The organism is Nonomuraea sp. CX421, assembly GCF_059358955.1.
Genome location: NZ_JCADBK010000023.1, coordinates 1 through 56388, shown reverse-complemented (window position 1 = coordinate 56388; position 56388 = coordinate 1). Strand labels below are relative to the sequence as shown.

Genomic DNA, 56388 nt, shown 5'->3' with positions numbered 1-56388 from the left:
AAGGGCACCGGGCATCCGTTGCGGTCCCCGGTCATCGACCTCGCCGAGATCGGGACGGGTGGCGGCAGCATCGCGTGGCTCGACGCGACCGGCGCCCTGCGCGTCGGGCCGCGTAGCGCGTCGTCCACTCCAGGGCCGGCCTGCTATGGACGCGGCGGCGACCTGCCCACCGTCACCGACGCCGACCTCGTCCTCGGCTACCTCGACTCCGCCCCGGCGAAGGAGGCGGGCGGTCTCGGCGTACTCCACCGCGACCTCGCGGAGGCGGCGCTGAGCACGCTCGTCACAGCCGGCGCCGCCCAGTCGGTGGTCCACGCCGCCTCCGGCGTGTTCGAACTCGCGGTCGCGCAGATGGCCGGGGCCGTCCGGCTCGTCTCACTCGCCAAGGGCGTCGACCCTCGCGAGCTGATCCTGATCCCCAGCGGCGGAGCGGGTCCGGTGCACGCCTGGGCGATCGCGCGGGAACTCGGCACGAGCACGCTGCTGTACCCCGCCTTCCCCGGCGTCGCATCGGCCCTCGGGCTGCTCCAGTCGGAGGTGCGCGTCGACCTGGCCGTCGGGGTCCGGGCACGGCCGACGAGAGCGGCGGACCGCGACCTGCTCACGGCGCACCTGACCCGCCTGGCGTCCGACGCGGCCGGGCAGGCACGCGAACAGGCGTCGGGCCGGGAGCCGGGCTCGCTCACGGCGCAGCTGGACATGCGCTACGCCGGGCAGACCTATACGATCCCCGTCGATCTCGACGGCACCCGGCTCCCGACCACCGACGACCTTCTCACGCGCTTCGGCGCCGCCCATCGGGCCGCCTATCACCACGACACTCCGTCGCGAGAGGTCGAGGTCACGACCGTCCGCGTCACGGCCACGGCACCGTCGGGCACCGTCAGGACCATCCCGCGGTGGGCGGCCGTGCCGACCGCGACGGAACGTCCGGTGGTCTTCGACGGTGTGCCGTACCGGGTGCCGGTGGTTCAGCGCGCCGACGTCGACGCGGCCGGACTGACCGGTCCGGCGCTGGTGATCCAGGTGGACACCACCATCGTCGTCCCGCCGGGGGCGCACATCCGGGCCGTCGGCGACGGCTCACTGCTGGAGATGAGGCTGCCGCGCACCGACGGCCCGGACGAGAAGGAGACCAGATGACCGGCTCGGCGAGGTCCGCGGTCACCCTGCAGGTTTTCGGCAACGCGCTCCACGGCCTGGCCAACGAGCTCCAGGTGTCCATGATCAGGGCCGCCTACTCCCCCATCATCAAGGAGATGTTCGACTGCTCGGCCGGGCTGATCTCCCCTGACGGCGAATACCTCGCGCTCGCCGACGGAATCCCGTTGCAGCTTGGTGTGCTGTCGACCGTGGCCCGTGAGCTGGCTCCCCTCGCCCGCGACCTCGGGCCGGGCGACATCCTCGTCACGAACGACCCTGCCACGGGCTCGCCCCATCTGAACGACTACCTGACCGTGGCCCCCGTGATCGTGGACGGTTACCTGGCCGGCTACGTCTCCACCCTCATGCACCACGCCGATGTAGGCGGAAAGACACCGGGCAGCATGCCCGCCGACGCGACCGAGCTGTTCGCCGAGGGCATGCGCTGCCCACCGGTACGACTCGTGCGGGCGGGCCAGGTCAACGAGGAACTGATGAGTGTCCTGCTGGCCAACAGCCGGCTTCCCGGCAGCATGCGCGGCGACCTCGACGCGCAGATCGCGGGCACGCTCGTCGGCGTCCAGCGAATGACCCAGCTGGTCCGCCGCTACGGCACCACGGTCTTCGACCGGCTGCGGCGGGAGTACCTCGACTACTCCGAGGCCCTGGTACGCGCCGAACTGAAGGAGTTCCGGCCCGGGACCTACTCCGCCGCGCGCACCCTTGAGCTGCACCATGACCCGGCCAGCGCCGCCGAGCTCGTCCGCGTGCACGCCGAGATCCGCGTCGCCGACGACGGCACGCTCGCGATCGACCTGTCCGGCTCCGACCCGCAGATCGCCCTGCCGTTCAACGTCGTGCTCTCGAACAGCCGATCGGCCGCGCTGGTCGCCCTGCGCTGCTTCCTGTCCGACGAGCTGCCCATGAACGCGGGGATAGAGCGCTGCGTGCGCGTCACCTGCCTGCCGGGACGCGTCACCAACCCCGATCTGCCGGCGCCGGTCGGCGCCCGCGCGGCGCTCGCCGCGCTGGTGAACGAGGCCATGATCGACGCGATGGGGCAGGCCCACACCAGCATCCGGGCGGCCGGCAGCAGCGGCGGCACGACGATGCCGTACGTGTGGGCCCACGCGGGCGGCATCCTGATCGACAACTCGACGACCGGCGGGATGGGGGCGACCGCCCGGCAGGCGGGTGAGAGCGTGGTGGACAACTGCGTGACCAACGCGATGAGCTATCCCAACGAGGTCCTCGAACAGGACCATCCTCTCCTGATCGAGGAGGTCCGCCTCCGCCGCGGCTCCGGGGGCGCCGGCCGCCACGGCGGCGGTGACGGGCTCGTCCGCCGGGTGCGCTTCCTCGCCGACGGCATGCTGTCGCTGCGGGGTTACCGGACTCTCGGCGGTCCCCCCGGGGCCGGCGGCGGCGGCGAGGGCGCGGTGTCCCGGTGGACCCTGATCCGGGACGGCCGCGAGCAGGTGCTCGCCCCGCAGCAGACGGGGATCGCGACCCTGCCCGGCGACGTCCTGCTGATCGAGACTCCCGGTGGTGGCGGTTTCGGCCCGGAAGAAGGGACCTCTGATGGAGCCTGAGCTCGGCGCCTCCCGCCACGATCGGCTGCGCCGGGTGCAGTCGCTGCTCTTCGTGCCCGGCGATCGTCCGGACCGGTTCGGCAAGGCGCTGGCCGCCGGAGCCGACGCCGTCGTCATCGATCTCGAGGACGCGGTACGGCCCGCCGACCGTCCGGCGGCTCGCGGCCACATCGCCGACCTGCTCCGGTCCCATCCCGTGCCGGTCCCCGTCCTGGTCCGGGTGAACGACATCAGCACCGGTGAGCTGTCCGCCGACGTCGAGAGCGTCATCGGCGCCGGGCTCGACGGCCTCGTCGTCCCCAAGCTCGACCCCGGCTGCGCCGCGGCGACCGATGAGCTGATCGGTGAGGCGGAGCAGGCCCGAGGGCTGGCGCCGGGCTCGATCCCCGTGCTCGGCATCGTCGAGACGGCGGCAGGACTGCTGCGGCTCGCCGCCCTGCCACGACTGCCCGCGCGGATCGTGCGGCTGGCTTTCGGGGCGGGCGATTTCTCCGCCGACACCGGCGCCGTATGGCTCCCCGGCAATCCGGCGCTGCTCGCGGCGAAATCGATGATCGTGTGGATCTCCACGGCACTGGACCTCGCCCCACCCGTCGACACCGCGTTCCCCTGGGTGAACGACCCCGACGGGCTGCGTGCCGAAGCCGACGACGCCGCGGCCGTCGGCTACCTCGGGAAATTCTGCATCCACCCGGCACAGCTCGAGTCCGTGCACGCCGCGCTGCGCCCGTCGGACGACCAGGTAAGGCGGGCCGAGGCGGTCATCGAGGCACTCTCGGGATCCGGCGCGGCCGGCGCCCAACTGATGAACGGCCAGCTCATCGACGAAGCCGTCGTCAAATGGGCCCGGCGGATGCTCGCGATCGGCGGCCACCGGCCACAGCGACCGGACTGAACCGGCGGCCCTGGCGCGCCGAGGCTGCGATCGCCCAGAGACAACCACCAACCCCCCGGCTCGTCGAGCCACAGGCGTCGAGCCACAGGAGAGAATGTGTCGGCCATTCCTGAATTCAGCGTCTCGTCCATGGACGAGAACCCGGCCCCGGACGAAGCGGTCCTCGACCAGGTAGCCCAGAAGGTGTTGTGGCTCGCGACCTCCATGGTCCACCACGCGAACCGGGTCAGGGCGAATCCGAGCGGCATCAAGGTCGGCGGCCACCAGGCGTCGTCGGCGTCCATGGTGAGCCTGATGACCGCGCTGTGGTTCGACGGTCTCACGGCGCAGGACCGGGTCTCGGTGAAGCCGCACGCGTCCCCCGTCCTGCACGCGATCAACTACCTGCTGGGGCGACTCGACAGCAGCTATCTGTCACGACTGCGCGAGTACGGCGGCCTCCAGCCGTACCCGTCCAGGACGAAGGACCCCGACCACCCTGACTACTCCACCGGCAGCGTCGGCATCGGAGCCACCGCACCCGTCTGGGGCGCGATCGCGAGGCGCTTCCTCGCGGCCCGGCTCGGCACCGAGGCCGGGGGCCGCCAGATCTCGCTGCTCGGCGACGCCGAGTTGGACGAGGGCGCGATCTGGGAGTGTGTGGCCGATCCCATGGTGTCCCATCTCGGGGAGGTCCTGTGGGTGGTGGACCTCAACCGCCAGTCACTCGACCGGGTGGTGCCGGACATCGCCATCGGCAGGTGGTCCGGCATGTTCGCCGCGGCCGGCTGGGACGTGGTGCAGGTGAAGTACGGCCGTCAGCTGCACCGCATGTTCGCCCGTGCCGGCGGAGAGGCCCTGCGCCGTCGCATCGACGAGATGAGCAACGAGGAGTACCAGTGGCTCCTGCGCTCGCCGGTCCCGGAACTGCGCGAACGGCTCATCGGCGGCGGCCTCCGCGGCCCCGCCCTGCGACGGGTGCTGCGCGACAGCGACGACGCCGAGATCGCGGCGCTGATCCGTGACCTCGGCGGGCACGACATGGCCGAACTGTCGCGGGCCTTCGCCACGGCGGACCCCACCCGCCCCACCGTGGTGTTCGCCTACACGATCAAGGGCTGGAACCTGCCGATCGAGGGCCACCCGGGAAACCACTCGGCCCTGCTGTCGGACGGCCAGTACGCGCAGCTCGCCGAGCGGACCGGCGCCGATCCGGAGAACCCGTGGCGCCCCTTCGAAGCGGGCTCCCCCGCTGACCGGCTCTGCGCCGAGGTCGCCGCCCGCCTGCGGCGCGAGGAGTCCCCTCGCAACGAGCCGCCCGCGGTGCCCGCTGAGCTCGGCCGGCGCTACCGAGGACGTCAGTCGACGCAGGCGACCCTGGGACGCGTGCTCGGCGACCTCGCGCGGGACGCGCCGGACGTCGCGGCCCGGGTGGTGACCGTCTCCCCCGACGTCGCGAGCTCCACCAATGCCGGCGGCTGGATCAACCGCGTCGGCGTGTGGTCGCCCCGTGAACGCCATGACTGGTTCGCGGAGGACGGCGACCGCCTCATCCGGTGGCGTGAGTCGCCGCGGAGTCAGCACATCGAGCTGGGGATCGCCGAGGTCAATCTGATGGGCCTGCTCGGCGAGCTCGGCGCCACCTGGATGACCGTGGGCGAGCCGCTGCTCCCGATCGGCACGATCTATGACCCGTTCGTGGGGCGCGCGTTGGAGCCGTGGTCGTTCGGCACGTACGCCGGCGGGCGGTCCATCCTGGTCGGCACCCCATCGGGGGTCACGCTCGCCTCGGAGGGCGGCGCGCACCAGAGTGTCGTCACCCCCACGCTCGGCCTGCAACAGCCCGGCGTCACCACGTACGAGCCGGCCTTCGCCGTAGAGGCCGAATGGTGCCTCCTGCACGCGCTGTCCCGTCTCGGGCGGGCTGACGGCGAGTCGGCCTACCTGCGTCTCACCACGCGGCCGATCGAGCAGGAACTGGCCGCCGTCCCGGCCGACGCGGTGGGCCGGGAGCGGCGGCGGCGAGCCGTGCTGAGCGGTGGATACCGTCTCCGGTCCGTGCCGGGGGCGCCCGAGGTCACCCTCGCGGCCGTCGGTGCGCTGGTGCCGGAGGCGATCGAGGCGGCCGAGCGGTTGGATCAGGCCGGTGTCGCCTGTGACGTGGTCGTCGTCACCTCCTACGACCTTTTGTGGCGGGCCATGCCGGCGGGCCGATCCGGCGACGGGACGTCGATCCTGGACGAGATCTTTCCGGCCTCCCGCCGTTCGCCGTTGGTGACCGTGCTGGACGGGCATCCGCACACGCTCGCCTTCCTCGGCACGTTCACCGGGAGCGCGGTGTCCTGCCTCGGTGTTTCGGGCTTCGGGCAGGGCGGCTCACTGGAGGACGTGTACCGCAGCCACCGCATCGACACGTCGTCCATTGCGGAGGCCACGTTGCGACTTCTCCGTCAATCTGGCTGAGGGATGCCAAGTGGGCCGCGACCAGACGGCGGTGGAACGTCGACCGGCCGGGAGTCCGTGCTGCGACCCACCGGCGGGGCAGGACGACGAATCTCTCAGACCGCGGACGGGGACCGGGCGCCGGCTACCGCAGGAAGGCGGCGGCCACCCCCGCGTCGACCGGGATGTGCAGGCCGGTGGTCAGTGACAGGTCGCCGGCCGTGAGCGCGAAGACGGCGGCGGCCACGTGCTCCGGCAGCACCTCCCGCTTGAGCAGGGTCCGCTGGGCGTAGAACTCGCCGAGCCGCTCCTCCTCCACCCCGTAGACCGCCGCCCGGTTGGCGCCCCAGCCGGAGGCGAAGATGCCGGAGCCGCGGACCACGCCGTCGGGGTTGACGCCGTTGACCCGGATGCCGTGGCCGCCCAGTTCGGCGGCGAGCAGCCGTACCTGGTGGGCCTGGTCGGCCTTGGCCGCGCCGTAGGCGACGTTGTTCGGCCCGGCGAACACGGCGTTCTTGGAGGAGATGTACACGAGGTCACCCCCCATGCCCTGATTTATCAGGACGCGCGCCGTCTCCCGGGAGACGAGGAACGAGCCGCGGGCCATCACGTCGTGCTGCAGGTCCCAGTCGGCGGCCGTGGTCTCCAGCAGCGACCGCGACAGCGACAGCCCGGCGTTGTTCACGACCAGGTCGAGGCCGCCGAACGCGCGGACCGCCTGCCGTACGGCGTCGAGGATCTGCTCCTCGGAGGTGACGTCCACCTCGACGGCGACGGCCACGTCCGACGGGCGGAGCGCCCCGGCGCCCAGCTCGGCGGCGACCTTCGCGGCGGACGCGTGGTCGCGGTCGGCGACCACCACGCAGGCGCCCTCGGCGGCGAGCCGGCGGGCGGTGGCGGCGCCGATGCCGGAGCCGCCGCCGGTGACCAGGGCGATCCGCCCGGCCAGCGGTCTGGGCGCGGGCAGGCGGCGGAGCTTGGCCTCCTCCAGCTCCCAGTACTCGATGCGGAACTTCTCCGCCTCGTCGATCGGCCGGTAGCGGGACAGCGCCTCGGCGCCGCGCATCACGTTGATCGCGTTGACGTAGAACTCCCCGGCGACCCGGGCGGTCCGCTTGTCCTTGCCGAAGCTGAACATGCCGACGCCGGGCACCAGCACGATCGCCGGGTCGGCGCCGCGCATCGGGGGTGAGCCGGGGCCGGCGTGCCGCCGATAGTAGGCGGTGTAGTCGTCGCGGTAGCGGGCGTGCAGCTCGCGGAGCCGTTCAAGGACGTCGGCCGGCGGCGCGTCCGGCGGAAGGTCGAGCACCAGCGGGGCGACCTTGGTGCGCAGGAAGTGGTCGGGACAGGAGGTGCCGAGGGCGGCCAGCCGGGGGTGCTCGGCACGGGCCAGGAAGTCGAGCACCTCGGCCGTGTCGGTGTAGTGGCCGACCTGGCGGGCGTCGGTGCTCGCCAGCCCGCGGATCGCCGGGAACAGCTCGGCCGCTCTGCGGTGGCGCTCCGGCTCCGGCAGCGGCTCGTGGGTCACCGGGCCGAACGGGTCGGGGCGGCCGTGTTCGGCGATGTGGCGCTCGGCGGTGCGGATGATGTCGAGGGAGTTGGCCTGGCACTCCTCGCTGGTCGCGCCCCACGCGGTGATGCCGTGGCCGCCGAGGACGCAGCCGATGGCCCGCGGGTTGGCGGCCTTGACGGCCGCGATGTCGAGTCCGAGCTGGAAGCCGGGCCGCCGCCACGGCACCCACACCACCCGGTCGCCGAAGATCCGCGCCGTCAGCTCGGGCCCGTCGGCGGCGGTCGCGAGGGCGATGCCCGAGTCCGGGTGCAGGTGGTCGACGTGCGGGGCGTCGACCAGGCCGTGCATGGCGGTGTCGATCGACGGCGCGGCGCCGCCCCTGCCGTGCAGGCAGTGGTCGAACGCCGCGACCATCTCGTCCTCGCGCTCCTGTCCCGGGTAGACGGCGGTGAGCGCGCGGAGCCGGTCGAGCCGCAGCACGGCCAGGCTCGCCCCAGTGAGCGTGCCGAGGTCGCCGCCGGAGCCCTTGACCCACATCACCTCCGCCTCGCCGCCCGTCACGGGGTCGGTCACGCTGCCCTTGGCCGAGGTGTTGCCGCCGGCGTAGTTGGTGTTGCGCGGGTCCGCGCCCAGCGCGTGCGACCTTTCCAGCAGCTCCCGTACGGCCCGCATCAGGCTCCCCACCCTGCCTGGACGCCCCCGGCGCGTTCGGCGGCGATCTTCTCGAAGTAGCCGGACCGGGCGTAGGCGGCCATCGGGTCCGGCGCCAGCCCCATCTCCTCGCGCAGCTCGGCGAGCAGCGGCCGGACGTCGGTGTCGTAGGCGTCCATGAGGACGGCGTTGGCGCCGAGCACGTCACCCGCGCGCTGCGCGGCGGCCAGCGCGTCGCGGTCGACGAGCAGCGCCTTGGCGGTGGCCTCCTGGACGTTCATCACCGAGCGGATCTGGCCGGGGATCTTGGGCTCGATGTTGTGGCACTGGTCGAGCATGAACGCCACCCTGCGAGGGGCTTCGCCCCCCGCATGCCCCCCAAAAGGCTTGGCGCTTCGCTCCTTCCCTCCGTCGTCCAGGGCTCCGCCCTGGACGACCTCGAACATGATGCGGAACAGCTGGAACGGGTCGGCCGCGCCCACCATCAGGTCGTCGTCGGCGTAGAAGCGCGAGTTGAAGTCGAACCCGCCGAGCTTCCCCTCGCGCAGCAGGAACGCCACGATGAACTCGATGTTGACGCCCGGCGCGTGGTGACCGGTGTCGACCACGACCTGCGCCTTGGGGCCGAGCTTGACGCAGTGGGCGTAGGCGGTGCCCCAGTCGGGCACGTCGGTGGTGTAGAAGGCGGGTTCGAACAGTTTGTACTCCAGCAGGAACCGCTGCCCCTCCCCCAGCCGCTCGTAGACCGCGGCGAGCGCCTCGGCGAGCCGGTCCTGGCGGGCCCTGATGTCGTCCTGGCCCGGGTAGTTGGTGCCGTCGGAGAACCACAGTTTGAGGGTGTCCGACCCGGTCAGGTCCATGATGTCCACGCAGTCGAGCAGGTGGCCGAGCGCCTTGCGGCGGACCGCCGGGTCGGGGTGGGTGACGCTGCCGAGCTTGTAGTCGTCGTCCTGGAACACGTTGGAGTTGATCGCCCCGATGCCCACGCCCAGCCCGGCGGCGTGCCGGGCCAGGTGCGCGTAGTCGTCGACGCGGTCCCACGGGATGTGCAGCGCGACGGTCGGCGCGACGCCGGTGTGCAGGTGCACCTGCGCGGCGTCGGCCAGCTTCTCGTACGGGTCGCGCGGCACTCCCGGCTGGGCGAACACCTTGAACCTGGTGCCGGAGTTGCCGTACGCCCAGGAAGGGGTCTCGATGCGCTGCCCGCGCAGCCGTTCCTTGATCATTTCTAAAAGATCATTCCTAGAAGTCGAACTGGTCGATGTTGGCAGCCTCGAAGGTGAACGGCGGGCCGAGGATGACCTCGCCGTTCTTGCCGATCGTGCGCTCGCCGAGCTTGCCCGCCTTGAACGTCTCGCCCTCGGCGCCGCTGATCTGCCCCGACGCCAGCGCCGCCGCCGCGTAGGAGGCCAGGTAGCCGAGGTCCTTGGGGTTCCAGAGGGCGAACTTCTGGACCGTCCCGTCCTTGACGAACTGCCGCATCTGGTTGGGCGTGCCCAGGCCGGTCAGGACGACCTTGCCCTTGTACTTGGAGCCGGAGATGTAGCGGGCCGCGGCCGAGACGCCGACCGTGGTGGGCGAGATGATCCCCTTCAGGTCGGGGTAGGCCTGGAGCAGGCCCTGGGTCTCGGTGAACGACTTCTGGTCGTCGTCGTCGCCGTACGCCACCTTGACCAGCTTCATGTCCTTGTATTCGGGCTTGCCCAGCTCGTCCTTCATGAAGTCGATCCAGGTGTTCTGGTTCGTGGCGTTGGCCGTGGCCGACAGGATCGCGATCTCGCCCTTGTTGCCGATCATCTCGGCGAGCAGCCTGACCTGGCTGCGACCGACCTCCTCGGAGCTGGCCTGGTTGATGAACAGGTCACGGCACTCCGGCGCGGCGTCGGAGTCGTACGACACGATCTTGATGCCCTTGGCGCGGGCCTGCTGGAGCGGGCCGCAGACGGCGTTGGGGTCGTTGGCCGAGATGAGGATGGCGTCGTGGCCCTGCTGGGTGAGCGTGTTGATGTAGGAGATCTGCGAGGAGGCCGACGCGTCGGACGGGCCGACCTCCTTGGCCTCGCCCTGGAACTCCTTGGCCGCCTCGGCCCCCGCGGTCGCGACGATCGTCATGTACGGGTTGTTGATCTGCTTGGGCAGGAACGCCAGCTTGAGTCCCTGCTTGAGCGGCGCGCCGGGGTTCGCGGTGGCGGGGGCGGAGGACGCCGGGGCCGGAGCGGGCGCCGAGGTCACGCTCGACTTGGTGGTGCCGCCGCATCCCGCGATGCCCAGGGTGAGCAGCGCGGCGACGGCGGTGAGGCGCGTCGGGGTCATGGGATTCCTTTCAGGGCCGGCCTGATGAGGGAGACGAGACGGGGGGTGAGGACCGACACGATGAGCAGCAGGCCGGTAACAATCGACTGGATCTCGGTCGAGACGTCGCCGAGCATGAGCAGGTTGCGCAGCAGCCCGATGAGCAGCACTCCGGCGATGACGCCGCCGAGCGTGCCCTTGCCGCCGTCGAAGTCGACGCCGCCGAGGAGCACGGCGGCGATGACGGCGAGCTCGATGCCCATGCCGTTGTCGGCACGGGCGGAGCCGTATCTGAGGGTGAAGATCACTCCGGCGAACGCGGCGACGGTCCCGGAGACGACGAACAGCAGCAGCTTGATCCGCTTGACCCGGATCCCGGCGAAGAACGCGGCCTGCTCCTGCGCGCCGATCGCGTACAGGGAGCGGCCGAAGCCGGTGGCGTGCAGGACGACGCCGACGACCACAGCGAGCAGGACGAACAGCGCGATCGGGTACGGGATCGGCGTCCCGGGCACGTCGCCCACGGCCAGCGCGGTGTAGTCCGGCGGGAACTGGGCGACGGCCCTGTCGCCGAGCACCACGTACGCCAGGCCGCGGTAGAGGGCGAGCGTGCCGATCGTGACGGCCAGTGAGGGCAGCCCGAGCCTGGTCACCAGCAGGCCGTTGACCAGGCCGCACCCGGCGCCGGCCAGCACGACGATCGGGATGATCGTCTCGATGGCCATACCGCCGTCCCACAGCGCGCCGACCAGCGCGCTGGACAGGCCGAGCACCGAGGCGACCGAGAGGTCCACCTCGGCGGCGACCACCAGCATGGTCATGGCCAGCGCGATGAGCGCGATCTCGCCCAGGTCGCCGAGCGCGAACGACAGGTTGTCGACGCTCGCGAAACCGGGCGAGGTGAACGAGCCGCCGGCGAACACGACGATCAGCAGGGACGCGACGAGCACGTCCCAGCGCAGCACTCTAGCCATGGCGGCTCCTGTTCCTGAGCAGGCGGGCGAGCCTGAGGGCGAGCACCCTGTCGACGCTGATCGCGATCAGGAGCAGCGCCCCGGTGATGGCCTGCTGCCAGAACGGGTTGACCCGGAGCACGACCAGCGCGCTGCCGATCGTGGTGAGCAGCAGCGCGCCGAGCGCGGCCCCGTACACGCTGCCGACGCCGCCGGTGATCGCGACGCCGCCGACGACGACGGCGCTGATCACGAGCAGTTCCCAGCCGTTCGCCGAGTCGCCGACGACGGTGCCGAACCTGGCCAGCCAGAGCACGCCCGCCAGCCCGGCCAGGCAGCCGCTGACCAGGTAGGCGGCCAGGACGCGGCGCCGCACGGGCACGCCCGCGAGCCGGGCCGCCTCCGGGCTGGAGCCGATCGCGTAGAACTCCCGGCCGCTCGGGTAGGAGCGCAGGTAGTAGCCGATCGCCAGCATGAACACGAGCGTGATGAGCGGCAGGTACGGCACGCCGGACAGGGCGCCGTTGCCCAGGGCGAGCAGCTCCGGCGGCAGGTCGACCGCGTTGATCTGCCGGCCGTGGGCGAGGTAGTGGCCGACGCCCTGGATCACGTAGAGCGTGCCGAGGGTGACGACCAGGGCGGGCACCCGGCAGAAGCTGACCAGCAGGCCGTTCAGCAGGCCGCAGACCGCGCCGACCGCCACCCCGAACACGACACCCGGCACCAGGCCCCAGCCGCTCGCCAGCACGTCGCCGGTGACGAACGCGACCAGCCCCACCACCGAGCCGACGGACAGGTCGAGGTTGCGGGTGATGACCACGATCGACTGCCCGACGGCCAGCAGCGCGAGGATGGCCGTGTTGAGCAGGATGTCCTCGATGCCCTGGCCGGAGAGGAAGTTGGGGTTGGCAGCGGTGGTGCCGCCGACGAGCGCGACCAGGGCGATCACCAGGCTCAGCTCGCGGGCGCGGAAGACCAGGTCGACCAGGCCGCGGGCGCTGCGCGGAGCGGCGGCCCGCTCGGGCGGCGCGGTCGCGGTCGTCACGCGGCCCTCCCCTTCGCGGCCCTCCTGGTGGCGGTCGTCATGCGGCCCTCCCGGTGGCGGCGTTCATCACGCTCTCCTCGGTCGCCTCGGCGCGCGGGATCTCGGCGGCCAGCCGTCCCTCGTGCATGACCAGCACCCGGTCGGCCATGCCGAGCACCTCCGGCAGGTCGGAGGAGATCATCAGCACCGCGATGCCCTGCCCGGCCAGCTCCGACAGCAGGCGGTGCACCTCGGCCTTGGTGCCCACGTCGATGCCGCGGGTCGGCTCGTCCACGATGAGCACGGACGGCTCGGTGGCCAGCCACTTGGCCAGCACCACCTTCTGCTGGTTGCCGCCGGACAGCACGCCCACCCCGTCGCCGAGCCGGGCGAACTTGAGCCGTAACCGCACCGCCCAGTCGGCGGCCCGGTCGCGCTCGGCCTTGCGGGAGATGGTCAGCCCCCTTCGCAGGGAGCGCAGCCCGGTCAGCCCGATGTTGCGCTCGATCGACAGCTCCATGACCAGGCCCTGCTGGCGGCGGTCCTCGGGCACCAGGGCCAGACCGGCGTCCATGGCGGCCGTGGGACTGCCGGCGGGCAGATGGCGGCCGTCCACAGTGACGGAACCGGCGTCCCACCGGTCGACGCCGAAGACGGCCCGCGCCACCTCGCTCCGGCCGGCGCCGACGAGTCCGGCCAGGGCGACGATCTCGCCGCGCCGTACCTCGAAGGAGACGTCGGTGAAGACGCCCTCGCGGGTCAGCCGTTCGACCCTGAGGGCGACGTCGCCGACTGCGGCGTCCTGTTTGGGGTAGAGCGCGCCGAGTTCGCGGCCCACCATGCGGCGGACCAGGTCGTCGTGCGTGAGCCCGGCGACGGGCTCGCCGGCGATCCAGGCGCCGTCCCGCAGGGTGGTGACCCGCTGGCAGAGCGAGAAGATCTCGTCGAGCCGGTGCGAGATGAACAGGATCGCGCACCCGTGCTCGCGCAACGCCTCCACCACCGAGAACAGCCGGGCGACCTCGTTGCCGGACAGGGCGGCGGTCGGCTCGTCCATGATCAGGACCCGGGCATCGCGGGAGAGTGCCTTGGCGATCTCGACCAGTTGCTGGTCGGCGATGGACAGGCCGCGCGAGGGCTGCTCGGGGTCGAGCGTCACCCCGAGCCGCCCGAACAGGGCACGGGCCTGGGCGTGCATGGACCTGCGGTCGATCCGGCCGAGCGCGCGGCGGGGCTGGCGGCCCATGAAGATGTTCTCGGCCACGGACAGGTCGGGGAAGAGCGTCGGCTCCTGGTAGATGACGGCCACACCGGCCTGCTGGGCGTCGGCGGGACCGGCGAAGACGACGGGCTCGCCGTCGAGCAGCACCTGGCCGCTGTCCGGCCGGTGGACGCCGGCGAGCGTCTTGACGAGCGTGGACTTGCCCGCGCCGTTCTCTCCCGCGAGGGCGTGCGCCTCACCGGCGAACAGCTCCAGCGAGACGTCGCGAAGCGCCTTGACGGCCCCGAACGACTTGCTGACGTTCGAGAGCGCGAGGGTGGGGGGAACGCTCACGCATCCTCCGGATGACAAACGTTTTAACCGGCTGACCCCGGAATGTAGGCCCTGCACCAGCGAGCGTCAATGGCCTCACCGGACCCATGACAGAACTGTGATTGATACGTTTTAATCAAAGGATGCGTTTCACCTCGGTGGATCTGGGCGCCTCCAGCGGGCGCGTGATGACGGCCGACCTCGTCGGCGGGAAGGTCGAGCTGGCCGAGGCGCACCGCTTCGTCAACCGGCCCGTGCGGGTGTCGGGGACCCTGCACTGGGACATCCTGTCGCTCTACGGCGGTGTCCTCGACGGCCTGCGGCGGGCCGGCCCCGCCGAGTCGATCGGGATCGACGCGTGGGGCGTCGACTACGGCCTGCTCGACGGCGACGGGCGGCTGATCGGCAACCCGGTGCACTACCGCGACGACCGCACCGCCGCCGTCACGGAGCGGGTGGACCCGTACGAGGTGACGGGGTTGCAGTTCCTGCCCTTCAACACGGTCAACCAACTGCTCCGCGACCGGCTGGACCGGGCCGCGACGATGCTGCTGATCCCCGACCTGCTCGCCTACTGGCTGACGGGCGAGCTCGCCGCCGAGCGCACCAACGCCTCCACCACCGGTCTGTACGACGTGACGCGCCGCGACTGGGCCTGGGACCTCATCTCCCAGCTCAAGCTCCCCCGCCGGATATTTCCCGAGATCTCCGACACGTCGGTCGCCCCGCTCCGCGCGGACGTCGCCGCCGAGCTCGGCCACGCCACCCCGGTCACCCGGGTCGCCTCCCACGACACCGCCTCCGCCGTGGTCTCCGTGCCCGCCACGACCCCCGCCTTCGCCTACATCTCCTGCGGCACCTGGTCGCTCGTCGGCGTGGAGCTGCCCGCCCCCGTGCTCACCGAGGAGAGCCGCCTGGCCAACTTCACCAACGAGGCCGGCGTCGACGGCACCACCCGCTACCTGCGCAACGTCATGGGCCTGTGGATCCTGCAGGAGTGCCTGCGCGCCTGGGGCGAGCCCGGCCTGGACCTCGGCGAGTTGCTGGCCGAGGCCGAGCGGGCCGGGACCGACGCGGTCATCGACCCCGACGACCCGTCGTTCCTGGCGCCCGGTGACATGCCGGGCCGCATCGCCGCCTACTGCGCCCGCACCGGCCGGCGCCCGCCGGACGGCCGCGCCCAGGTCGTACGATGCATCCTGCAGAGCCTGGCCCTCGCCTACCAGCGGGCCATCACCGACGCCGTCCGCCTCAGCGGCCGGCCCGTCGAGGTGGTGCACCTGGTGGGCGGCGGCTCGCGCAACGGGCTGCTGTGCCGGCTCACCGCCGACGCGACCGGCCTGCCGGTGGTCGCCGGCCCGGTCGAGGCGGCCGCGCTGGGCAACGCGCTGGTCCAGGCACGGGCCCGTGGCCTGGTCGGCGATCTGGCCGAGATGCGGGATCTGGTACGACGAAGCGCGGGCGTGCGCGTCTACGAGCCACGGGGGCACCGATGAGGACAGTGAGCATCAAGGAAGTCGCGGCCAGGGCGGGAGTGTCGCCCGGCACGGTGTCCAACGTGCTCAACCGTCCCGAGAAGGTGGCCGGCGAGACCCGCGAGCGGGTCGAGGCGGCGATCAGAGACCTCGGCTTCGTCAGGCACGGCTCGGCCTCCACGTTGCGGGCCGGGCACAGCCGCACGATCGGCCTGTCCGTGATCGACATCGGCAACCCGTTCTTCACCGACGTCGCCGCCGGGGTCGAGGACCTGGCCAGTGAGCGCGGCTACGCGGTCATCCTCGGCAACTCCTCGGGCAGCCGGCTGAAGGAGGAGCGCAACCTGCTGGTCTTCGCCGAGCAGCGGGTGCGCGGGGTGCTGATCACCCCGTCCGACGAGGACCCGGGCCGGCTGGACCGGCTGCGCGAGCGCGGCATCTGCGTGGTGCTCGTCGACCACCCCGCCGACCGGTCCGGGCAGTGCGCGGTCGCGGTCAACGACGTGACCGGCGGCGCCCTGGCCGTCGGCCACCTGCTGAGCGGCGGGGCGGCTCGGCTCGGCTACGTCACCGGCCCCGCCTCCATCCGGCAGTGCCAGGACCGGCGGCGGGGCGCGCACCAGGCCATGACGGCGGCCGGTCACGACCCGCGCGAGCTCCGCGAGATCTCGATGCCCACGATGACGGCGAAGGCCGGGCAGGAGGCGGCCGAGAAGCTGCTCTCCGAGGGGGCGCTGCCCGACGCGCTCTTCTGCGCCAACGACCTGCTGGCTCTGGGCGTGCTGCGCGGCCTGCTGCACGCGGGGGTGCGGGTGCCCGGCGACGTGTCGCTGATCGGCTATGACGACATCGACTTCGCCTCGGCCTCGGCCGTGTCGCTCAGCTCGATCCGGCAGCCGACCTACCAGCTCGGCCGGGTGGCCACCGAGCTGCTGCTGGACGAGTGCGACAACCCGGAGACGCACGCGCACCAGCAGATCATGTTCCAGCCGGATCTCGTCGTCCGCGAATCCACGCGGTAGGTTGTCCCCCTAACCGGACGAAGGGGGAACAAGCAGCAGGGAAGGCAACTTCACCAGGTGTTATGTAATCGAAATGCAGCAATGATGCCGTACTTGATGCAATTCGCCGACGCTGGGATGCATGGCGACACGAGGTAGAGCTCGGAACGGTCAAGGCACGATCAGGTCCCGCAAGCTGGTCAACGGCACCACCGTCTACGACGCATGGACGCCGCCCCTAACGGACCCGCGCACCGGCGAGAAACGACGGCATGTGAAGCGCGGACACGGCAGTGAGAAAGCCGCTGCTAAGTGGATCGGCGAAACCGTCGCGAAGAACGAGGCGGGACATGCGATCATCGCCGCACGCGGCGGCCTCACGGTGAACGAGGTGGCCGCTCTGTGGGAGCAGGCCAGCCCGATCAAGGCCAGCACCACAGAGACGTACATGAGCACATACCGGTGGCTGGCCGCCGACGCGATCGGCGGACAAGCCGTATCTTCCATCCGCTCGACGCAGATCGACGCCCTGTTCTCGGTGCTACGCGCCAAGCACACGCCAGGCGTGCTGATCATGCTCTTGCGCGCTCTGGCGCACTTCTGGGACTACGCCGTCCGGGACGGCAAAGCGGTTGTCAACGTCGTCACTGAAAGCCCGTGGCGAGAGAAGCTGTACCGGGAAGAAGCCGCCCTCAAGGCCGAACGCCTCACGGAGCGGGAAGACAGCGAAGACGGGCTTATCCGGGTGTTCACGCCTGAGCAGATCCGAACCCTGATCGAGAACGAGCAGGATGCCAACTATCGGCACCTGTGGACGTTCATCGTCCTAACAGGGGCGCGCCGTGGGGAGGCGCTCGGCCTGCGCTGGACCGACGTGGACGGTGACCGTCAGATGATCTGGCTAAGGGAGAACACCGTGCAGGTTGGGGACAAGGTCATGACCGTTGACTCACCGAAAGGCAACCGGCGCCGACGCATCTACGTGTCGCAAGAGACGTTGGATCTGCTCGATCAACAACGCCAACACGTCGCTAAGCGCGCTGAGCGCCATGGAGATGCCTGGCAAGACCGCGACCTAGTGTTTCCCCGACTCAGGGCCGACAAGAGGGCTACAGAGCCTCCAGGGGCGCATCTGGTGCCCAAGACGGTCAGCAAGACGTTCTTGCGTCGCACGCGCCAGCTAGAACTACCTGAGATCAAGCTGCACGGGCTACGCCACACGTGCGCCAGCGCCATGTACGCCGAAGGGGTGGACATCAAGACAATCCAAGATCACCTAGGGCATCGTGTGGACGTGACCACGCTCGTCTACGTGCATACAGACACAGCGACCAAGCGTGACGCGGTGACGCGCGTCGTCGATTACCTAGGGCGCAAGAGTAACTAGCCAGCCAGGCATCCGCATGGAAGTACTCAAGTGGCCAGACCTTCGCGACCCTGACGAGTTCCCAGAGCTTCCGCGCGTCACCATCGGGGACGTTACCTATGCACTCGGCCCATCCGGTCGGGGCAAGCGGGGGACGCTCCCGATCATGCAAATGACCATCCCAAACCTTGACGAACTGGTGAGGCTGGGCACACGCCCCTAGGAAGTACGGCAGGCAGGCCCTCGGTTAGGCGGGGGCTTTTCTGCGTCGTCCACTATGAGCTACGTCGAGAAAAGCCCTATTTGTAAACACTCACCAAGCCATTCGCCACGACAAAAACAAGTTGAGTTCAAACTAGGCCAACAAGCGGTGCGGTTTCCAGAATATCTTCTTTTACCCACACAGCGTCGCCCTATCGTGTGAACAGATCCCCTATCCACACAACCCCGCGCTCGGGTTCCGCAAGCTGTCGCACGGTTCGGACATGCTTCGTATACCTGTTCGCCGGAGCGGGCGTGCTCCCGTGACGGCTCCCCCTGACGGAGGTATGCAAGATGAATAGTCGCTGGCATGCGGCGTTCGCGCTGTGCATCGCGGCCATCGTGGCTCTACTCGTAGCGCTCTTAGTGCTCATCGACACCAAGGCCGACCTGATGGCGGCGGGCGCTTGGGCGGGGCCAACGTTCGTCGCTGTGAGCGGTTTGGGGCTGACTGTCGTGGGACTGAATCGCAGGAAGCCCTAGACACGCAGAGTGACAGCCGCGGGGACATGCACGACGCTCTGACCTGTGGGCCAAGAGTGCCGGCCAGCGCGGAGCGTGACCAGAACGGGGCTAGCTCGTCTTGCCGTCGTCGAGCTGCGCGACGAACGTGCCCGAACCGGACCACGTCTCTACCAGGCCGTCAGCCTTCAAAGCTTTGAGCGCCTTCTGTGCCGTCGAGTTGGTGACGCCGTACGTCGTCATGATCGCGTGAATCCCTGGCACACGATCGCCCGGGGCCAACTCCCCTCGCTCGATCTGCCCTTTGATGTCCTCGTATATCTGCGGCCATAGCGGCTTACGACGGTCAAGATCGGCCATCCCGCCACCGTAGGCAGCTACAGCAACCATAGATACCGACGGCTAGCCGCATCTTCCCTAGCTAAGGGCAGCTAGCTGCCCTAGCATTACCCCATGCACCGGATGACCCCCCAAGAGCTGCCCTCGTGGGCAGACCTGTTAGCCCGGTGGGGGCTGTTCATCGACGAGTCGGGTTTCGGCCAGTGGCAAGCCCGGCTTATCGGGGCAATCCCCCCGGTCATCTACCAAACCGACCGATTGTCGGACCTGCGCGAGGCGATCGAGGAATACGAGAGGCACCGTTCGCAATGGCTGAGCACGCCTGGCATCCAAAGATCCATTGGGAGCGCGCACGCGCGTTCGCAGACACCGAATACGGATGGGTAGGGATAATCAAGGCATTCTCTCTGCGCAAGGCTGACGGCGGATGGCATCTGAGCTGCCGACTGCCGGACACAAAAGGGCTAATGTCGCAGTCCGAATACACTTCGGAAGCCATAGCGAAAGACCGCGCGGACAACCTACTCGCCTCCTTCTGGCGAGACTTCAGGAAGTCTCGCCCCGAAGGCGGCTAGAACGCCCCCAGAACGCAGAAAAGCCCCCGGAGCATCGCAAGGATGCCGGGGGCTTTCTCATTCGCTCTAACAGCGTCTACGGGCTTCCTGAGACTCCCTAGCGGTCTTTACCCAACTCCGGGTGCCCCGTAGCACGGGCGAGCCTGCGAGCGTACAACCACACCGCGCCCTTAATGGGCATCCCGTCAACGGCCACCAGGGACGCGATATCGCCCTCGATATCCCGGCAACTCCTCGCCGGATTCTCTGACGGCTTCCAACGCTCCAACTCGTATTCGAACTGCGTAGCGTCGGCCTTCACCATCTCCTCGGCATCCTTCAGGCATCTTCCCCAAAGGCCGGCAGATGCGCCAACCGGCTTCCGCGACCCCACACGAGCCCTACGGCGATCACTGCTCATCATCAATCTCCCAGCCAAGCATCTTCATGCCCTGCGGAGTAAGCCCCAGAGCGCCCGCAAGATGCCTGTACTCCTGCGCCTCCCAAGCCGATGCGTCGCCCTTCAGGATGGCGACGTAATGAACAATCATCGTCGCCACCGCAGGCACATTCGAATCGTCCCACTGGCTAGCTTGAGGGCTCGACCAGAGATCCGCCCAAACCTTCTGCTCGAAATCCGACCACTCCCGCACAGCGGGCAGATCAGGGGCAGGCAAATCACAGCCATCGGCAGGAAGCTTTACCTTGCTTCCCTCGGTACGCCACCGTGAACGGGGCGCGCTAGGGTCAGGCTTAGGGCCTCTAGACATTCGTCACTCCTCGTATATCAACCTCAGCCGGTGTTCCCCGGCGAGTTTCTGCGCCCCAGAAAGAAACGGACTACCAGCCCTCCACTGTTCTCGATGAGTTGGAACTGTGGGGGTACCCCCGGGGTACGACTTGTCGTAATCACGCTAGGTGACACACGCGCTGTCTGATACGAGAAAGGCCAGCCCCGCCACTAGGGGCAAGACTGGCCATTCGGGTAGCGCGCTTAGGCGGCTACGGTCACCTTGGCAGTAACGAGCGCGGCAGGACGCACGACCTTCGCGCCATAGACATGCAGTCCGCGAATAATCGAAGCGAAGTCCTCAGGGTCACGAATGGATTCGGTCTCCTGAATCTGGTTAGCGTACGTGGTCGCCATCGGGTGACCTGCGATCAGGTCAACGTCAGGCGTGCCGGGCGTGGTCTGCGGAATGTTCGTGGTCATCTGGACAGTGAAGCCAGCGAAACGCCCGATCTCCCCGTTTACGATCGGCTCATTAGAGCCGTACTGAGAGGCGTCAATGAACTTGCTGGACTTCAGCAGCATTGCCTTAAGTCGCGGGGTGACGACGAGGAAGCGACCTTCGGCCGGGATATCCTTGCCGTCAAGGGTCTGAACCACGTTATCAACAATGGCGTCATAGAGCGCGTCGCCCTGGTTACCCGTCGCAGGAATGCTGATAGCAACATTCTTAGCACCTGCATTAGCGATCATCTGGCTAGCGACGAAGCGGTCAGCGGTTTCGAGCATCTTGCGACCGGCCGTAGCCGTAGCAGTGGACGCCAGGTCCCCGGCGGCCTGCACCTTCAAAACGTCCTGCACGCGGAAGCTGTAGTAGTCGCCCTGACTGATAGGCAGCTCAGCGTCAGTCGTCGCAAGATTCCCCGTGGTGATCGGGCCGCCCGTGTACGGGGCGACCGTGGGGTCAGTCAGGGTGTTGATGTGGCACTTAGAGCCCCGCCGGACATCGCCCTCATAATCCCTGTTGGTCGCGAGGCGCGACGACACAACCGCATTCTTGCGGAGCGACGTGAGTAGAAGCGCCGACCAGTATTCAGGGATGAAGCTATCGGCGGGGGTAGTAACGACGGACAAGGGTTTCTCCTCTGTTAGACGAGCTTATCTAGGCGGCCACTGTTAACTAGGGCCTCGATCTGTGCAACGCTCATGCCCTTGAATGAGACGGGCGTATAGGGGTCCTTAGCGCGTTCCTCGCTGTTTCGTACCCCGGCGTTCTTGAGTACTTCCTGAGAGAAAGCGGATTCAGACTTGGCAGGTGCGACGCTGGAAACGAACGCTGAAACAGCGTCGGCGTTGACGCTGCCATCCTCTGCGAGGAAAGCTGCCGTATTCACAAAGTCGAGTGACGCTGATACGTCCACACCCTTACGCGCGGCTTCCAGTTCGATCCTGGCGCGAGCAATCGAGGCGTTCGCCTCTCGCATGGCCTCCGCCCTAGCTTCAGCCTTAGCGGCCTCTACAGGGTCGGGATCATTGTTCTCTGCGGGGGCATCACTTGGGGTCATAGATAACCCCCGTGATTACGCCGTTCTCGTCGGCGTCGATGACTTCTAGATTGGCGACCAGGTGGTCAATGCTGCCCTCGTAGTACAGCGCGGCAAGCTCGCCGGGGGTCAGGTGTGCAATGTCGTCATGCGTCACGGTTGCTCCTAATGCAGAAACAAGAAAACCCCCGCCGTAGCGGGGGCCTCTCGCGGGGAACCTACTTGGAATCAGTGCCTCACTAGTAGTTTCTGCTACACGACTAGGCGGCTTGCACGTAATCAGAAGCAACAGCGTTCTTCACGGTAGCGACGAACGCAAGAACCTCGACCGGATACACGGACCCGTGAATGCGGATCATTGGTTTTACGTCGCCCCGTTCGGGTTCAGGCGTCACCCACCATTCCGGGTTCGCCTGAAACCAATCATGGTTCTGGTCAACGGCTCTAGGAATGTGCGGCGCGGTGAACCCGTCGTCAGGTCCTAAGTGCCCGCCTAGGCCGGTGTCCGTGTGCTTGACCGCAACGTCGGGAAGGTCGCTTTCCAAGCCGTTGATTGTCGCTGCGCTGTCGCCCGTGAACGCGTTCACCGGGCACCAACTAGCACACCGTTTCTCTCCCCCGCACTTAGGACACCACGGGTCCTGATTCCGCTTCTGCGGCTTCCTGACAGGCAGTCGGGGGCTCCTCGCCAGCACAGCGCTTACGCGCGTCTCTGCGTCGCTCTCAGCGATTCCGCGAGCGACCATGGCGGCTACGCCGAAGCACAGGGCCGAACAGTACCCGCCTTCACCCCAGCGGCAATCACGATTCCGCTGGCAACGCTGACACCGTCTGTACGGGCGGCCACGATTCCGGTCTCTCTCTAACTTTGCCTCGCGTGCGCAGGCACCGGGGCAATAGTCCGGCGTACGGCCGGGCTTGACTCTGGCGGTGAACGGCTCGCCGCAATGCTTGCACGTGCGGCGCTCTGTCTTGAATGGCTGCCCTCCGGGCACGTCAGTTGGTTCCTTTCGTTGACGCATCCGGTGATACCGGAATGCGTTCTCGTTCAACGGCGTCTATGAAGCGCCCAAAGCGCCCCTAACGGGCGCACGTTGACTCCGGCATCCGAACTATCGCCGGAGTCTCCAAAGCGCCTTTAAAGCGCTCCTAGAGCTGCCGGAATCACCGGCAGTCGTCTAGGTCAACGGTGGTTCGAGTAGAGGCGCGGCAGCGCCATCTATCGACGACTGTCGTCGTCTCTTCATCGGCCGTCGATAGGGCAGCCTCGCTGCCTAGAGTTCGACGGCAAGCCGTCTCTCTTATCGTCGGGAGCTTCTGAGCGGTTCTCGAAGCCTGTCACTTCGTGACCATGACTGCCCCGGTGTTCCGGGGCTCGTTAGCTAGTACTTCATCTAAACTGCCCCCTTTGGGGGCTTGTTAGCTATCTAGCTACTTAGCTAGCCCCCTTTCAGGAGGGGGCTTACTTAGCTTCCTACTAGCTGCCCCTTCCGGGGGCATGTTAGTTTCCTTTAGCTAGTGGCAGCTTCGCTGCCCTTGCTTGTTACCTTCCTTTCAAGGCTCCGATGGACTAGCAGGCATGGCCATGCCTGCGTGCTTCTTAATTAGAAAGAACCTTCAGATCGTTGCAGGTCAGAGACTCGTGGGGTGACACCTGAGCGACACTTTCGCCCGGGGAAAGGACACCACGTGTCATCGTCCTAAAGTGTGGTTGAGGTTCTTTGCTGCCCGTAGGCGGAAGCCGACCGCTTTGCACCTTCCGCCAGCTCGTCGGCGGTAGCGCGAGGGTCAAACCAGCCCTCCGCAGACCAAGAAAGGTTGTTCCCGTGCACAGGGCACGGCACAGGGCTCACACGAACATTCGAATCCACCAACGGCCACGCGAGAGCAACGCAGTCAACCCGCGACTCGGGCGAGATCAGCCCGGCGTCCGCCAGGCCGGTAACCCACCGCCGCACAGTCCGCTGACTAGGTGCCTGAAACTCCCCCGTGGCCTTATCAGGCCGTGCCAGAAGCTTCCTGAGTTCGCCCGGCGCAAACTGGGCGTGCCCGCCCTGAGTAGCCCGCCCAAGGGCGAGCAGCCAAAGCCGGAACTGCGGCTCCATCTCATGCCCGCTGATCGCCGCGTCAGCGCACGCCTGCCTCTTAAGCTGCCACCAAATCGGCGCAGTAGCGCCCTTCGCCTTAGCCATTCCTTCCATCCTTCCCAGATGCGACGCAGCCCCCGGCGAAGGGGGCTGCGTGACAGTATGTGATCGGTTTCAAAAGTCGAGCGAAGCTCTGACCAGGGGTGACCAAGTGCCGGCCAGCGCGGAGTGTGACGAGCAGCCCGCCGACGCGGGCTAGAACGCCTGCCAGAAAGCGGCGTAAGTCCGAATGTCGTCCTCGTCGTTCTCCCACTCGCGACCATCCGACACCGCACGCGCGGGTACAAGCTGGATAGCCTCGACCACGCGGGTTCCGTGCGTGCCTACAGGCCATGAGGCTTCATAGAGGCGACCGTCGCAGTACTCGACGTAGTTCACGTTCACGCCGTCGTCGCCCTCGTGCACGGGGACGTATGCGCCTATCTCTCCAGGGTGCGCAGGACCGTAAAGGCTCATGCGCGGTCCTGAGCTTCCCGCTGACGCTTCATCACGCGGGCCGTCGCAAGAACGGCCTGCCATCGGTCAGGGTCCGGCTTGTGGTCCTTACGGGCTTGCTCGCGGATTGCCGCGATCACGGCGTCAGGCAGCTTGAAAGCCATTGGAGTATCCCTTTCCTCAGGAAGCCAGCAGGGTCATGTCAGGGCCGCCCCTGAACGCTTCCAGCCACGCGTCTACCTCGCTTTGCCGGAAACGGTACGAGCGGCCAACCCGCGTATGCGGGATCTGCCACGCGTTGTCGTAGAGCCATGACTTCGGCACGTCTAGATAGACGGCCAGGGCGTCGATAGTCATCAGCGGCTTAATCACAGTGTCATCCGTCTTTCGTGTCGATGATGTCTTTTGGCTTGCCGCCCTCTCACAGGGCAGCGTGTACACGTTCTCTGTTCAGTTAGGAAGTTGCACGCAGGGCATGAACCTTCCCGTTGGGGCGTGTTCTTTGCTGCGAGATGAACTCTTGCATGCGATACCGATGAGAACCCGGGTTGTTACTCCGGAGAAGCCCCACTAGTCCAGAAGTAGCCCCGGCAGACCGGACCAACGCCAGTCCTGTACAGCACCCAAGGGCGTGTACACGCAGTCGGGTAAGCACCCTTACCACCTAGGCTCTCCAGGCATCCCCTACGGTTTCCTTGTCCCGGACTAGGCGGGGATGTGCCCATGGGTGCCTTTCCGTGTCACACGGGGCGATACAGGGCCACGGGGGACGGTCTACGCCGTAGCGGGCAGGGCTCCACTCAGGAAGCGTCGGGCCATGGCTGCGCCCGCTACAGCCGCTCTCTCGACGGCCGAAGGGCCACTAGGCGCATGTGCGCCTCGGCAGTAGGCACAGAGCCCTTCACGACGGCCAGGACGCCCGCACTCCGGGCACTCGACCAGCGACGAGCGGGCAGGGACCGTAGCCGCCGACACCGGCACCTCAGGGAGCTTCCTACGCAGCCTGTCAGCCACGAGAGCCGCAGGAGCGTGTATCTGCCCCGGCAGGCCAGCACAGACCGCCTCGACGATCTGAGCGTCGCTGGCACCCCTCGAACGCCAGTCAGCGACCAGCGGGCGCAGCTTGCGCATCTCGGCAGGGCCGAACGTCAGCCTGCCGTCACGCTGCCGCAGGCGGCCGAACAGGGGTAGCACCTCGGCCAGCAGGTCACCCCCGACGCTAGGGGGGTCCTGGTCGTCGTCGCTGCGCTCGTCGTCGTCGCCCTGGCGCTCCTCGGCGATCACATCGCCGCTGATGTGGGGGGTTGTCTCGTCGCAGACTTCCCCACCCTCCCGCCCTTCGGCCGCGAGCGCAGTCACCTCAGTCAGGTTCTCCCCGCGCGCCATGCGCCCCCTAAGGGTGGGGGTTTCTTTTGCCAGGTTCTTTCCCCGAAGGGGCGTTCCCGCAATGCCGGGCGTCGGCTCAGCGCCGGTCGGTACGTCGGCAGCCGGCACACGGATCTGAGGGGTGTCGTAAACCGCCGTCTCCGTGATCAGCCTGCCCCACCGGTTCCGGTGGGTCTTGCGCACGTAGTAGCCCGCTGCGATCAGCTCACGGAGCGCGTTTTCGATCCCGCGACGGCCTACGAACGGGCTGTTGTCAGCGAGCGTCTTAACGTCTTCCTTCGCGCCGTCAGGCAGCGACAGGAGGTAGGCCAGAACGCCACGAGCGATGAACGACAGGGACCTGTCTTGCAGGATCGCGTTCGTGACGACCGTGAAGCGTGACGAGTGCTTGGTAACATGGACGCGCATCGGGAGCTGATACCTCCTGGTGAAGGCCCCGGAGCCGGTGTTGGTAGCACCGACCGGGGCCGCTTTGCTGTTGTGAGACAGGACCATACCCGGTTCCCGCAATGCGTGTGATCGCGTGTACACGCCCTTGACGTGCGGAAACACAGGCAGCGTGATACAGATTTTGATGCAGATCACTCCTGAAAAGGCCGGAGTAGACTGGAAACATATGGCGCTGAAACGCCCGACACTAGGCCCGTCTACCCTGGTCAGGGCAGCTCTCCGACCAGCCCGGAACACTCCTCACAAACTGGTGCCCTAACCGGACATACGGGGTTGATCATGTCAACTGGGATTCGTCATGTTCTCGGAATCGTCGCCGGCTTAGTGCTTCCTCCGCTGATCGCCGCGGGTCTGATGTACGGGGTGACCGAGGTCTCCGCCGGCTACCAGCGGTTCGCCACCTCCTGGACCGGGCTCGGCCTGCTCGTGGTCGCGGGCGTGCTGCTCGCCCTGCTGACCGGCTCACGGCTGTCGCCGGTCTCCTCGCTCATCGGGGGGCTCATGTTCACCGGGTTCGGGGTCCTGCCGGTCCTGGAGCTGCGCGGCCTGTTCGCGCTGCCCCAGGCATGGATCGGCGGGCAGTTCCGGTCCGGCTACCTGACCCTCGGCTACACCGGGATCTTCCTCTTCCTCGGCATCGCGTTGCTCGTGGTCTCGGTCCTGCCGTCGCGCTGGCGATCCGCCCGGCCGCCGGTGGTGACGCCCGGCCACTACTCTCCGGGCCACGATCACGGCCAGCCGTACCAGGGCCAGCATTACCAGGACCCGTCCTATCAGGACCAGGGACAGTCGTACCGCGACCAGGGCTCGGCGCATCGGGATCCGGGCCCGCCGTACCACGCTCCGGGATCGTCGTACCGTCAGCCGCCGCCGGAGGACGCCACGCGGCCGATGCATCGCGATTGACAGGTGCCCGCGCCTGGCAGAATGCCGGGCATGCGTGACACCAAGATCGGCGATGGGAAGCACGGTGCGTGACGTCCTGATCGTGCAGAACAGCCGCAGCGGCGGCCCCGGCCGGTTCGGCCGCTGGCTGGAGGAGGCGGGGCTACGGCTGGACGTGCGCCATGCCTACGACGGCGACCCCGTGCCCGCGAAGCTCCGGCACGGCGCGATGGTCATGCTGGGCGGCGGCTTCCTGCCCAGCGAGGACGATCGGGCGCCGTGGCTGGCGCCGGCCAGGGCTCTGGTCGCCCAGGCGCTGGCCGAGGACGTGCCGCTGTTCGGCATCTGCCTGGGCGGCCAGATGATCGCCGAGGTCGCGGGCGGCCAGGTGACGGGCAACGCGGGCGCCCCGGAGAACGGCAGCGTCCCGATCACGATCCGGCCCGAAGCCGCCGGTGACGAGCTGTTCCGCGACCTGCCCCCGGTGGTGCCCGCCATCGAGCACCACGTCGACGCGATCACCGGGCTGCCGCCCGGCGCGGTCTGGCTGGCCGAGACGGCCGCCTGCCCCTACCAGGCGTTCCGGCTGGGCGAGCTGGCCTGGGGCGTGCAGTTCCACCCCGAGGTGGTGCCCGAACGCATCCGCCAGTGGGAGGTCGCCGGGTTCGACCCCGACGAGGTCCACGCGGGAGCGGTGGCCGACGAGCCGATCTCCACACCGATCTGGCACGAGGTCACCACCCGCTTCGCCAAGCTGATCTGACCCGGATCGGCGCAACGGGGCAGAGCCCGCACCGGTTGAGGCATCGGCTGGACGTTTTGGCGGAATATTTCCCCTATAGTGGAAGATGTGGATGTTGAAGGGCTCGGCGCTCGGTTGCACGCGCAGCGCCTCCGGCACGGGCTCAGCCTCAACGAGCTGGCGAGCCGCAGCGAGGTCAGCCGCAGCATGATCTCCGACATCGAGCGCGGGACGAAGCTGCCCACCGTGCTGGTCCTGGCTCGGCTCGCCACCGCGCTCGGCGTCACCGTGTCCCGGCTGCTCGGCGAGGAACAGCCCGAACGGGTCATCATGCTGCGCGCGGCGGAGCAGCCGGCCATTCTCGACGCCGCCGGCTGGCAGCGGCGCATTCTATCGCCGAACCTGCCCGGCGTCGAGTTCGAGTTCATCCGCACCACCGTGCCGCCGGGCGTGGTGATCGGCGCGTTCGCGGCGCACGCTCCCGGCTCCCGTGAGTACGTCGCGGTCGAGGCGGGGCGGCTCACCGTGACACTCGACGGCGTGTCCCACACCCTCGACACCGGCGACGCCCTCTACTACGCCGGTGACTGCACGCACGCCTTCGCCAATCCCGGCGACGTCGAATGCGTCTACTACACCGCGATGCAGGTAACCATCAACGATCATCACGCAGTCCTGGAGGATCTGTGACCGCTCTGGACATCCGCCCGATCGACCCGGCGTTCCTGCCGCAGGCGCCCGGCGACTACACGCACGGCACCATGGTCACCGGGGCGCGCCGCATGGTGTTCGTCAGCGGTCAGGTGCCCTGGGCGGAGAACGGGAAGGTCCCCGAAGGCTTCGACACCCAGTGCCGGATCGTCTGGCGCAACGTGCTCGCGGTGCTGGCCGAGGCCGGGATGGGCGTGCGCAATCTCGCCAAGGTGACCATCTACCTGTCCGACCGCCGATACCGGGAGGCCAACTCGCACATCCGTACGGAGATCCTCGGCGGCCACACTCCGGCGCTGACCGTCATCATCACCGACATCTACACCGAGGAGTGGCTGCTGGAGATCGAGGCGATCGCCGTCGACGGATAGACCGGCGGGACGCGGGGCGCCTCGCCGAAGGAGTTCAGCCCGTGTACGAGTCGTAGCCGAGTTTGGCTGCGACAGCGAGGCCACAAGCAGCGGCCAGATAACGCAGGCTCTGGCCGGGCAGCCGACGGGCGATCTTCGGGCCGAGCCAGCCGCCCACCAGGAACCCGGCGGCCAGCGGCAGCGCCGCGCCCCAGTCGACCGGCCCGAACAGCGCGAACCCGAACGCCGCCACCGCGTTCGCCAGTCCGGACAGCACGTTCTTCAGCGCGTTGGACTTGGCCGGGGACTGGTCGAACATGGCACTCAGCACGGCGAACATCAGGATGCCGCCCGCCGCGCCGAAGTAACCGACGTAGATCGCCACGGCGAACAGCGCGATCCGCATGATCACCCCATGCTCACCGTGGAGACGGCCCGACGGGGGGCGGACCAGGAGCAGGGAAGCCGCCGCGATCAGCCACGGCGCGATCAGCTCGAACGTCCGCGACGGCGTCACCAGCAGCAGGAACGCCCCCGTCGCCCCGCCCAGGGCGGTGACCCGGCCGAGCCTGATCACCCGGCCGCCCTGCCCGGTGAGCTCCGGCCGGGAACCGAAGGCCGCGCCGAGGCCGGTGAACACCAGCGCCACCGTGTTGGTGACGTTGGCGGTCAGCGGCGGCAGCCCGAAGGCCAGCAGCGCCGGGTAGGACACGATCGACGCGAGGCTGACCACCGTGCTGACCACCCCGGCCGTCACACCCACCCCGAGCAGGCCCAAGACCTCTCCGACGATCACCTGGACATGCTAGGCCGTGTCCGATCGCCCACACGGCAGGGCCTTGACGGCCGGGCGTCGCGATCCGGCCCGTCGCGATCCGGCCCGTCATGATCCGGCCCGTCATGATCCGGCCCGTCGCGATCCGGCTACGCGTTGCGCACGTCCGCCGCCGAGTGCAGCCCGAGCAGGTCGACGGCGCGTTCGCGCATCTCCACCTTGCGGATCTTGCCGGTGACCGTCATCGGGAACGCGTCCACGACGTGCACGTACCGGGGGATCTTGTAGTGGGCCAGCCGCCCCGCGCAGAACTCCCTGACCGCCTCGGCGGTCAACGGCGCGGCGCTCTCGCGCAGGACGACCCAGGCCATCAGCTCCTCGCCGTACTTCTCGTCGGGCACCCCGATCACCTGCACGTCGGCGATGTCGGGGTGGCGGTAGAGAAACTCCTCGATCTCGCGCGGGTAGACGTTCTCGCCGCCACGGATCACCATGTCCTTGATCCGGCCGACCACGTTGACGTAGCCGTCGTCGTCCATGGTGGCCAGGTCGCCGGTGTGCATCCAGCGGGCGGCGTCGATGGCTTCGGCGGTCTTGTCCGGCTCGTCCCAGTAGCCGAGCATGACCGAGTAGCCGCGGGTGCACAGCTCGCCCGGTTCGCCGCGCGGCACGGTCAGGCCGGTCTCCGGGTGCACGATCTTCACCTCGACGTGCGGCATCACGCGGCCCACCGTCTCGGTGCGGCGGGCCAGATCGTCGTCGGATCTGGTCATCGTGGACACCGGGGATGTCTCGGTCATGCCGTAGCAGATGGCGACCTCACGCATGTTCAACTCGCCGACGACGCGTTTCATCACCTCGACCGGGCAGGGCGAGCCGGCCATGATGCCGGTCCGCAGCGAGCTCAGGTCGAACCCCCGCGCCAGCGCCAGCTCGGCGATGAACATCGTCGGCACGCCGTACAGGGAGGTGCATCTCTCCTCCTGTACGGCCCGCAGCGTCGCCTCAGGTTCGAAGCTCGGCGCGGGGATGACCACGCAGGCTCCGTGGGACGTGACGCCCAGATTGCCCATGACCATGCCGAAGCAGTGATAGAACGGCACCGGCAGGCAGACCCGATCATTCTCGGTGTAGTGGACGAGCTCGCCGACGAAGTAACCGTTGTTGAGGATGTTGTGGTGCGACAGCGTCGCGCCCTTCGGGAAGCCGGTGGTGCCGGAGGTGTACTGGATGTTGATCGGGTCGTCGAAGGTCAGGCCGGCCATCCGGTCCCGCAGCGCCGCCGGGGGCGCCTGCTCGGCCAGCAGCGTGTCCCAGGTCGGGTCGTCCAGGTAGACGGTCGCGGCGAAGCCGATCTCGTCGGCCATCGCCCGATAGTCGCTGGTCTTGTGCGTCTGGGCGCTGATCAGCAGCCGCATGCCCGACTGCTTGACCACGTACTCCAGCTCGTGGCTCCGGTAGGCCGGATTGACGTTGACCAGGATGGCGCCGATCTTGGCGGTGGCGTACTGGACGAGGATCCACTCGGCGCGGTTCGGGGCCCAGATGCCCACCCGATCGCCCTTGGCGATGCCTCTGGCCAGCAGGGCGCGGGCGAGCCGGTCGACGTCGTCGTTGAGCCGGGCGTAGGTCCACCGCCGCCCGGTGGGCACGTCGACGAGGGCCTCCCGGCCGGGGAAACGGGACACGGTCCGCTCGAAATTCTCGCCGATGGTCTCGCCCAGGAGCGGGGTCTGCGCGGTGGCACTGGAGTACGAGAGCATGCCCACAGTCTCGGCCCGCTCCCGCCGTGCACGCCAGCCCTTCACCCGTGCCGGGCCGTGGGGATCAGGCCGTTCACCGGCGCCTCGCCACACGGGCGAGGCCCGCGGTCACCCCCATCGCGAGCACGGCGGCACCGGCCGCGGCCACCAGGCGGCGCCGGCGGGCGACGCGGCGTTCGATCTCGGCGTACGGCGTGGTGCTGAACGACACCAGTTCGTACTGGGAGACGTACCTGCCGGGCAGCAGCCGTTCGAGCGCGTGTTCGGCCCGTTTGCCCGCCAGGAACAGCCGGGAGCCCACCTTGTCGCGCATCTCCACGAAGTTGTCCAGCGCCAGCCTGGCGATGACGTCGGTGTCGGCCTTACGCCGTTCGAACAGCTCCAGCGCCCGGGGGAAGTCGTCGCCGGTCTCGTCGAGGCACCGGTCGAGCTCGACGCAGTCCTGGAAGCCGCAGTTGGCGCCCTGCCCGTAGAACGGCACGATCGCGTGGGCGGCGTCGCCGACCAGACCGACCGTCATGGCGGGAGTGGTGACGTGCCAGGGCGAGCAGCGCACGGTGACCAGGTGGCCGACGGGGTTGGCCTGGTAGGCGGGCACGAGGTCCGGCATCAGGTCGCACGCGTCGGCGTAGTGCTCGGCGAAGTGCGCGCTGATGCGGCGGGGGTCGTCCAGCGCGGCGAGCCGGTCGTGCGGCCAGAACAGGGTGCAGGTGAACGAGCGGTCGGGGTTCGGCAGCGCGATCATCATGGACCGGCCGCGCGGCCAGATGTGCAGCGCCCCCGGTTCCATCGCGAACGCGCCGTCACGCGCCGGGATGCTCAGCTCCTTGTAGCCGTAGTCGAGGTACTCCTGGCTGAAGTCCGTGCCCGGCAGCGCCTGCAGCGAGCCGCGCACCGCGCTGCGCGCACCGTCGGCGCCGATCACCACCCGCGCCCGGACGGTCGTCGCGCCCGAGTCGAACTCCAGGTCGCCGGTACGCGGGTCCAGGCCGGTCAGCCGGTGCCCGAAGCGCACCTCGACCCCGGACAGGGCGGTGGCGGCGTCGAGCAGCCTCCTGTTGAGGTCGGCGCGGCCGATCGAGTGGATCGCGTGGCCGCGGTCGGCGCTGTAGGGCTGGAACGTCAGGGTGCCGTCGGGCGCGTGCATCATCCGGCCGGGCATGGCGATCGCCTCGCCGAGCACCTCGCGGTCGAGGCCGAGGCGGCGCAGCGCGTCGATGCCGCGGGCGGAGACAGCCAGGTTGATCGACCGGCCCCGGTCCGCTCCCCGCTCGCGCGGGTCGTCACGGCGTTCGTACAGGATGACGCGGTGCCCCCGACGGGCCAGGAAGCAGGCGAGCAGGCAGCCGACCAGGCCCGCGCCGACGATCGTGACCTCCATCACCTCTTCGTACGGCGAAGCGGCGACGATGTCCAGCCATGCCCGGGGCTCGCCGTACCAACGCCAGGTGCTGAGACGGGGGCGGCCGGGCAGGTCGGCGCGGCCGGTCGCCCACAGGACCTCCGGCGGCGTCGTGCGGATCATGGCGACCAGCAGCGCGCCGCTCGCCTCCAGCACCTGCAGCGGTGTGTCCGGCCGGTGCGTGCGGGTGCGGGCGTCAGTGGAGTGTTTCGGTGATGGCGAGGGCGGTGGTGCGCCAGATGGGGGCTCGGGGGTCGATCACGGCGAAGTGGTCGCCGGACATTTCCAGGTACGTCACGTCATCTCCGGCCTCGCGGGCGGCCCGGGCGTACCGGCGGCCGAAGTCGACGAGGTCGAGTTCGTCGCCGGAGCCCTGGACGACCAGCTGGCGCACCTTGAGCGGCAGCCGGAGCAGCGGGCTGGCGGAGCCGTACAGCCGCGACCCGGCGTCGGCGCGCGTGCCGAGGGCGGCGGCGACGGCGCCCGAGCCGAGCCAGCGCCGGTCCGCCTCGACCAGGTCGAGGATCCCCGCGAGTGACACGGCCAGCGAGACCCGTGCCCCGTCGGCGGCGGCCCGCAGGGCGAGCTGGGCCCCGGCCGAGTGGCCCACCACGGCGACGCGGTCGAGGTCGACGGGCGCGTCCACGCCGGCCAGCGCGTCCAGGCCGGCGGCCACGTCGTCGGTGGCCGCCTGCCATCCGTGCGGGTCGGGGCGGCGGTATTCGAGGTTCCAGACGGCGAAGCCGCGGCCGACGAGGTCGAGCGCGAGCGCGTCCATCAGGTCGGCGGCCCACACCGCGCGCCAGTTGCCGCCGTGCACCAGCACCGCGACCGGCGCCCCCGCCGAGGCCGCCATCCCCGCCGAATCCCCCGCCGAAACCGCCGCCGGCGGACCTGCCGGGAGCGTCGGCAGGTACAGGTCGGCCCACTGGTCACGGTGATCGCCGTACGGGACGCGGCGTCGGGGGTGGCTCAGCCGGTGCACCGCGTGGCGGATGGCCCAGGTGAGGCCCTCGACCCCCCGTCCGTGCAGGTGGGCGGCGCCCTCCCCCACCTCGGTGTCGTCCGCCCGGGCCAGGTCCAGCCAGACGACCGGCCCGGCCGCCCGGGCCATCAGCTCCCGCGCCTGGGGCGTGGGTCCCGGGACGGCGACGACGGCGGTGCCGGAGTCTCCGGCGCGTGCCGTACAGGAGAGGACCTCGGCGGCGTCCCGCGCGTGCACGATCGTGCCCCGCACGCCGAGAGCGGCGAACTCGCGCTCGGCGGCCTCGCCGAGCAGGGCGGGATCGGCGACCAGGCCCGGTCCGACGACCACCACGGCATCCCTCATGAATCACGACACTACAGAACATGTCGCCGATAGGCCTTTATTCGACCTTGGTATGCGGTTTCAGAAGATCACGTAGGTTGGCCAGGTGCGTGTAAATCAACTTCACCCCTGGCCGACGAGTGTCGCGGAGGCGGAGGCCGTCCAGGACCGCCTCCGCGTTCACGTCGAACGATCCGGACCCACCGCCTTCGCCTTGGTGGCGGGCCTCGACGTGCACTACCACGGTGACGACGAGCTGACCGCCGCCGTGGTGGTGCTCGACTCCGGCACGCTGTCGGTGGTGGAACAGGTGACGGTGCACGGCAGGACGACCTTCCCGTACGTTCCCGGGCTGTTCGCCTTCCGTGAGTTGCCCGCGCTGGTCGAGGCCCTCGAACGCCTCACGGTCACGCCCGACCTGCTGGTCTGCGACGGGTACGGCCTGGCGCACCCGCGCGGGTTCGGCCTGGCCTGCCACCTCGGCGTGCTCACCGGCCTGCCCTCGCTCGGCGTCGCCAAGACCCCTTTCGTCGGCACCCACACCACCCCGGGCCGGGAGCGCGGCTCGTGGACCCCGATCCTGCTGGGCGACTCCACGGTCGGCCGCGCGCTGCGCACGCAACGGGCCATCAAGCCGGTGTACGTCTCACCGGGCCACCGCATCGACCTCGACACGGTCACGGACCAGGTGCTGCGCCTCGCCCCCCGCTTCCGCCTCCCGGACCCGATCCGCAAGGCCGACCACCTCGCCCGCCACGGCACCTGACCGCCACGGCACCCGTCCGCACCGGCACCCGTCCGCACCGGCGTCCGTCACGGCACCGCCCGGACGGCCGCTCAGCGGCGCCAGGACCAGACGACCAGCCACACGCTGAGCCCGAAGAGCGTCATCCCGAGCGGCACGTGCAGGGACACCTGGCCCGTGCCGCCCAGCATGGACTGAACGGCCCCGAGCAGCAGCGCCGCCAGGCTGACCAGCGCCGGCCAGCCCGCCCCGCGCCCCGGCCGCCACAGCAGCACGGCCCCGATGAGCTGCGCCAGCCCCAGCACGTGCACCGCCGTGGCGCCCGATCCGTGCGCGGAACCGGTGGCGCCGCTCATCAACTGCCCGGCCGTCACCGCCTGGACGAGCACCGAGAGCATGCTCAGCGCGGCGACGATCCTGAACGCGGTCAGGTATCCGCTCCTCTGGGCGACCTGGGTGACCACTGGACTCTCCTTAGATTCGTGAGCTCCCCATGATCGGGCCCAGGCCAGCTCGGGGCATCCGCCGTCCGTAGTCATTCGCCCTACTCCGACGGTCGTACGCCGGCCGAGGCCGTTCAGACGCCTGAGCGCGCAAGAAGGGTGGGGCACTCACCGCTCAAGAGCCGCCTCGCAGGAGTCGCTCGACGTCCCGGCAGAACTTGTCGAAGGAGGGCGCGAGCTTGCGCGCCTCGGTCAGGTCGAACGTGCCGGCCATGCCGCCTGGTCCACGGTCGGCTTGTAGGGCGTGCCGTCGGTCTTGCGGGCGGAGAGCCACTCCTTCGCTCCACGTATCCCTTCCGGGTTCACGGGCGGATCCAGTGGATCGGCAAGTCCTCTGCACCCTGCCAGCGAGGACGCCGCGGCCAAGAACCAGGCCTCGAACTCCCGATGTGCCAGCACCACCGAGGTCTCCCGGTCACCACGTGCCAGCCTCGCCCGCTCCAAAAGCGCGGGCCCGAGGGAGGCGGGGCAATCGTCATCGGAGTCGATCAACAGCAGGATCCCGCCCGGGCGCCCAGTTGATAGGAGGCTTGCAGGACGGCATCCTCGATCCCGCCCGGAGCGATCAGTTTGCTTCGGGGGACTCGACGTGGCGGAGGGGTCCGCATGTTCCAGACCGACATACCCGCGGCGATCCTGCGCAGCAGCACGGGTAGTGCGGTCACTTCCCCGTCACCCTCCACGATGGAGACGATCGTCACCGGTCCGGTCATTCGCCCACCTCCGGCTGGAGCTGACCGCCGCGCATCAACTCGCCGAGCGTCGTGCGCTTGTCCTCGACGAGCCGGCGACTCACCGCGTCGATCTCCCCGATTCCGGTGATCCCGCCGGTCATCTTCACCACGCGTACGAAAGACGGATCGAAGTCGTCACGGTCGAGCAGGTCCGCACTCTGTGTGGTCACGATGACCTGTACGCGCTCGCTCGCCTCAGTCAGGGCGTCGAACAACGCTCCCGCGGCGGCAGGGTGGAGCGAGGTCTCCGGCTCTTCGATCACCACCAGTGGTGCCTGCTCGTCCAACACGGAGGGCTGGAACAAGGCGGCGAGCACACCCGCCGCGTGTAGCGTCCCCTCGGAGATGGCCTCAGGTCCAAAGGGACGCGCCCCTCCACGGGTTCGCAACTCCACCGTCGAATATCTGCCGATGACCCGCTCGTCCATACCGAGCACGTCCGGGACGATGGCTCCGAGATAGTCGTCGAGGCGCGCCTTGAACACCGGATGCCTGACTGCGAGCTCACCGAGCACGGGTCCAAGGTGTTCTCCTGAGAAGCCCAGTCTCCCGGTCCGCTGGTCCTGCTGGAAACGGCGCATCTCATCGGTGTCCAGGTGGTGGAACTGCATGCCACGCAGACCGTGGTAGACCTCGCTGAACTCGTCTCGGGTCGCGGCGAGTGGCAGGTACAGGCGGTCAGGCTCGATCCTGCCATCTGGGGTGACCTTCCCGGCCCGCACGTCGAACCGGATCTCCGGCCGTATCTCCCCGTTGGGATCAGGCCTGATGAGGCAGTGCTCCTCCTCGACCACCAACGAGCGATGCTTCGTGGAGGTGCGGCCCAGCGTGAAGCCGTACTCGACCCCCGTGTGCCCGGCAGGGGTCTCAACGGTGAACTCCAGATGGAGGCTGAATCGAGGGGCGGCCTCAGGCACCCGGCGGATCACCTCGTCCAGGCCACCGCGTTTGGCCACGGCGTCAGCGGGCGTCGTCTCCAGCGCGTCCACCACGAAACACAGTGCATCGACGAAATTGCTCTTGCCCGCTCCGTTCGGCCCCAACAGGACCAGCAACGGCGTGCAGTCGACCTCGCAGAAGGCGATGCTCTTGTAGTCGGTCACCCGGACCCGCCATAGGAACGGCACCGCCTGCGCCATCACACTCCTCGCGCTGTCGTCACTTCGATGTGCCGAGCACCGCTGCCCCGACAGCGGCACGCTAACAGATGCCCTTGCTGAGCCAGGCGAAGAACGAGGCGCGAGAGCTCAGCTCAGTGGTGGTGCCGGGCGCGAGGTGGAAGGCGTGGCGGCTGACCGCGGTCAGGTGTAGAGGCGTTCCAGGATGACGGCGACGCCGTGCTCGTCGTTCGACAGCGTGCGGCGCTCGACGGCCGCGAGGACCAGGTGATGGGCGTTGGCCATGGCGTAGCCGGCTCCGGCGAACGCCAGGACCGCGAGATCGTTGGGCATGTCGCCGAACGCCGTCACCTCGGCCGGCTCGACGCCGCGCGCCGCGCAGATCGTGGCGAGCGTGCCCGCCTTCGTCACGCCCGGCGCGCTGATCTCCAGCAGGCCGCGCCCGCCCGAGTGGGTGACCTCCGCCTGGCCCTCGACGGCGGCCACGGCCGCGGTGAACATCTCGTCGACCGCGTGCGCCGCCGACCAGGCCAGCAGTTTGACGACGGGTTGCCCCGCGTCGCGGATGGCGGGCACCTCGCGGTAGTGCGCCAGGTCGTGGGCGTGTCGCGTGACGTAGCCCGGCTCGCCCAGCACGCCATGGCCCGTCTCGGCCGCGAACGCCACTCCGGGCAGCGCCTCCGCCAGCGTGTCGGCGATGCGCGCCGCGGTGCCGGGGTCGAGGTCGTGGCGGGTGACGATCTCGCGGGCGCCCGCGTCGTACACGATCGCGCCGTTGCTGCAGATCGCGGTGCCGCCGACCCCGGCCGTCTCGGCGATCGGGTCGACATCCCTCGGAGGTCTGGCCGTGACGAACACGATCTCCGCGCCGGCCTCGCGGGCCAGGTGGAGCGCGCGGCGGGTGCGCGGGGAGACGGAGCCGGTGGAGTCGAGGAGGGTGCCGTCCAGGTCTGTGGCCACGATACGGGGAGGAAGCACTCCTCGATTATCGAGGCTCGACCGCTTCGCCGCCGAGGCCGGTCGCGGTCCTACCGTCCCCGATCGCCCCCGGTCGCCCCCGGTCGCCGTCCGGTCAGACACGCAGCTCGGACGGCAGCAGGATCGTGGCGTTCAGCAGCTCGACGCCGAGCAGCTCACCCGAGTCGCCGTAGTCGAGGACGATGTCGTCCACCGTCTCGTGGCGTACGGCCTCGCCCGGCACCAGCTCGCTCTTCAACGCGATGTAGGCGACGTCGACGTGCTTGTCCCAGCTGACGTGGACCGTCTGCGCCCGCCGGCCGCCGGGCTCCTCGTCCCAGCGCAGCAGCCCTTCCTTGAACTCGGGCGAGCCGGCGAGCGCCGCCCGCACCATCACCAGCACGAGCTCCAGCGCCTGCAGGGCGTCGACTCCGGTGACCTTGCGTTCGTGCTCCCAGCCGGCCAGGCCGTCGATGCGGTAGGGGCACGACCACTCCCCCGTCGGCTCCTCGACGGGCAGCCCGACGGCGACGATCACCTCACCCGGCGGCTCGGTGGCGAGCGTCAGCGTGCGGCGGGCGATCTCGTACATGAAGGGTCATCTACCCCGGCCGCGTGACCCGCAAGACTGCCCGGATGAGTACCGTGGGTTCCATACCGCCACGGTCGAAACCCTTCCAGCAGGTGGCCGGCCCGGATTACTCTGCGTACGTCCATGAGGGGGGCACAGTGATGTATGAGCCGTTCGGGACCAGGCTGCGAGCCAGGCTCGACAAGTACGGACCACTCTGCGTGGGCATCGACCCGAGCCCGGAGTTGCTGGAGGCGTGGGGCCTCGACGACTCGCCCGCCGGGCTGGAGCGCTTCTGCCGCACGGTGGTCGACGCCGTGGGCGACGTCGCGGCGGTGGTCAAGCCGCAGTCGGCGTTCTTCGAGCGTTGGGGCAGCCGTGGCATCGCGGTGCTCGAGGAGATCATCGCCGACCTGCGCGACGCGGGCACGCTGGTGCTCCTCGACGCCAAGCGGGGCGACATCGACAGCACGATGGCCGCCTACGCCGAGGCCTATCTCGACCACGGCAGCCCGCTCGCGGTCGACGCGGTGACGCTCAGCCCCTATCTGGGCTTCGGCTCGCTGGAGGGCGCGATCACCTCGGCGATCGCCAACGACGCCGGCGTCTTCGTGCTGGCCCGCACCTCCAACCCCGAGGCGGCCACGCTGCAGTCGAAGGTCGCCGGTCAGATCTTCGACGGCGTCGCGGCGGCCAACGCGGGCCGCGCGCCGCTCGGCCCGGTCGGCGTGGTCGTCGGCGCCACGCTGCCGTCCCTCGACCACTCGCTCGACCACCTCAACGGGCCGATCCTGGCTCCGGGGCTCGGCGCGCAGGGCGCCTCTCCCGCCGACCTGGCCCGCCTGTTCGGTCGGGTACGGCACGCGGTCGTGCCGTCGGTGTCGCGTGCCGTGCTGGCCGACCCGGAGAAGATCAGAGACCTGACGCTGCGCTACCGCGACGACTGCGCCCACCACCTGTCCGTCTGACGTCCGCCTGCTCGGGCGGCTCAGCTCGTCGGTTCGGTGTCCGGCCGCACCTCCGGCCGGCCGGCGGCGGGATCCCCGCCCCCACCCGGTTCCTCCGCTTCTGCCGGTTCCGGCCGCTCGTTCTCATCGGCGGGCTCCTCGTCACCCGGCTGAGATGGGCCGGAATCCTCGGCCGGGCCGGACCCCTCAGGCTGGCCGGACCCCTCAGACTGGCCCGGCTCCTCGGGCGGACTGGACCCCTCGGGCTGGCCCGGCTGGCCCGGCTGGCCCGGCTGGTCGGGACGGCCGGGCTCGTCGCGGGCCTCGGGTGGGTCGGCGGGGATGGGGCGGGCGGCCCTCGGCGTGTCGGCACCGGAACGCTCGGCGACCACGTCGCTCTCGCCGCCGAGGCCGTTCGGGGCGTCGGGCAGGTCCTGGGGGTTCTCGCTCATGGAACCCCATCTGCCCCGATCGCACCGGGTGATGCGAGGACCCGGCGGGCGGCGGCGTCAGGAGCTCGGCACCGGGGCGCCGTGTTGGTTGAGGGTGTGCTTGAGGTCGGTGGTGAGGTCCAGCTCGCCGAGGGCGCCGATCCACGGGTGGCCGCCGTCGAACGGTTCGCCGTCGCCGTCGCGGCGCACCCCGACCGTCCACCAGCCGGCGGTCCGCGCCGCGTCCAGTTCGGGTACCGAGTCGGACAGGAAGACGATGCTCCCGGGTTCGGCCTCCAGCACCGACGCGATGGTGAAGTAGGACTCGGGATCGGTCTTGGCTCCGGGCACGACGGTGTCGAAGTTGCCGCTGAACAGCCCGCGCAGGTCTCCGTGCTGCGTGTGCCGGAACCACAGCCGCTGGGCGAGCCGCGACCCCGAGGAGTAGACGTGCAGCGTCAGCCCCTGCTCGCGCCAGCTCCTCAGGGCGGCCGGCACGTCGTCGTACACGTGGGAGGTCAGCTCGCCGGAGGCGAAGCCCTCCTGCCAGATGAGGCCCTGCAGCGTCTTCAGCGGCGGCACCTTGACGTCGTCGTCGATCCACCTGACGAGCTGGTGCCCGAGCCGGCGCACGTCCGCGCGCGGCTGGGACAGGAAGTCGCGCAGCTCGGCCACGATCCGGGCCGACTCGGGGCGCCGCAGCCAGGTGTGGACGCGCTGGCGCGAGTAGGGGAACAGTCGCTCGCGCACGTGTGACAGCGAGCTGGTCGTGCCCTCGATGTCGAGGACGACGTGCCGGATCACGGGGTCGCCTCCAGCAGCTCGTCGAGGGTGGGGATGCGGCGGGCGACGGGGTCGCCGGTGAAGTCGGCGAGCCAGCCGTCCTCCTCCTGGAAGAAGCGGACGGCGGTGAAGCGGGGTGTGGCGCCGGTGTCGAACCAGTGCCGGGTGCCGCTCGGGACGGACAGCAGGTCGCCGGCCTCGCACACGACGGCGTGGACCCGGTCGCCGAGGTGCAGGTAGAAGCAGCCGGTGCCGTCGGCGAAGAAGCGCACCTCGTCCTCGTCGTGCACGTGTTCGTCGAGGAACTTGGCCCTGGCGGCGCGGGCGGTGTCGGGGTCGACCTCGTCGGCGTCCAGGCGTACGACGTCGACCAGCCGGTAGCCGCCGGTCCGCCGCAGGGCGGCGATCTCCGCCGCGTAGGCGGTGAGCGGGTCGCCGGGCCCCTTGAGCTCCCAGCGCTCGAACGCGACGCCCCGCTCGGCCAGCTCGGCGGCGATCCGGGCGGGATCGGTGGTGCGGGTCAGGACGTCGCCGTCCTCGGTCATGATCTGCAGGAGGGACATCGTTCAGCTCCGTTCGTTCTGCGGGTGAAGCAGGCTACGCCGGCCAAGCGGACCAAGCGCGTCACGCGGGTCATGCGCGTCATGCGGGTCATGCGGGCCGAGCGCGTCACGCGGGCCAAGCGGGCCTGTGCGTTCTGGCCGGTCGAGCACGTGGAGGCGGCAGAGGAGTTCGAGGCACTCCAGCCGGTTGCGGGCGGTCTCCAGGTCGGGGCCCCACGCGGTGGCGCCGTGGTGGGCGATGAGCAGCACGGGTGGGGCGTCGTCGCCCTCGCGGCGGAGGAAGGCGGTGATGTCGGCGGCGATGCGCGGCACGTCGGCCCAGTTGCGGAACACCGGGACGGTGACGGCGAAGGGGTCACGTCCGCCCAGCCCCTTGATGATCTCGAAGTCGGCGAAGCTCACCGAGACCGCGCCGCGCCGCGCCGCCTGGGCGGCGACGAGGGTGGCGTAGGGCGGGTGGGCGTGCACGACCGCCTGGCAGCCGGGCACGCCGTCATAGAGGGCGGCGTGGATCACGGTCTCCGCCGACGGTCGGGGGCCGCCGGGCCGGGCCGGGCGGCCGGTGCCCGCCTCGACCTCGACCGCCGAGTCCGCGTCCAGCTCTCCCTTGCTGAGGCCGCTGGCGGTGATCAGCGCGTGCCCTGGCCGGCCGGGGAGCCGGGCCGAGATGTTGCCGGCCGTGCCCTCCATCCAGCCGCGCAGGTAGAGGCCGCGGGCGACGCGGGCGATGGAGTCGCCGAGGTGCGGCGGCGTCCGGACGGTCATCGGACCTCCTTGAGACGGCGGGAGCAGGTCATGAGAGCACCCGCGTCTCGGTGACGACGGCGGTGACCAGGTCGGCCGGGGTGACGTCGAAGGCCGGGTTGTAGACCGCGCTGCCCGGTGTGGCCGTGGGCCGCCCGCCGAAGAAGGTGACCTCGTCCGCGCCCCGCTCCTCGATGACGATGCGGGCGCCGTCCGGGGTGCTCTCGTCGACGGTGGACTCGGGCGCGACGACGATGAACGGGATCCGCTGACGGGCGGCGGCGACGGCGAGCGCGTACGTGCCGATCTTGTTGGCCACGTCGCCGTTGGCCGCGACCCGGTCGGCGCCGACGAGGACGCAGTCGACCAGCCCTGATCCGATGGCGAAGGGGCCGGCGGAGTCGGCGCAGAGCCGGTAGGGGATGCCGGCCTCGGCCAGCTCCCAGGTGGTGAGCCGCGCTCCCTGCAGCAGCGGCCGGGTCTCCCCCGCGAGCACCTCGCCGACGTGTCCCGCCTCGGCCAGTGTCCTGATCGTGCCGAGGGCGGTGCCCCAGGCGACCGTGGCCAGGCGGCCGGTGTTGCAGTGGGTGAGCAGGCGCAGCGGGCGGCGTTCGCACAGCCGCAGCACCAGGTCGGCGGCCCGGGCGGAGGCCTCCCGGTTGATCCGCTCGTCGTCGGCGAGCAGGTCGAGCGCGTGGGCCAGCACCGCGTCCGGTCCGCGGCCGAGCAGGCCCAGGGCGCCGTGCACGCCGCGGGCCAGGTTGACGGCCGTGGGCCGGGCCCCGGCCAGCCGCTCGGCCTCCTCGGTGGCGGTCCGGTGGTCAGGGGCGGTGCGGGCGATGAGCGCCACGCCCAGCGCGCCCGCCACCCCGAGGGCGGGCGCGCCGCGGATGGCGAGCTCCTGGATGGCTTCGATCAACTGGCCGGTGCCGGTGATGCGGAGCGTGCGGTACGCGTGCGGCAGGGCGCGCTGGTCGACGGCCACGATGGCGCCGTCGTCCCAGGTGATGGATCTATCCATGATGGCTCCAAGCGGGTTGCCGGGAGTGCACGACCCGGCCGGCGACGAAGGTGAGCTCGACCTCGGTGTACTCGATCTCCCCGGCGGGGCAGGTGAGGATGTCGCGATCGAGGACGACCAGGTCGGCGGGACGGGAAGGGGCGATGATGCCGGTGTTGACGCCGATGAGGTGGGCGGACCCGATGGTGTAGGCGGCGAGGGCCGCCTCCACCGGGATCGACTGGTACGGCAGGAACGGCGGCACGTGGGCCGCCTCCCGCAGCCAGGGCGCGCTGAGCGTGGCCGGGGTGCGGTTGACCGCGACGTGGATGCCGTGCAGCGGGTCGGGGCTGCTCACCGGCCAGTCGCTGCCGGCGGCCAGGCGGGCGCCCGAGCGCAGCAGGTCGGCGAAGGGATACTGCCAGCCCGACCGGCGCGGTCCGAGCGCGGGCATGATGTTCTCCGTCATCTGGGGCACGGCCGCCGCCCACAGCGGCTGGACGGCCGCGGCCACGCCGAGCCGCCGGAAGCGGGGCACGTCGCTGGGCCTGATGACCTGGGCGTGCGCGATGTGGTGCCGGGTGTCCTGGCTGCCGTTCCTGGCCCGGGCGATGGCCACGGCGTCCAGGCAGTGGTGGACGGCCCGGTCGCCGACGGCGTGCATGTGCGCGTGGAAGCCGCGGCGGTCGAGCGCGCCGACCGCGTCGGCCAGGTCCTGCGGCTCCAGGAACTCCTGGCCGTTGCCGCCTCCGCCGTGGTAGGGCTCGAAGAGGGCGGCGGTGCGGTTCTCGCAGATGCCGTCCTGCATGATCTTGACGTGGGTGGCGCGGAAGCCGGAGGCGCGGGCGACGGCGCGGCGTTCGGCCAGGTCGTCGGCCTGCTCCGGGCCTTGGTCGCGGTCCCACCACAGCGCTCCGGCCACCCGCCAGTCGATCAGGCCGCGCCCGGCGGCGGTCAGGTAGGTGCCGAAGGTGTCGGGCAGGCCGAGGTAGGGGCCGACGAGCGCGTCCTGCCAGGAGGTGACGCCGTGGGACCACAGCACGTCGCGGCCCGTGGTGAGCGCGGCGAGCAGGTCGTCGGCCGAGGGGTGGGGGGTGAGCCGGCCGACCAGCTCGGCGGCGCTCTCGTGCAGGAGGCCGTCGGGCTCCCCGCCGGGGTCGCGGCCGACGCGCCCGCCGGGCGGGTCGGGCGTGGTGGCGTCGACGCCGGCCAGCGCCAGGGCGGCGCTGTTGACCCAGGCGTTGTGCTGGTCGCTGTCGAGCAGGTAGGCGGGCCGGTCGGGGACGAGGCGGTCGAGGTCGCGGCGGTGCGGCGCGCCGCCGGGGAACAGGGCGCCGACCCAGCCGCCGCCCAGGATCCACGGGCCGGGGTGGCTCGCGGCGTGGGCGGCGACGAGGTCGAGGCATGCGGCGGCGCTCGCCGCGCCGCCGAGCTCGCAGCGGTTCAGCTGGAGCCCGGCGGCCACGGGGTGCGCGTGCGCGTCGTGGAAGCCGGGCAGGACGAGCCGGCCGGTGGTGTCGATGACCGTGGTGCGCGGGCCGATGGCCGGGCGGAGGTCGGCGACGGTGCCGATCTCCGTGATCCGGCCGGCCCGCACCGCCACCGCGTCGGCCCACGGGTAGCCGGGCGCGTGCACCCGGCCGCCGAGAAGGACGAGATCCGCTGGCATGGCAGCCCTCTCACTCGTGCTCGATGTCGACGGTGATCAGGTCGCGCACGCGGGCGATGAGCCGGGTGAGCGCCGGGCCGTCGGGAGCCGTGAGGTGCACCTTGACGAGTTCGGTCCCCAGGTCGCGGGTGGTGGGCACGAGGTCGCCCACCCGGGCCTGCTGGAAGACCGTGTCGACGCCGGGCAGCCGCCGCACCTCGTCCAGCCCGGCGAGCCGGCACAGGATGCCGGGCGGCCCGTCGTTGCGGACGAAGCTCATGCCGAGCCGGGCGGCGAAGCGCGGCGGCGCGGCGGCGACGGCGGGCTCGCGGCCCAGGTAGACGGCGAGCGTGTCGTGGTAGGGGCGGAACGTGCTGTGCCGTTCCCACAGCCTCGGGATGCCCGCGCCGGGGAGCCGGGCGCCGATCTCGATGAGCGCCGGTCCCCGCTCGCCGGTCTTCACCTCGATGTGGCAGGGGCCGAGCCGGATCTCGAAGGCGTCGAGCACGTCCAGCGCGAACTTCTCGATGGCCGGGTCGGGCTCCGCCTGGACGAAGTCCCAGTAGGGGTTGTCGTAGTCGCCGGGGCCGGGCAGCCGGTACTCCCAGACGTCCAGGATGGTGTGGCGGCCGTCGTGGCTGAAGGTGTTGATCGCGTACTCGGTCCCGCGTACGTACTCCTCGACCAGCCATTCGTCGATCGGGTTGCCGAACAGGTCGCAGGGGTCGGCCCCGGCGATCGCGGACAGCCGTCCGGTGTCGGTGACGAGGAAGACGTTGTGGGAGCCGGCGCCGGTGGCGGGTTTGACGATCAGCGGCAGGCCGATCCTGGCCGCGGCCTCCGGCAGCCGGCTGAGGTCGCCTACCACCTCGTAGCGGGGCACGGGGACCCCCCGGGCGGCGGCCAGCGCCCGCATGGCGCGCTTGTCGCGCCGGGCGCGGGCGGTGCCGAGCGGGTTGCCCGGCACCGCCCGGGTGTCGGCCAGGACGGCGGCCGAGTGGACGGCGGGCTCGGTGGCCGGGATGACGGCGTGCACCCTCGGCGCCAGCGTGTCCAGCCGCCCGGCCAGGTCGATCGGCTCGCTGCCGTAGAGGGTGGCCGCGTCACCGTCGGCGTGGTCGGCCGACATCCGGTCGAGCGAGGCCGGCGCGATCGTGTAGACGCCGACGACGGGGTAGCCGAGCTCGGCGCAGGCGTCCTTGAACGGCCGGCCGTTCAGCACGGGGTCGACCAGGACGACGACGGGCTCGCCGATGGTGACGGGCTGGGTCGAGGTGATCATGGCTACCTCCGTTGGAGCGCCTCGGCCTTGCGGGCGTCGTCGGCCCGTTTGGCCACGTAGTCGTGCCAGTCGGTGCCGTAGGGCACGTAGAGGCGGACCCGCCTGCCCTGTCCGGCGAGCCGCCGGGCCACGCCGGGGCGGACGCCGAGCAGCATCTCCACCGGCGTGCCGGTGAAGACCTCGTGCATCACCCGGTCGTGGCTGGCGATGGTGAGGCCGTGGCCGCCGCGCAGGATCCGCCGCCCGATGCCGACGAACGCCATGTCCGTCTCCTCACCGAACGGCCAGGCGACCAGGGACGGCTCGGCGAAGCCGCCCTTGACCAGGCGCAGCGGCACGCCGGCCGCGATGAGCCGGTCGGCGTCGCCCGGACTGCGCCTGAGGTTGGCCTGCAGGGAGCCGCGGATCGGCACGCCCCGGCGGGAGGCCAGCTCCACGGTGTCGAGCACGGCCGTGGTGTGCTCGCCGTCCTCGGCGCCGGTCTGGATCCACCGGCCGGAGCCGAGGCCGCGGGCGATGTCCAGCAGCCGGGCGGCGCAGAACTCCACCGAGACGTCCAGCCCGATGTGCGGCAGGTCGACCTCCAGCCAGGTGCTGTACGGCTGGTCGGCGGAGATCTCCCTGGCCAGCTCCACGTACTCGGCGGTGTTGGCCAGCGCCGTCTCCCGGTCGAGGGCGACGGGCGCGAAGTGGCCGATGTTCGCCGCGATGCCGTCGCCGGCCAGCTCACGGGCGCGGGCCAGCGCGGAGTCCCGGTCGACGCCCGCCACGTAGGGGTTGCGGGTCAGCGTGGTGGTCATGACGTCGCCACCACGGGCAGCCGGCGGCCCTTGCCGACCGGCGTCATGGACCGGTCGCCGTCGACGAGGGCCTTGTTGCGCGAGCGCAGCTCGATGAAGTCGTCGAGGATCTTCTGGTCGCCGGACGGGGACAGGTAGTACATCATGTTGACGTACCAGGTCCAGCCCAGCTCGGTGATGACGTACTCGTGCGGGCGGTCCTCGAACATGCCCTCCCGCACGAGCTCGTCCAGCTTGACGAGCACCTCGGGGTCGATCTTGTCCCACGCGACGCGGCTCTTGTCCAGCCTGCCGTGATAGGGCAGGTGGAGCACCAGGCCCCGCTCGTACGGGATGTGGTCCGAGCGGGTGACCTTGACCTTGATGTCGTCGTTGCCGAGCAGGCCGTTGATGTAACCCGTGCGGCTCTCGTCGTTCATGATCGTCCAGTCGAGTGACTGGGTGACGGCGCTGGCGCCGAAGCCGACGAGATCGTCGTCGTGGTGGGCCCAGCAGTACTCGTGGTACCTGTTGCCGTACGTCCTGGTCGTGAACTCGGCCGGCTCCGGGTCGGGGCCGTCGAGCCGGGCGAAGCCGTGACCGTTGTAGAGCTTGTAGCCCGAGTTGCGCATGTAGTGGTTGAGGAAGACGGTCATGCCCATCTTCTCCACGTAGCTGAGCGCCCGCAGGTTGGCGCCCTTGTAGCCGGTGTGCAGGGTGTTCTGCGTCACCAGGTGGTTGATCGGGTAGAACTCGCACGACTCGGTGCCCAGGTCGATGGCGTCCTGGATGTCCTGGGCGAACTCCGTCATGGTCTGCCCGTGCATGCCGTACAGGATGTCGAAGCTGCGGAAGTCGAAGTATTCGCCGAACAGCTCCACCGCCCGGTAGGTCTGGTCGAGCGTGGCGGTGATGTTGAACAGTTCGCGGTACTTCGGGTTGAAGGTCTGCAGGCCGAAGCGCGCCTTGTTGACGCCGATCTCCTTGAACGCCTCGACCTTCTCCCGCGTGACGCTCTTGACCTCGAACTCGATGGTGAACTCTTCCAGCCGCGACATGTCGAAGGACTCGTGCATGGCGCGGCCGATCCGGCGGATCTGGTCGGGCGTCAGCGTCGAGGGCGTGCCGCCGCCGAACCAGATGACGCGCGGCGGGACGGCGGTCACCGACTCCATCTGCGCCTTGAGGCGGATCTCCTTGATCAGCGCCTGCGTGTACTTCTCGATGATGGGGTCGCCCTCGGAGCCCAGGCCCCGGCTGAGCATGCAGAACGTGCAGATGGTGTCGCAGAAGGGGATGTGGAAGTACAGCGCCCGCGACCTGATCGGCGCCGGGTCGAGCACGGCGTGCGCCTCGCGGAAGGAGATGGCCTCCAGCTCCTGGCCCTTGAGGGGGTAGAGCCAGTTGTAGATCGGCAGCTGCCGGTCGAACTTCATGAGCGTCCGCTCGTGTCGGAGCTTCATCGGTCTTTCCTCTCCAGCTCAGCGAAGGGCGAGGGCCAGGTTGACGGCGTGCCGTGCCTCTTCCACGCCGCGGTTGACGACCTTCATGCGGTGCTTGCAGGGGCCGAGGGCCGCCAGGAGCTCCTCGACGATCAACACCGGGTCGCAGGTGCTGCCGCAGGTGAAGGCGTCGAAGAACAGCGAGTTCTGCTCGGGGTAGGTGTGAACGGACACGTGCGACTCCGAGAGCAGGAACAGGGCGGTCAGCCCCGAGGGGCTGAACCTCTTGACCTGCGTCCCGCACAGAGTGGCTCCGGAGCGGTTGATGCCCCTGGTGAGGCCGCTGATGATCAGCGCCTCGTCGTCCACGGCGTCCCTGTCGATCTCGTACACGTCAGCCATGACGTGCACGCCCGAGAAGTCATAGCTCGTCATCGCTCACCTCCCAATCGGTGATGGTGTCGGCCAACCGGATGCACGCGCGCAGCCGCTGTTCGGCCTGCGCGCTGTTGTCGCCCTCGACCACGAAGGCGAGGTACGAGTCGGTGCTGCCGTGCGCGCCGTCGAAGTCACGGGGCACGGCGGTCTTGACGATGAAGTCCTTGATGTACGGGTGGCCGTCCGGCTCCCGGATCGCGGTGAGCCGTCCTCGCCTGGGGGGCACGAGCAGCCAGCCGTAGCTCCTGCCGCTGTCGCCGAGCCGTACGCCGGGGCCGTGCTCCAGGCCGGCCTGGTGCCGGATCCACAGCTGCGCCGGGTTGACGCCGGTGGCGTAGGTGAGGGTCTCCATGATGTGCGCGCCGCCGAGCCGGCAGGCGATCTCGCAGAAGACCAGCCGCTCACCGTCGGCGAAGACCTCCAGGTGGAAGGGGCTGAAATCGACCGGCGGCAGGCCGGCGACGACCTGGCCGGCCAGCTCGGCCAGCCGGGCGAACTCCGGGTCGTCGCGGTCGAGCTGCACGCTGCCCAGCGGCACCGAGTCCTGGAAGGACAGGCAGTTGTTGATGTAGCGCGAGGCCGAGACGTACAGGATCTCGCCTTCGTGCATGAAGCCGTCGACGTGGTAGACCTCGCCCGGGACGAACGACTCCAGCAGCACGTCGTCCGGGTCCCGGCCGCCGACCACCTCGGCCAGCCGCTCCGGGTCGCGCACCAGCTCGACGCCGTGCGAGGCGAAGCCGGTGCGCGGCTTGACGACGACCGGGTAGCCGGCGCGTCCGGCGAAGGCCAGCGCCTCGCCGGCGTCGCGCGGGACGGCGAAGTCCGGCACGGCCACGCCGGCGGCCCGCACCCGCTGCTTCATCAGGTACTTGTCGCGCCAAGGCAGCGCCTCGGAGTAGCGCAGGCCGGGGATGTCGTGCCGGTCGCGGGCCCTGGCGCACCTGAGGATGTCGTCCTCGGTCACGTGGACGAGGGTGGAGATCGGCCGCTGCCGGCAGACCTCGTCGAGGAGCACGTCCACGGCGGGGTTGTCGGAGTAGCCGGGCACGGCGTATACGTGGGGGAAGGAGGCCCGGTAGGGCCCGAACGCCTCGTCCCCGGTGACCAGCGTGACCCGGTCGGCCACCTCGGCGAGCCAGTCTCCCAGCGGGGTGACCGACCCGGGGATCCGGTGCACCATTAGCAGCTCGCTCATGTCATTCCTTTCCGACGAGTCGGGAGCCGGCGAGTTCGCGGTCCATTCCGGTGAGCTCGCGGTCGTTGCCGGTGAGTTCGCGGTCCTTGCCGGTGAGCTCGCCCGCGGCTCCGGCGGGTTCGCGGCCGGCGTCGTCCGTCGCGTCCCGGCCGCCGGGTGGCGCGGGTTCATGAGCGGGCTGCGCTCTGATCAGTAGCCACCCGCCGAAGGCGAACACCGCCATCGCGGCGAAGTACAGGGAGGGGCCGATGCCGAGCAGCGCGCCGCCGGCCAGCGGCCCCAGGAAGAAGCCGAGGTAGCGCAGCTCGGCCAGGCCGAAGTAGGTGCCCTTGCGGGAGTCCGGGGTGATCTCGTGGATCACGATGTCCGGCAACGGGATGAGCGCGGCCTCGCCGACCGTCCAGAGCAGCACGCCGGCGGCGGCGAACCCCCAGTGCAGGGGCAGCCCGCTGAACAGGAGCAGCGACGCGGCGAAGGCGGCGCTCCCGATCAGCGCGAGGGTCCGCTGCGGCAGCCGCCGCGCGAGCCAGGCGATCGGGAACTGCATGACGATGCCGAGCGCGGCGTTGGCGGCGAGCAGCACCGAGAAGTAGGTGACCGCGTCGGCGCCGCGCACGTCCTTGACGAACAGCGGGAAGATCGATTCGAACTGGGAGAAGACGAAGAAGATCACGAATCCGGCGGCGATCAGCAGCAGCAGGCTCCGGTCGGCCAGCGCGTGCCCCCAGTCGCGGCCCTCCCGTTCGCCGCCGCGGTCGAGCACGCTCAGCCGGGCCCGGTTGACGGTGAGGAACCCCAGGTAGACCAGGTACACGACGACGGGCAGGACGAAGATGAGCCAGGCGTCGAACGCGTAGAGCGCGGCCCCGATCAGCGGGCCGACGATGGCGCCCAGGCAGAGCGTGACGTACCTGAGGCGGAAGGCGATCCCGTCCGAACCGGACGACGCCAGGGACAGCAGCTTCTTCATCGACGGCTCGACCAGCACCCGGGCCACGCCCAGCAGCACGATGAGCCCGATGACCAGCGCGAGGCGGCTGGTCAGGGCCAGCGCCAGGTAGGTGACCACGTAGACGACCAGGCCGATTCTGATCAGCGTGAACGCGCCCACCCGGTCGGCCACGATCCCGCCGAGAAAGCCGCCGAACGCGGCGATCAGCGCGATGCTCCCGACGACGCCGCCGATGGTGGCCGCGTTGAGCGTCGAGATGTCGGACAGGTACAGGGTGAGGAACGGCAGCGTGGCGAAGAACGCGATGGTGTTGAGCTGGCTCCCCACCACGAGGAGAAGCAGTGGCCGGTTCCTGTACCAGGGGGCGGACATGTGACCTCCATTGCCTCGTCGGCTACGTCATCGACTGTCGCAGCGCGCTCTAGAGAGCCGGTAAAGGGCGCGGGACGCTCGTTTCTTCAGTGGTTCCTCAGCGGGGTGCGGCACCATGGCTCTTCTACCTTTCGAACCGGTGGAGTTCTCATGCTGGCTAGAGCCGCCGTGGGACTCGGCTCCCTGGCCTTGACGGGCTGTTACGGGTCTGCCGATCGACGCGAGGCGGTCCACACCCTCAGGAACGCGCTGGACATGGGCGTCCCGCTCATCGACACCGCCGACCACTACGCCGCCGGCGCCGTCGAGCGGATGATCCGCGAGGCCGTCTCCGGCGGGCGCGGCGACGGCACGCTGATCTCGACCCGGGGCGGCCTGCGCTTCGACCGTGACGGCGCGCTGCTCGGCCTCGACGGCAGCCCCGGCTACCTGCGCCGGGCCTGCGAGGCGTCGCTGCGCAGGCTGGGCCGCGGCCACATCGACGTCTACTACCTGGCCGGCGTGGATCCTCGGGTGCCGCTGGAGGAGAGCCTCGGTGTGCTCGCGGACCTCGTCGCGGAGGGGAAGATCCGCTCCATCGGCCTGTCGGGGGTGTCGGCCGAGCAGTTGCGCCGCGCGCACGCGGCCTTCCCGGTCGGCGCGCTGGCCGTCGAGTACTCCCTGATGGAGCGCCGCGCCGAACGGGAGCTGCTGCCCGCCGCCCGCGAACTGGGCGTCCAGGTGGTGGCCTGCCGGCCGCTCGGCCGCGGCCTGCTGACCGGCCGCGTCGCCTCGGCCGAGGCGTTCGGGTCCGGCGACGTACGCCGGGGGCAGGATCGGTTCCAGGCCGACCGGCTCCGGCGGCAGGCGTGGCGGCTGCGGGCCGCCGGCGAGGTGGCCACCGGCATGAGCGCCGGCCTCACCCGGCTGGCCCTGGCCTGGCTGCTGTCACGGCAGGACGGCGTCGTACCGGTGCCCAGCACCCGGCACGGCCTGCACCTGGAGATGAACGTCACCTCCGCGCGGCTGACCGTCGGCTCGGCCGAGAGCGAGCGGCTGGAGGCGTGCTTCCCCGTCGGCTGGGACGAGCAGGAGTCAGCCGACGGGCGGCTTGGGCGCTGTGATCAGTGAGGCGGCGATCGCCTTGTTGACGGCGTCGATCCGCGACACCGCGCCGAGCTTGACGTAGATGTTGCGCAGGTGCCGCTTGACGGTGGCCTCGGTGAGCCCGAGCTGGGCGCCGATCTGGGCGTTGCTGAGCGCGCGGGCGGTGAGTTCGAGCACCTCGCGTTCGCGGTCGGACAGCGGACCGGCGGGCTGCGCCTGGATCTGGGAGAGACTCTCACGGGACACGGCGAGCAGCACCCTGCCGTCGTCGGATCTGGCGGTGCGAATGGCCGACACCAGTTCCTGCCTGGTGACGCTCTTGAGCAGGTAGGCGTGGATCCCGGCGGCCAGCAGCGCCTGGAGCATCTGCGGGCCGTCGTACATGCTGAGAATGATCACCTTGGTGCCGGGCGCGAGCCGGTGGACGCGGCCGACCGTGGTGGTCACGTCGTCGCCGGGGATCTCGATGTCGAGGAGGATGACGTGCGGCTGGGTCGAGGCGGCGAGCTGCACCGCGCTCTCGCTGTCGCCCGCCTCCCCGACGACGACGAGGTCCTCGTGCGTCTCCAGGATCTCCCTGATCCCCTCGCGGACCAGGGCGTGGTCGTCGACGATCAGGACGGTGGTGGGGTCACTGGCTGGGCGCATCGCGGTGTCCAGGGAGTGGGATGGCCATTTCGACGTGGGTGCCGGCGCCCGGCCGGCTGAAGAACGTGACCGTGCCGCCCAGGAGGTCGACGCGCTCGCGGATCGAGGCTAGTCCGATGCCGTCGGACGCGGCCAGGTCGGTGTCGGTGAAGCCGCTGCCGTCGTCGTCGACCATGGCGCGCAGCTCGTGCGGGGCGATGTCCACGGTGACGAGGATCCGCCGGGGGGCGCCGTGGCTCAGGGCGTTGCGCACCGCCTCCCGGATCACCAGGAAGGACTCGTCCCGTACGGTGGGCGGCGCCCAGGTCTCGTCGCCGTTGATGCCCAGGCTGATCTCGGGGCCGTGGTCGGCCACGGTGTCGACGTAGCCGAGCAGTGCCTTCTCCAGGCTCTGGGGCACGTCGTCCATCTTCAGGTCGGAGGTCACCGCGCGCAGGCTCAGCATGGACTGCTTGACGGCCTCCTGGGCGCGGCCGGCCCGGTTCGCGGCTTTGACGGGCTCGCCGGCGCGGTAGACGTCGTAGAGCTCCAGCTGGCGGTGCGCGATGCTGAGCGCGCTGCCCACCCGGTCGTGCAGCTCCCTGGCGATGCGGTTGCGTTCGTCGAGGTGCGCGTCGTGCAGTTTGCCGAGCAGGTAGCCGGAGTAGGAGGCCGAGGCCGCCGTGATGCGCAGCATGAGGCTGCGGTGCAGGGCCAGGACGGCCAGGCGCAGGGCCTCGACGCCGCCGTGGACCTCGGTCACCGTCTCCAGCACGATCGCCTCGAACAGCGCGGAGGCCGCCATCAGCGACTCGCTGGGTTGCACCCCGCGGGAGGCGCGGCTGCTGCCGATGTCCAGGGCCAGGAGCCGGTATCCCTCGTCGACCTGGACGCTGCCCGCGTGCAGGCTGTTGATCACGTCGCCCAGGATGAGGTCGGCGTGCCGCAGGAGCTGTCCGCGCGCGTGGGGGTCTCTGACCAGCAGGCTGCCTTTGAGTTCCAGCTCGCGCTGGTAGGTCTCCATGATCTGCGCGCGGCGCGCCTCAAGCCGTTCGGCGGCCTGATGAGCTGCGCCCCCTGCGGGCATGGGCGTCTCCGCTGGGTAAAGGAAGAGGAACCCTTCGCCCCATCCTTGCGTATCGCCATCAACTAGACAACCGATACAAATATCGCCATCAGATGTACGCCGTACTGAGTGACCATGAAGGCGCGGTACGGCCGGCGCCGGCGCGCACGGTCACCCTGGGACAGGTCACCGAGGGCGAGCACGGCCACGGCCCCCGCGCCGACCAGCATGATCACGGCCGGCCAGACCAGCTCGGGTGCCACCACCACGGCGGCGACGAGGAACACGACCCCGAGCGTCACGGCCGAGACGGAGGCCAGCCAGCGCACCCGCCGGTCCCCGCGCGTGACGGCGATGGTCTGCCGGCCGGCGGCCGCGTCGCCCGCCGCGTCGGACAGGTCCTTCGTCGTCGCGCCGACCAGACCCATCCACAGCGACATGACCAGCGCGAGCACCAGGAGCTTCGGCGTCGGCACGGCCGCGGCCTCGCCCATGTAGTAGGTGAGCAGCCCCGCGACGGTCACCGTGACCATGGCACCGCCGGACCGGCGCTTCAGATAGCACGGCGGCCCCGAGTAGGCCAGCCCCAGCAGGATCAGAACGGACACCGCCGCGGCCATCGGGCCGCCGAGCAGGAGGCCGCCCACCAGCGCGGACACCGCGGCGGACACCGCGATCCAGGCGGCGGCCCCGCGCGACAGCAGGCCGCTGGCGATCGGCCGGCCGGATCCGTTGAGCCGGTCCTCGCGCACGTCGGTGACCCCGTTGTAGAGGTAGACGAAGAAGACCGCCGCCTCCCAGACCAGGGCGGCCGCCACCAGGTCGGGCCGCCCGCCGGACATCGCCGCGCCGGTAAGGAACCTGAGGAGGAATATCACCAGCACACACGGGCGGGCCTCGGCGAAACAGAGCCGGAGAACGCTCAGCGGCGAGGTCACGGCAACGCGGTCAAGGGCGGCGGTAACAGTGCTCATGCCCTGAGTTTCAATCGGAAAAGGGCGTTTCAATAAGGGGGGAAAATTAAGAGACCGGGGGGCCATAACTTTCGATACCCCCCCTACACCCTTCGATACGCGCGGCGATCTTTGGTGGGTCTCCACTTGCCCCGCCACCTGGGCAGACCTAATTTCAAAACATGACGAACTACTGCGTTCTAGGCACTTTCCGCGTCATCAACGATGGCCGCGACTGCACGCCCGGTCCGCCCAAGCTACGGCAGCTTCTCGCGCTTCTGCTGATATGCGCCGACCACACGGTGAGCCTCGACGACATCGTCACCGAATTGTGGGACGAGGCCCCGCCCAAGACCGTGGTCGCGACCGTGCAGACGTACGTCTACCAGCTTCGCCGGCTCATCGAACGCGAACGCCTCGGCGCCCCAGGAGAGGAACTGCTCACCACCAACCGGGCCGGCTACGCCTTCCACGTGGAGCCGGGCGCGCTGGACGCCGAGGTCTTCCGCGAGCTCTCCTGCCAGAGCCGCCGCGACCTGGAGACCGGGCGTCCCGGCGAGGCCGCCGCCGCCGCGCAGCGGGCGCTCGACCTGTGGACCGGCCCGGCGTTCGCCGGCGTGACGACCGGCGGCGTGCTCGACACGCACGCCGTCTTCCTGGACGAGCAGCACCAGCGCACCCTCGAACTGCGCATCGAAGCCGACCTCCGGCTCGGCCGGCATCGCGAGCTGGTTGGCGAACTGCGCTACCTGGTCGCCCGGCACCCGCTCGACGAGTGGTTCCACGGGCGGCTGATCCAGGCGCTCGGCCGCGCCGGCCGGCGCGCCGAGGCGCTCCAGGCCTACCGGGACGCCCGGCGGATCCTCAACGACGAGCTCGGCGTCGAACCGTCGCGCGAGCTGCAGCAACTGCACCTCGAAGTGCTCACCAGCGACCGGCGCCCCCTCGCGCTGGCCGGTTGACCGGACAAGCAGGAGTACGTGCCATGTGCCAGACCCAGATCCGCAAGCCGAAGCCCCGGACCGAACCCGTCCACCTCGACCTGCGCACGCCGTCAGGTCGCCGTCTGCCCTTCTAGGAGGCAGCCGTGACTCACCGCCTGTTCACCTCCGAATCGGTGACCGAGGGCCACCCGGACAAGATCGCCGACCAGATCAGCGACGCCGTCCTGGACGCCCTGCTGAAGAACGACGACACGAGCCGGGTCGCCGTCGAAACCCTGATCACCACCGGCCAGGTCCACGTCGCGGGCGAGGTGTCCACCAGCACCTACGTCGACATTCCGGGTGTCATCCGGGAGAAGATCCTGGAGATCGGTTACGACGCCTCCCACAAGGGTTTCGA

At 69.9% G+C, this 56388-nt stretch carries 55 protein-coding genes (1 of these 55 only partly in view); 16 read left to right on the top strand and 39 right to left on the bottom strand.

Annotated elements, in window-relative coordinates:
- From AC5L3X_RS30855 to AC5L3X_RS30840, 4 genes are all read left to right on the top strand, one after another.
- Positions 1-1143 carry the 3' portion of a hydantoinase/oxoprolinase family protein gene (locus tag AC5L3X_RS30855; protein WP_494861653.1) on the top strand. 1002 nt of this gene lie to the left of the window's left edge, so only the last 1143 of its 2145 coding nucleotides appear in the window; its start codon lies beyond the left edge, outside the window; it ends in the stop codon at positions 1141-1143.
- Entirely contained in the window at positions 1140-2735 is a 1596-nt protein-coding gene (locus AC5L3X_RS30850; RefSeq protein ID WP_494861651.1) for a hydantoinase B/oxoprolinase family protein, read from the top strand. The genes AC5L3X_RS30855 and AC5L3X_RS30850 overlap by 4 nt, the downstream gene beginning before the upstream one ends.
- A complete protein-coding gene (locus tag AC5L3X_RS30845) occupies positions 2725-3630 on the top strand; it encodes an HpcH/HpaI aldolase/citrate lyase family protein (RefSeq protein ID WP_494861649.1) in 906 nt (301 codons plus the stop codon). The genes AC5L3X_RS30850 and AC5L3X_RS30845 overlap by 11 nt, the downstream gene beginning before the upstream one ends.
- Positions 3631-3759: 129 nt before the next feature.
- Positions 3760-6072 (top strand): thiamine pyrophosphate-binding protein, encoded by a 2313-nt coding sequence (locus AC5L3X_RS30840; protein WP_494861647.1) that lies wholly within the window; start codon positions 3760-3762, stop codon positions 6070-6072.
- A gap of 124 nt (positions 6073-6196) precedes the next feature.
- On the opposite strand, the gene AC5L3X_RS30835 is transcribed toward AC5L3X_RS30840, so the two are convergent.
- From AC5L3X_RS30835 to AC5L3X_RS30810, 6 genes are read right to left on the bottom strand one after another with little or no spacing between them, the layout of a single operon-like run.
- Positions 6197-8236: a bifunctional aldolase/short-chain dehydrogenase gene (locus tag AC5L3X_RS30835; protein ID WP_494861645.1), complete on the bottom strand. Its 2040-nt coding sequence runs from the start codon at positions 8234-8236 to the stop codon at positions 6197-6199.
- A complete protein-coding gene (gene rhaI, locus AC5L3X_RS30830) occupies positions 8236-9441 on the bottom strand; it encodes an L-rhamnose isomerase (RefSeq protein WP_494861643.1) in 1206 nt (401 codons plus the stop codon). The genes AC5L3X_RS30835 and rhaI overlap by 1 nt, the downstream gene beginning before the upstream one ends.
- 16 nt (positions 9442-9457) lie before the next feature.
- Positions 9458-10528, bottom strand: a complete 1071-nt coding sequence (gene rhaS, locus AC5L3X_RS30825) for a rhamnose ABC transporter substrate-binding protein (protein ID WP_494861642.1) — start codon at positions 10526-10528, stop codon at positions 9458-9460.
- Positions 10525-11481 carry an ABC transporter permease gene (locus AC5L3X_RS30820; protein WP_494861641.1) on the bottom strand — a complete coding sequence of 319 codons (957 nt, stop codon included), beginning with the start codon at positions 11479-11481 and terminating at the stop codon, positions 10525-10527. Before AC5L3X_RS30820 ends, rhaS begins: the two co-directional genes overlap by 4 nt.
- On the bottom strand, positions 11474-12505 hold the full coding sequence (locus AC5L3X_RS30815) for an ABC transporter permease (RefSeq protein ID WP_494861640.1): 1032 nt from the start codon (positions 12503-12505) through the stop codon (positions 11474-11476). Before AC5L3X_RS30815 ends, AC5L3X_RS30820 begins: the two co-directional genes overlap by 8 nt.
- Before the next feature lie 37 nt (positions 12506-12542).
- Positions 12543-14039 carry a sugar ABC transporter ATP-binding protein gene (locus tag AC5L3X_RS30810; protein WP_494861639.1) on the bottom strand — a complete coding sequence of 499 codons (1497 nt, stop codon included), beginning with the start codon at positions 14037-14039 and terminating at the stop codon, positions 12543-12545.
- Between the two features lie 122 nt (positions 14040-14161).
- Here AC5L3X_RS30810 and AC5L3X_RS30805 point away from each other — a divergent pair, with 122 nt between their 5' ends.
- The 3 genes from AC5L3X_RS30805 to AC5L3X_RS30795 all read left to right on the top strand — a co-directional run bounded on the left by AC5L3X_RS30805 (position 14162) and on the right by AC5L3X_RS30795 (position 17881).
- Positions 14162-15514 carry a rhamnulokinase gene (locus AC5L3X_RS30805; protein ID WP_494861637.1) on the top strand — a complete coding sequence of 451 codons (1353 nt, stop codon included), beginning with the start codon at positions 14162-14164 and terminating at the stop codon, positions 15512-15514.
- Positions 15511-16515: a LacI family DNA-binding transcriptional regulator gene (locus tag AC5L3X_RS30800; RefSeq protein WP_494861635.1), complete on the top strand. Its 1005-nt coding sequence runs from the start codon at positions 15511-15513 to the stop codon at positions 16513-16515. Before AC5L3X_RS30805 ends, AC5L3X_RS30800 begins: the two co-directional genes overlap by 4 nt.
- 121 nt (positions 16516-16636) lie before the next feature.
- The gene (locus AC5L3X_RS30795; RefSeq protein ID WP_494861633.1) at positions 16637-17881 is read left to right on the top strand and encodes a tyrosine-type recombinase/integrase; all 1245 of its coding nucleotides are present in this window, start codon (positions 16637-16639) and stop codon (positions 17879-17881) included.
- 813 nt (positions 17882-18694) lie between these two features.
- On the opposite strand, the gene AC5L3X_RS30790 is transcribed toward AC5L3X_RS30795, so the two are convergent.
- The 10 genes from AC5L3X_RS30790 to AC5L3X_RS30745 all read right to left on the bottom strand — a co-directional run bounded on the left by AC5L3X_RS30790 (position 18695) and on the right by AC5L3X_RS30745 (position 26126).
- A complete protein-coding gene (locus AC5L3X_RS30790) occupies positions 18695-18943 on the bottom strand; it encodes a winged helix-turn-helix domain-containing protein (RefSeq protein WP_494861631.1) in 249 nt (82 codons plus the stop codon).
- Positions 18944-19886: 943 nt separating this feature from the next.
- Positions 19887-20246 carry a phage terminase small subunit gene (locus AC5L3X_RS30785; protein ID WP_494861629.1) on the bottom strand — a complete coding sequence of 120 codons (360 nt, stop codon included), beginning with the start codon at positions 20244-20246 and terminating at the stop codon, positions 19887-19889.
- A 224-nt stretch (positions 20247-20470) separates the two neighbouring features.
- Positions 20471-21340, bottom strand: coding sequence for a phage capsid protein (locus AC5L3X_RS30780; protein ID WP_494861627.1), 870 nt, complete (start codon positions 21338-21340; stop codon positions 20471-20473).
- A 14-nt stretch (positions 21341-21354) separates the two neighbouring features.
- Positions 21355-21771: a hypothetical protein gene (locus tag AC5L3X_RS30775; RefSeq protein WP_494861625.1), complete on the bottom strand. Its 417-nt coding sequence runs from the start codon at positions 21769-21771 to the stop codon at positions 21355-21357.
- Positions 21758-21907, bottom strand: a complete 150-nt coding sequence (locus AC5L3X_RS30770) for a hypothetical protein (protein ID WP_494861623.1) — start codon at positions 21905-21907, stop codon at positions 21758-21760. Before AC5L3X_RS30770 ends, AC5L3X_RS30775 begins: the two co-directional genes overlap by 14 nt.
- Before the next feature lie 103 nt (positions 21908-22010).
- Positions 22011-22337, bottom strand: a complete 327-nt coding sequence (locus AC5L3X_RS30765; protein WP_494861622.1) for a hypothetical protein — start codon at positions 22335-22337, stop codon at positions 22011-22013.
- Between the two features lie 1755 nt (positions 22338-24092).
- Positions 24093-24302, bottom strand: a complete 210-nt coding sequence (locus tag AC5L3X_RS30760) for a hypothetical protein (RefSeq protein ID WP_494861621.1) — start codon at positions 24300-24302, stop codon at positions 24093-24095.
- A gap of 47 nt (positions 24303-24349) precedes the next feature.
- Positions 24350-24496 carry a hypothetical protein gene (locus tag AC5L3X_RS30755; protein WP_494861620.1) on the bottom strand — a complete coding sequence of 49 codons (147 nt, stop codon included), beginning with the start codon at positions 24494-24496 and terminating at the stop codon, positions 24350-24352.
- A gap of 16 nt (positions 24497-24512) precedes the next feature.
- A complete protein-coding gene (locus tag AC5L3X_RS30750) occupies positions 24513-24704 on the bottom strand; it encodes a helix-turn-helix domain-containing protein (protein ID WP_494861619.1) in 192 nt (63 codons plus the stop codon).
- Positions 24705-25106: 402 nt separating this feature from the next.
- Positions 25107-26126 carry a hypothetical protein gene (locus AC5L3X_RS30745; RefSeq protein ID WP_494861617.1) on the bottom strand — a complete coding sequence of 340 codons (1020 nt, stop codon included), beginning with the start codon at positions 26124-26126 and terminating at the stop codon, positions 25107-25109.
- 366 nt (positions 26127-26492) lie between these two features.
- Between AC5L3X_RS30745 and AC5L3X_RS30740 the strand changes: the two genes are divergently transcribed.
- The 4 genes from AC5L3X_RS30740 (at position 26493) to AC5L3X_RS30725 (ending at position 28877) form a co-directional block, all read left to right on the top strand.
- On the top strand, positions 26493-27074 hold the full coding sequence (locus tag AC5L3X_RS30740) for an energy-coupling factor transporter transmembrane component T family protein (RefSeq protein WP_494861616.1): 582 nt from the start codon (positions 26493-26495) through the stop codon (positions 27072-27074).
- A gap of 64 nt (positions 27075-27138) precedes the next feature.
- Positions 27139-27816, top strand: coding sequence for a type 1 glutamine amidotransferase (locus AC5L3X_RS30735; protein ID WP_494861615.1), 678 nt, complete (start codon positions 27139-27141; stop codon positions 27814-27816).
- An 87-nt stretch (positions 27817-27903) separates the two neighbouring features.
- Complete coding sequence (locus AC5L3X_RS30730; RefSeq protein ID WP_494861614.1) at positions 27904-28485, top strand: helix-turn-helix domain-containing protein; 582 nt, start codon at positions 27904-27906, stop codon at positions 28483-28485.
- Entirely contained in the window at positions 28482-28877 is a 396-nt protein-coding gene (locus AC5L3X_RS30725; RefSeq protein ID WP_494861612.1) for a RidA family protein, read from the top strand. Before AC5L3X_RS30730 ends, AC5L3X_RS30725 begins: the two co-directional genes overlap by 4 nt.
- A 34-nt stretch (positions 28878-28911) precedes the next feature.
- On the opposite strand, the gene AC5L3X_RS30720 is transcribed toward AC5L3X_RS30725, so the two are convergent.
- The 4 genes from AC5L3X_RS30720 to AC5L3X_RS30705 form a co-directional block, all read right to left on the bottom strand.
- Complete coding sequence (locus AC5L3X_RS30720; RefSeq protein ID WP_494861610.1) at positions 28912-29652, bottom strand: sulfite exporter TauE/SafE family protein; 741 nt, start codon at positions 29650-29652, stop codon at positions 28912-28914.
- 128 nt (positions 29653-29780) lie between these two features.
- Positions 29781-31394 (bottom strand): AMP-binding protein, encoded by a 1614-nt coding sequence (locus tag AC5L3X_RS30715; RefSeq protein ID WP_494861608.1) that lies wholly within the window; start codon positions 31392-31394, stop codon positions 29781-29783.
- Positions 31395-31467: 73 nt separating this feature from the next.
- Positions 31468-32952, bottom strand: coding sequence for an FAD-dependent oxidoreductase (locus tag AC5L3X_RS30710; RefSeq protein ID WP_494861606.1), 1485 nt, complete (start codon positions 32950-32952; stop codon positions 31468-31470).
- Positions 32953-32992: 40 nt separating this feature from the next.
- Complete coding sequence (locus tag AC5L3X_RS30705) at positions 32993-34126, bottom strand: alpha/beta hydrolase family protein (protein ID WP_494861604.1); 1134 nt, start codon at positions 34124-34126, stop codon at positions 32993-32995.
- Positions 34127-34211: 85 nt separating this feature from the next.
- Between AC5L3X_RS30705 and AC5L3X_RS30700 the strand changes: the two genes are divergently transcribed.
- The gene (locus tag AC5L3X_RS30700; protein WP_494861602.1) at positions 34212-34871 is read left to right on the top strand and encodes an endonuclease V; all 660 of its coding nucleotides are present in this window, start codon (positions 34212-34214) and stop codon (positions 34869-34871) included.
- Between the two features lie 71 nt (positions 34872-34942).
- Here the strand turns inward: AC5L3X_RS30700 and AC5L3X_RS30695 are convergent, their stop codons facing one another.
- From AC5L3X_RS30695 to AC5L3X_RS30680, 4 genes are all read right to left on the bottom strand, one after another.
- Entirely contained in the window at positions 34943-35314 is a 372-nt protein-coding gene (locus AC5L3X_RS30695) for a hypothetical protein (protein WP_494861600.1), read from the bottom strand.
- A 748-nt stretch (positions 35315-36062) separates the two neighbouring features.
- A complete protein-coding gene (locus tag AC5L3X_RS30690; RefSeq protein WP_494861598.1) occupies positions 36063-37226 on the bottom strand; it encodes an AAA family ATPase in 1164 nt (387 codons plus the stop codon).
- Between the two features lie 162 nt (positions 37227-37388).
- Complete coding sequence (locus AC5L3X_RS30685; RefSeq protein ID WP_494861596.1) at positions 37389-38183, bottom strand: Cof-type HAD-IIB family hydrolase; 795 nt, start codon at positions 38181-38183, stop codon at positions 37389-37391.
- A 94-nt stretch (positions 38184-38277) separates the two neighbouring features.
- Positions 38278-38754, bottom strand: coding sequence for a DUF2283 domain-containing protein (locus AC5L3X_RS30680; protein WP_494861594.1), 477 nt, complete (start codon positions 38752-38754; stop codon positions 38278-38280).
- 140 nt (positions 38755-38894) lie between these two features.
- Between AC5L3X_RS30680 and pyrF the strand changes: the two genes are divergently transcribed.
- Positions 38895-39701 carry an orotidine-5'-phosphate decarboxylase gene (gene pyrF / locus AC5L3X_RS30675; RefSeq protein ID WP_225262986.1) on the top strand — a complete coding sequence of 269 codons (807 nt, stop codon included), beginning with the start codon at positions 38895-38897 and terminating at the stop codon, positions 39699-39701.
- Between the two features lie 20 nt (positions 39702-39721).
- Here pyrF and AC5L3X_RS30670 read toward each other — a convergent pair whose 3' ends face one another.
- Genes AC5L3X_RS30670 through AC5L3X_RS30615 form a run of 12 tightly spaced genes read right to left on the bottom strand, consistent with a single transcriptional unit; the run spans position 39722 to position 51312 of the window.
- Positions 39722-40132 carry a hypothetical protein gene (locus tag AC5L3X_RS30670; RefSeq protein ID WP_494861592.1) on the bottom strand — a complete coding sequence of 137 codons (411 nt, stop codon included), beginning with the start codon at positions 40130-40132 and terminating at the stop codon, positions 39722-39724.
- Positions 40133-40189: 57 nt separating this feature from the next.
- Positions 40190-40915 carry an acireductone synthase gene (gene mtnC / locus AC5L3X_RS30665; RefSeq protein WP_494861590.1) on the bottom strand — a complete coding sequence of 242 codons (726 nt, stop codon included), beginning with the start codon at positions 40913-40915 and terminating at the stop codon, positions 40190-40192.
- Complete coding sequence (locus AC5L3X_RS30660; protein WP_494861588.1) at positions 40912-41457, bottom strand: 1,2-dihydroxy-3-keto-5-methylthiopentene dioxygenase; 546 nt, start codon at positions 41455-41457, stop codon at positions 40912-40914. The genes mtnC and AC5L3X_RS30660 overlap by 4 nt, the downstream gene beginning before the upstream one ends.
- Before the next feature lie 3 nt (positions 41458-41460).
- A complete protein-coding gene (gene mtnB, locus AC5L3X_RS30655) occupies positions 41461-42222 on the bottom strand; it encodes a methylthioribulose 1-phosphate dehydratase (protein WP_494861586.1) in 762 nt (253 codons plus the stop codon).
- A 28-nt stretch (positions 42223-42250) separates the two neighbouring features.
- Positions 42251-43222 carry an S-methyl-5-thioribose-1-phosphate isomerase gene (gene mtnA, locus AC5L3X_RS30650; RefSeq protein ID WP_494861584.1) on the bottom strand — a complete coding sequence of 324 codons (972 nt, stop codon included), beginning with the start codon at positions 43220-43222 and terminating at the stop codon, positions 42251-42253.
- Positions 43215-44870 carry an amidohydrolase gene (locus AC5L3X_RS30645; protein ID WP_494861582.1) on the bottom strand — a complete coding sequence of 552 codons (1656 nt, stop codon included), beginning with the start codon at positions 44868-44870 and terminating at the stop codon, positions 43215-43217. Before AC5L3X_RS30645 ends, mtnA begins: the two co-directional genes overlap by 8 nt.
- A 10-nt stretch (positions 44871-44880) precedes the next feature.
- The gene (locus tag AC5L3X_RS30640) at positions 44881-46131 is read right to left on the bottom strand and encodes an ATP-grasp domain-containing protein (protein WP_494861580.1); all 1251 of its coding nucleotides are present in this window, start codon (positions 46129-46131) and stop codon (positions 44881-44883) included.
- A gap of 2 nt (positions 46132-46133) precedes the next feature.
- Positions 46134-46931 (bottom strand): hypothetical protein, encoded by a 798-nt coding sequence (locus AC5L3X_RS30635; RefSeq protein ID WP_494861579.1) that lies wholly within the window; start codon positions 46929-46931, stop codon positions 46134-46136.
- Positions 46928-48373, bottom strand: a complete 1446-nt coding sequence (locus AC5L3X_RS30630) for a radical SAM protein (protein WP_494861578.1) — start codon at positions 48371-48373, stop codon at positions 46928-46930. The genes AC5L3X_RS30635 and AC5L3X_RS30630 overlap by 4 nt, the downstream gene beginning before the upstream one ends.
- Positions 48374-48391: 18 nt before the next feature.
- Positions 48392-48787, bottom strand: a complete 396-nt coding sequence (speD, locus tag AC5L3X_RS30625; RefSeq protein WP_189128025.1) for an adenosylmethionine decarboxylase — start codon at positions 48785-48787, stop codon at positions 48392-48394.
- On the bottom strand, positions 48774-49988 hold the full coding sequence (locus tag AC5L3X_RS30620; protein ID WP_494861576.1) for an ATP-grasp domain-containing protein: 1215 nt from the start codon (positions 49986-49988) through the stop codon (positions 48774-48776). The genes speD and AC5L3X_RS30620 overlap by 14 nt, the downstream gene beginning before the upstream one ends.
- Position 49989: 1 nt before the next feature.
- A complete protein-coding gene (locus AC5L3X_RS30615; RefSeq protein WP_494861574.1) occupies positions 49990-51312 on the bottom strand; it encodes an MFS transporter in 1323 nt (440 codons plus the stop codon).
- Between the two features lie 150 nt (positions 51313-51462).
- Between AC5L3X_RS30615 and AC5L3X_RS30610 the strand changes: the two genes are divergently transcribed.
- Positions 51463-52422, top strand: coding sequence for an aldo/keto reductase (locus tag AC5L3X_RS30610; RefSeq protein ID WP_494861573.1), 960 nt, complete (start codon positions 51463-51465; stop codon positions 52420-52422).
- On the opposite strand, the gene AC5L3X_RS30605 is transcribed toward AC5L3X_RS30610, so the two are convergent.
- From AC5L3X_RS30605 to AC5L3X_RS30595, 3 genes are all read right to left on the bottom strand, one after another.
- Entirely contained in the window at positions 52387-53046 is a 660-nt protein-coding gene (locus tag AC5L3X_RS30605) for a response regulator transcription factor (RefSeq protein WP_494861571.1), read from the bottom strand. The genes AC5L3X_RS30610 and AC5L3X_RS30605 overlap by 36 nt on opposite strands.
- On the bottom strand, positions 53030-54112 hold the full coding sequence (locus tag AC5L3X_RS30600) for a sensor histidine kinase (protein WP_494861569.1): 1083 nt from the start codon (positions 54110-54112) through the stop codon (positions 53030-53032). The genes AC5L3X_RS30605 and AC5L3X_RS30600 overlap by 17 nt, the downstream gene beginning before the upstream one ends.
- A 62-nt stretch (positions 54113-54174) precedes the next feature.
- Positions 54175-55065: a UbiA family prenyltransferase gene (locus AC5L3X_RS30595; protein WP_494861568.1), complete on the bottom strand. Its 891-nt coding sequence runs from the start codon at positions 55063-55065 to the stop codon at positions 54175-54177.
- Positions 55066-55226: 161 nt separating this feature from the next.
- Between AC5L3X_RS30595 and AC5L3X_RS30590 the strand changes: the two genes are divergently transcribed.
- A complete protein-coding gene (locus AC5L3X_RS30590; RefSeq protein ID WP_494861567.1) occupies positions 55227-56006 on the top strand; it encodes an AfsR/SARP family transcriptional regulator in 780 nt (259 codons plus the stop codon).
- 125 nt (positions 56007-56131) lie between these two features.
- Positions 56132-56388, top strand: a 257-nt coding sequence (locus AC5L3X_RS30585) for an S-adenosylmethionine synthetase N-terminal domain-containing protein (protein ID WP_494861566.1), incomplete at its 3' end; no start/stop codon positions are given.

Excerpts from the sequence above, each read along its gene's own strand:
- AC5L3X_RS30850 (WP_494861651.1), top strand. The coding sequence starts at position 1,140 with ATGACCGGCTCGGCGAGGTCCGCGGTCACCCTGCAGGTTTTCGGCAAC.
- AC5L3X_RS30845 (WP_494861649.1), top strand. The coding sequence starts at position 2,725 with ATGGAGCCTGAGCTCGGCGCCTCCCGCCACGATCGGCTGCGCCGGGTG.
- AC5L3X_RS30840 (WP_494861647.1), top strand. The coding sequence starts at position 3,760 with ATGGACGAGAACCCGGCCCCGGACGAAGCGGTCCTCGACCAGGTAGCC.
- AC5L3X_RS30835 (WP_494861645.1), bottom strand. The coding sequence starts at position 8,236 with ATGCGGGCCGTACGGGAGCTGCTGGAAAGGTCGCACGCGCTGGGCGCG.
- rhaI (WP_494861643.1), bottom strand. The coding sequence starts at position 9,441 with ATGATCAAGGAACGGCTGCGCGGGCAGCGCATCGAGACCCCTTCCTGG.
- rhaS (WP_494861642.1), bottom strand. The coding sequence starts at position 10,528 with ATGACCCCGACGCGCCTCACCGCCGTCGCCGCGCTGCTCACCCTGGGC.
- AC5L3X_RS30820 (WP_494861641.1), bottom strand. The coding sequence starts at position 11,481 with ATGGCTAGAGTGCTGCGCTGGGACGTGCTCGTCGCGTCCCTGCTGATC.
- AC5L3X_RS30805 (WP_494861637.1), top strand. The coding sequence starts at position 14,162 with ATGCGTTTCACCTCGGTGGATCTGGGCGCCTCCAGCGGGCGCGTGATG.
- AC5L3X_RS30800 (WP_494861635.1), top strand. The coding sequence starts at position 15,511 with ATGAGGACAGTGAGCATCAAGGAAGTCGCGGCCAGGGCGGGAGTGTCG.
- AC5L3X_RS30795 (WP_494861633.1), top strand. The coding sequence starts at position 16,637 with ATGGCGACACGAGGTAGAGCTCGGAACGGTCAAGGCACGATCAGGTCC.
- AC5L3X_RS30790 (WP_494861631.1), bottom strand. The coding sequence starts at position 18,943 with ATGGCCGATCTTGACCGTCGTAAGCCGCTATGGCCGCAGATATACGAG.
- AC5L3X_RS30785 (WP_494861629.1), bottom strand. The coding sequence starts at position 20,246 with ATGTCTAGAGGCCCTAAGCCTGACCCTAGCGCGCCCCGTTCACGGTGG.
- AC5L3X_RS30775 (WP_494861625.1), bottom strand. The coding sequence starts at position 21,771 with ATGACCCCAAGTGATGCCCCCGCAGAGAACAATGATCCCGACCCTGTA.
- AC5L3X_RS30755 (WP_494861620.1), bottom strand. The coding sequence starts at position 24,496 with ATGGCTTTCAAGCTGCCTGACGCCGTGATCGCGGCAATCCGCGAGCAA.
- AC5L3X_RS30745 (WP_494861617.1), bottom strand. The coding sequence starts at position 26,126 with ATGCGCGTCCATGTTACCAAGCACTCGTCACGCTTCACGGTCGTCACG.
- AC5L3X_RS30715 (WP_494861608.1), bottom strand. The coding sequence starts at position 31,394 with ATGCTCTCGTACTCCAGTGCCACCGCGCAGACCCCGCTCCTGGGCGAG.
- AC5L3X_RS30705 (WP_494861604.1), bottom strand. The coding sequence starts at position 34,126 with ATGAGGGATGCCGTGGTGGTCGTCGGACCGGGCCTGGTCGCCGATCCC.
- AC5L3X_RS30690 (WP_494861598.1), bottom strand. The coding sequence starts at position 37,226 with ATGGCGCAGGCGGTGCCGTTCCTATGGCGGGTCCGGGTGACCGACTAC.
- AC5L3X_RS30680 (WP_494861594.1), bottom strand. The coding sequence starts at position 38,754 with ATGTACGAGATCGCCCGCCGCACGCTGACGCTCGCCACCGAGCCGCCG.
- pyrF (WP_225262986.1), top strand. The coding sequence starts at position 38,895 with ATGTATGAGCCGTTCGGGACCAGGCTGCGAGCCAGGCTCGACAAGTAC.
- AC5L3X_RS30670 (WP_494861592.1), bottom strand. The coding sequence starts at position 40,132 with ATGAGCGAGAACCCCCAGGACCTGCCCGACGCCCCGAACGGCCTCGGC.
- AC5L3X_RS30660 (WP_494861588.1), bottom strand. The coding sequence starts at position 41,457 with ATGTCCCTCCTGCAGATCATGACCGAGGACGGCGACGTCCTGACCCGC.
- mtnB (WP_494861586.1), bottom strand. The coding sequence starts at position 42,222 with ATGACCGTCCGGACGCCGCCGCACCTCGGCGACTCCATCGCCCGCGTC.
- mtnA (WP_494861584.1), bottom strand. The coding sequence starts at position 43,222 with ATGGATAGATCCATCACCTGGGACGACGGCGCCATCGTGGCCGTCGAC.
- AC5L3X_RS30645 (WP_494861582.1), bottom strand. The coding sequence starts at position 44,870 with ATGCCAGCGGATCTCGTCCTTCTCGGCGGCCGGGTGCACGCGCCCGGC.
- AC5L3X_RS30640 (WP_494861580.1), bottom strand. The coding sequence starts at position 46,131 with ATGATCACCTCGACCCAGCCCGTCACCATCGGCGAGCCCGTCGTCGTC.
- AC5L3X_RS30635 (WP_494861579.1), bottom strand. The coding sequence starts at position 46,931 with ATGACCACCACGCTGACCCGCAACCCCTACGTGGCGGGCGTCGACCGG.
- AC5L3X_RS30630 (WP_494861578.1), bottom strand. The coding sequence starts at position 48,373 with ATGAAGCTCCGACACGAGCGGACGCTCATGAAGTTCGACCGGCAGCTG.
- speD (WP_189128025.1), bottom strand. The coding sequence starts at position 48,787 with ATGACGAGCTATGACTTCTCGGGCGTGCACGTCATGGCTGACGTGTAC.
- AC5L3X_RS30620 (WP_494861576.1), bottom strand. The coding sequence starts at position 49,988 with ATGAGCGAGCTGCTAATGGTGCACCGGATCCCCGGGTCGGTCACCCCG.
- AC5L3X_RS30615 (WP_494861574.1), bottom strand. The coding sequence starts at position 51,312 with ATGTCCGCCCCCTGGTACAGGAACCGGCCACTGCTTCTCCTCGTGGTG.
- AC5L3X_RS30610 (WP_494861573.1), top strand. The coding sequence starts at position 51,463 with ATGCTGGCTAGAGCCGCCGTGGGACTCGGCTCCCTGGCCTTGACGGGC.
- AC5L3X_RS30605 (WP_494861571.1), bottom strand. The coding sequence starts at position 53,046 with ATGCGCCCAGCCAGTGACCCCACCACCGTCCTGATCGTCGACGACCAC.
- AC5L3X_RS30600 (WP_494861569.1), bottom strand. The coding sequence starts at position 54,112 with ATGCCCGCAGGGGGCGCAGCTCATCAGGCCGCCGAACGGCTTGAGGCG.
- AC5L3X_RS30595 (WP_494861568.1), bottom strand. The coding sequence starts at position 55,065 with ATGAGCACTGTTACCGCCGCCCTTGACCGCGTTGCCGTGACCTCGCCG.
- AC5L3X_RS30590 (WP_494861567.1), top strand. The coding sequence starts at position 55,227 with ATGACGAACTACTGCGTTCTAGGCACTTTCCGCGTCATCAACGATGGC.